Origin of the sequence: Flagellimonas hymeniacidonis (assembly GCF_008040165.1) — a bacterium.
Classification (GTDB): Bacteria; Bacteroidota; Bacteroidia; order Flavobacteriales; family Flavobacteriaceae; genus Flagellimonas; species Flagellimonas hymeniacidonis.
In genome coordinates, this window is the sequence record NZ_VRUR01000002.1 from 1,038,087 (window position 1) to 1,095,757 (window position 57,671).

The window sequence follows — 57,671 nt, forward strand, 5'->3', positions numbered from 1 at the left end:
CCGCCGTAAGTGTATGGTGTTTTCTTAAGTCTTCTGGTTTTCCTTCCGAAATAATTTCTCCACCGTGTCTACCTGCCTTGGGGCCTATATCAATAACATGGTCTGCATGCTCAATCATGTCCCGATCATGCTCCACCACAATAACAGAATTCCCAATATCTCTAAGGGATATTAAGGAATTGATTAAACGTTCATTATCCCGTTGATGTAAACCTATACTTGGTTCATCTAAAATATAGAGCACTCCAACCAATTGTGAACCTATCTGGGTAGCAAGTCTAATACGCTGTGCCTCGCCCCCTGACAAGGATTTTGAACTTCTATTTAGTGATAGATAATCCAAACCTACATCCAATAGAAATTGAATTCTAGTTCTAATTTCTTTGACTATTTCTTCAGCGATTTTCTTTTGGTTCCCTTCTAAGGTATGCTCTAACGCTTGAAAGAAAGCAGCCAATTCTGCAATATCCAGCTGAGCTAATTCTGCAATATTCTTTTCTCCAATCTTAAAATAGAGCGATTCTTTTCGCAATCTTGACCCGTTACAGTTGGAGCATACCACCTTATCCATATAATCTTTGGCCCAACGCTTTATGGAGGTTGAATTGGCTTCTTCAAACTGAGTTTTTATAAAGTTGGAGATTCCTTCATAGTCAATTTTGTATTGTCTTTTTACCCCTAAAGTTTTTGAGTCAATCTCAAAACTGTCGTTTCCGCCATTAAGAATGACATCCATGGCTTCTGTTGGAATTTTTTCCAAGGCATCTGTAAGCTCAAAGTTATAGCGTTGCGCTATGGTTTCCAGTTGTTTAAAGGCCCAGGATTTTTTGTATTCGCCTAGAGGAGCAATACCACCTGCTTTAATGGACAGCTTTTTATCTGGAAATATTTTCTGTTCGTTTACTTCGTAAACGTGTCCAAGACCATTACATTTTGGGCACATCCCTTTAGGGGAATTGAAAGAAAAAGTGTTGGGTTCTGGAGTGGGGTAGGAGATGCCCGTAGAAGGGCACATAAGGTCTCTACTAAAGTATCTCGGTATTTTTTCGCCCTCTTCCAAAACCATGAGCACATTATCTCCGCTATACATGGCCGTATTGATGGTCTCATTAAGGCGTTTATGAAAACCCTCGCTCTCCACAACTTTTAAGCGATCTATGACAATTTCAATATCGTGGGTTTTGTAGCGATCCACCTTCATTCCCTTAGTGATGTCCAAAATTTCGCCATCAACTCTGACTTTTACAAAACCTTGTTTTCCAATTTGTTCAAACAACTCGCGGTAGTGGCCCTTTCTGGATTTCACCACAGGGGCTAAAACATTTATTTTCTTATCCCTGTAGGAATCAATGATTAAACTTTTGATTTGTTCATCGCTATAGCTCACCATTTTTTCCCCAGTATTGTAACTGTATGCATCACCCGCTCTTGCAAAAAGTAATCGGAGAAAATCATAGACTTCGGTGATGGTTCCAACCGTAGAGCGTGGAGATTTTGATGTTGTTTTTTGCTCAATGGCAATGACCGGGGAAAGCCCGTCTATTTTATCTACATCTGGACGTTCCAATCCCCCTAAGAATTGCCTTGCATAGGCAGAGAAGGTTTCAATGTATCGTCGTTGACCTTCAGCATATATGGTATCAAAAGCTAAAGAAGACTTTCCGCTACCGGATAAGCCGGTAATGACAACCAATTTTTCCCGAGGAATGGTAACATCTATGTTTTTTAAGTTGTGAACTCTTGCCCCGCGGACTTCAATATTTTCTTCGTAGTTGATCATAGCACAAGATGCTAATGTAAACAATTGAGCAGTAAAAAAGAAACGGGAATAGGTTTAATAATGATGTATTGTAAGCCTTATTTCTTTAGAAATTCTGAATAGACGAATCATGTTTTATTTGGCCACTATTTCTCATTCAATTATATTGTTGTAAAACCATGAATATGTACGTAAAATCAATAAATATTGGTGTTTTGAATATTGTTTTGGGATGTTTTGCGTTCCTTTCCTTTTTACAACTATCGGCTCAAAGGGACATCATCATAGATGCGGACACTGGTAATGAAGTAGATGATTTTTATGCTCTTGCTCGAATTCTGTTGGAGCCGACGGTCAATATTACTGCTTTAAACGCCGCGCATTGGCAAACCAGTCATTGGGCCATTGAAAATACTATGGAGAATAGCCATCGCCTTAATCAGCAATTATTGGGAGAAATGGGATTGTCGCTAAAAACAAATCGTGGTGCTATGGCACGTATGTATGACTGGGGTGATCGGGCTCAACATTCAGCGGCGGCTTATGAGATCATAAAACAAGCTAAAGCAAATGAAAATGTTACTATTTTGGTGCTAGGTGCTTTAACCAATGTAGCTTCAGCGGTATATATTGAACCTGCCATTGCAGAAAAGATTGAAGTGTTTTGGCTAGGAACAACTATGGATTTTGAAAAAGGGGTTTTAAAACGAGATGATTTCAACCCTTTAATGGACCCTTATGCTTTGGATTATTTGTTAAACTCTAAGGTTGTCATGAACATTATGCCAGTTAGCGTTGCAGTAAAGATGGAAATTGGTTTTGATACGTTAAACAACAAGATTGGTAGTCATTTCCTTGGCAAGTTTCTTATGAATCGCTGGACAACGCACTTGGATGGTTCACGAAAGAGTAGAGTGTTATGGGACTTGGCATTGATTACCGCTTTTATACACCCAGAATTGGCTACCGCAAAACAGATTATGACTTCAAAAGATAGTGGTAACCGAGAAATAATGTTCTATACTCAAATAGATGCCGACGCGATATATGAAGATTTTTATAAAACCCTATTGGCTTTTGAAAAAGAGTAAACTATTTTTAGGCTTTAAATAAAAAGAATAGTAGTTAGGCATGAAATTATTAGGAATAGGATCTCGTATTGATCATCCAGAATATGGAAAAGGGGTAGTTACAAATGTTTCTTCCAAGCATTATTGGGTTACTTTTTTAGAAAATGGATTGGAAACTATCGATATTGATTCTGAATTTGAAGTGATTGAAGGGGTAGAAGACGAAGTGGATAGTGTTAGTTTTTTTGATGTGGAACGTTCCTTGGTCTCCATTCTCCAGAAATGGAGCGATGCTTCTGAAAAAGTGGCCTTGGCGGATAAATGGCGTGGAGGGAAACTTATTTTAGAACCGGGCGATGATTTAGCCAATAAAGAAATGCCCATTGACACCTTTTTTCATAAGATTGTGATGGTACGCGATCGCATTCGGGTGATGGAACAGAAAATCAATAGTAGTAAAAACCTCGATGACCAAGAAAAGGTGGACTTACAACAATACATTACCCGCATTTATGGAAGTTTAACCACCTTTAATGTATTGTTTAAAAATAAGAGTGACCAGTTTGTTGGGGAGCGAAGTAGGTGATTTCTATTTATGTTTTCTAATTAATCCGCAAATTGTTTTCGTATCAAAGGACTTCCTAGCAGACTAAAAATGAATTTTACATTCATATGAAATGAGGAGGCCAAAGAGGCGATATCTTCCTTGTATGCTTCCAGTGCTTCTTGATTGTAATAGACGCCATTTAAAATTACTCCTGAAATTGAAGTGGTGTTTTCAATTTTCTCCAGTGGATTTCTTTCAAGAATTACCAGGTCTGCAATTTTACCTTTCTCAACGCTTCCAAGCTCATTTTCCACATGGCTATAGGTTGCGGGAATAATGGTAGATGCCCTCAATGCTTCTAAATTGGACAGACCGCATACAGTAAGTTCTTCAATTTCTGTGTGAAGCGCAAAACCTGGAAAAGCATAAGAATCTGTAACATCAGTTCCTGTCATAATGGGAACCCCTTTTTTGTGTGCCATACCAATTTGAAATTTGGCAGATTCATATAACTTCATGTTTATTCCTCTTCCTTCATTCGATTTATTGTATTCTGCAGCCCTTCCAACATCTGGATTCCACCATAGTTTTTTTCTAAGTGTGGGGATATATTTAAGATTGGGGTTTTCTATGTAATTCTGGTCATTGGCAAATGCAGATATTTTCAACATTTGTATGGTAGGAACCCAGTGTGTATTTCTTTCTTGCATTAAATCCATCAAGCGCTCTGCTTTTATGGTATCAAAATTTTCGCTCATAGATTTTTTGGACTCGTAGTACATGGCTTTTTTATCCTTTGCGATCAATAGCTTGTCCGCATTAGGAAAACAATCGAACATAAATACTCTTCCATGTTCAAAACTACGTTGTCCTAAACCAATGGCCTCCTCCAAGGAAACCCCCAAAGGTTTGTGCCCAGCGATATGCATACCATATTTTGGTGCTTCTTTTGCAATTTGTTTGTATGATGCAACCGGGATGTCTGAGTATACTTTAATAAAGTCGACACCTTCTTTTTGATAATACTCTAATAGCAAAGGCACATCCTTTACATCCTCCACACTAAAAAACTTGGGATAACCTGAGGGAACCGAATTGTCACCATTTATTTGATAGCTGCTCTGCAGAACATACCGAGGAGTAACTTGCTCATGATTTTCCAGTTTTTGATTCCAGCTGAGCCTGTCTTGGGTACCAGCCCAATAGCTGTCTTCCTTGCCCATTTGCCCTGATAGATCCCTTATGGAAGTGACACCATTTGCAATGTATAACGGATGATGTAACCATTTGGAATGTTGCGTTGAATGTGTGTGCATATCCCAAAGCCCGGGAATAAGATATTTTCCGTGACCGTCTATGGTAAAATGGTCTGCATCGTTTTTATCTGTTGGTAGGCTGTCTATAGCCTGGATTCTGTTCCCTACTATCCAGACATTTCTATTTTTTAGGATATCGCCAGTATGTACATCAATTATATTGATATCCTTTATAAGGATGCTTTTGTGTTTTTCTGGCAAGGCTATTTCCGGCATTGGCCATAGCAGTCCTGCGATGATAAAAAGTCCAAACACCACAAATGAAATCAGTACAAATTTTAAAGTTTTAAAAACTTTCCTCTTCATCCTTAAGTTTTAGAAGTTCTTAAGAGATGACGATGCTGTATTGATTATGTTACCCGATTTAAAGAAAATAATAAAATGAAGTAAGTGATTTTAAGCTTTGGAGTAGCATTTTAAAATCATAGCGACGCAGACAAAAATAATACAGTAGGTTTCGCTATCGGTTGGGCTATAATTTATTGTTGTGTTTTTTCAATTGATTATTTTTTTAATATAAAACCCGACTAATTACTTTTAAATCATGCTATGCATCATTTTTTTGATGTCGCCGGCTTCATACAACTGTTGTAGCATTGCACAATATACCTTTGTAAAACGTTCGTTTTTTGCAAGTCCACCAAACAGCGATTCTAGTTGAACAAATGCCAACATATTGTTGGCAGTTTCTTTGGCAGCATCATGCAGTTTGCCTTGCATAGCATCTATAATCTCTAAAGGCTGCCCATTTTGGTCTACTTCCTTATCGCTGTAATAACACCAGGCTGCAATGACCAAGGTGGCGAGTTTGATGCTTCCGCCTATGGCTAAATTTTCATGAATTGTGGCTATCAAAAATTTGGGTAATTTGGCCGAGCTTTCTGAGCAAATGCGGCTGACGCTGTCTTTGATATTGGGGTTTGCAAAACGTGTAAGCAGGCTGTCTTTGTAGTCCATCAAATCAATGCCTTCAATGTTTCCTAAAATGGGTGTGGCTTCTGTATCCAGAAAGGTACGTAAATACCTTTTGAAGACTTTGTCTTCTATACAGGCATTGATGGTTGGGTGGCCGTGAATGGCTCCTAAAAGCCCCAAGACCGAATGACCGGCATTGAGGAGACGTAGTTTCATTTTCTCATAGGGCCCTACATCAGGCACGAATTGTACGCCTACTTTTTCAAAGGCAGGTCGTCCATTCGAGAATTTATCTTCTATTACCCACTGTATAAAAGGTTCACATGTCACAGGCCAAGCATCGTCGACACCATAGCTTTGAGCTAGGCTGTCGATATCTGCCTTGACTGTTACTGGTGTAATACGGTCAACCATGCTATTGGGAAAGCAGACTTCTTGGGCTATCCATTTTGCCAAGTCCGGGTCTTGTACTTCTGCAAAGGCGAGTAGCATCTTACGCGTCATGTCTCCGTTATGCTCAATATTATCACAAGACAGTACCGTAAAAGCTGGTAAAGCTGCATCGCGACGTCTTTTTAGAGCTGCGGTTAGAAATCCGTAAACGGTTATTGGGTCCTGTGGGTGTCGTAGCTCGTGTTGTATGTCTGGGTTGTCAAAATTAAATTCTCCCGTTGTTGGGTTAAAATTATAGCCTCCTTCGGTAATCGTTAGTGATACTATGCGCGTATCTTTATGTGCCATGCGGGAGATTACAGGTTCGGGGTCTGTGGTGCCCATTTTGAAATCAACTATCGACCCCATGATTTCGGATTCAATTTTTCCGTCTGGGTGTTTGACCATAAGCGTGTAGAGATGGTCTTGTGCTTTTAAAATGTCGCTTAGTTTGGTATCCGACTCACGTAAACCGATTCCGCAGATTCCCCACTCTGAGGCTTCTCCCAGTTGTCTAAGTTGGTGCAAATAATACGCTTGATGTGCTCTTTGAAATCCGCCAACACCAATGTGTACGATTCCGATATTAGTAGCAGAGCGATTATACTTTGGTACAGGAAGACGGCTTCCAAGTTCTTGTAACTTATCCTGGTTTAGATGTATTGTTGTTTTCATGCCTATGCAGCTGTGTTTAATTTTTTACGTTTGAGCGCCCAATAGGCTAGCACGAAATAAATGATAGTACAGATGAAAGCATAGGTATAAAAGAGTTCCCGATTTTCGATATAATTTGATTCTGTAGCACTACCGAACATTACATTACAGGCCAAAACCAAAGTGGCTACCAAGGCCGAAATGGCTATGAATTTTAATCCTTTAGAGAATAAAGAAACATCCTTTGAAACAACAGCCTCGTTCTTTGCCTGCTCCTCTTGAAAACGTGCAATGGCTTCCTGTTGACGATCCTCTTCTTTTGCTTCCTCCACGTAGCTCTCTTTTGCCCCATATTTAGATGCAAGCAAAGTATACACCAAAATGGTAAAAAACCAAGTAGGGATAAACAGATAATAAAAGGAAATCACATCTAAGAAATTCAACCCAAAACCAAAGACTAAGCCCAAGCCCCATGTCGCAACGGCAGGCATACTAAAAGTTAGCTTGCGGTAGGAAGACCAGTAGCGCGTATAGCCAATGCGAGGGAAAATCTGATGTTCTGCAAATACAATCGCCCCAACAGGTACTACCAGCAAACCTGCGTAGGTTAGTAGCGGTAACATTTGTGAAAATACAAAGGGGAAACATGCGATGGCCACAGTGACCAAACCGACAATCATCGTCGTTTTCTTTCGAGAATGCTTGTTAAAAATAGCTTGTGCCGCCAAACCTGCTCGATACAGATTGGTAATTGCGGTCGTCCAACCTGCAACAATTACAATCACAAAACCTGACCAACCTAGAGCATAATAGGCCACATCACCTGGATCTAATTCTACGATAGATTTTCCTAAAATAACTGCGGCACCTGCACCCATGATTCCGGCAGCTATCCATGCTACATAATGACCGAACATCATACCTGTACTGGTAGCATAACCATAGTTTTTCTTTTTTGCAAAACGTAGAAGTGCCATATCAATCAATCCGAAATGGGTAATGGTATTAGCAGCCCAACCAAAGCCGATAACTTCGACTAATCCGATTCCTGGAGCACCATCGCTGTTGATTCCTGTCCAGATACTCTGGTCGCCGAGGGTCATAAAATCGGCCCATCCGGCTGGTAAAGTTTTATCTAATACATCTAAAGATAGGGCAGGGAGCAGCACCATAGCGCCACTTGTAAACATTACAAACAACCAAGGTGCACAGATGCCTGAGAATTCAGAAACGGCATTGAAACCATAAATCGCAATAGACACCACAAAGATTCCAACAGCCAATACAATCAATATAAACCATGCATTGGTGGGGTACCAATTGAGTTGCGCAGGAATATTAAAGGCAAACCGAACCGCTGTGGATGAGACCGTTATCATCGCCGCTGAAATCACCGAAAAGATGATGACATTGGCCCAATTGTACAGCTTGGTCATTGAATCGCCAGCAATCTTATTCAGATAGGTATAGAGGCTTAAGCGGGTATCGACGGCAATAGGGGAAGTGATGAACCTCCAACTCAATACGGCTAGAATATTACCAATCAGAAGACCGAGGATGATGTCCATCGTCTTTGCGCCAAGCGCCACAAAGGTCGCCCCAATCACAAACTCTGTTGCTGCAACATGCTCGGCAGCGTAGAGGCCCGCAAAATGAGTCCAATCGTGTAATTTGTGTTTGGCTACTGGTAATTGTTCTTCATCTAGATTTTCAAATTGTTTAAAGTTTGTCTTTTCCTGCATGCTTGTTTGGTTAATTGTATAAGGATGAGCTTATGGAATAGTATTTAGTCATAAATACATCACAACAGTATTAGCTATGAGGAGTTTTAATTCCTCTTTAGCGAAAGATAATGAAGTTCATGGATTTTTTTTCAGAATCAAGCGGTTATACGGTAGGTTATTGCTTATTTTTTAACAATAACTACGCTGTTATTTTATGATTCCTAAGGCCCAAGCATTTTTTGCCTTTACCAAATTTCGCAAGGCATGTTTTATAATCCACTTTCTTGCTTTCGTGGCACTTGGAGCCCAACGTTCCACGAGTGCTTTAGCAATATCAGGATTATCTTTTAAAATATCATTAATGCAATTGGCCACAGAGGTTTGCACATATTTGCTTGGGTCATCTTTTAAGTTTTCCAAAATGGGTAGGATAGGAGCGGGGTCTTTAATAAAGAGATCTAGTTTGCTAGCCCAGGGCAGTCTGGGCCGTACCCCTTCGCTACTCAACCTGCGCACATGCTTGTTTTTATTTTTGGACCATTCTTCCATTACTTTTAGGGTCCGTTCTGGGTATATTTCTAAAAAGGGGCGAATGGTATATTCCCCGGTATTTCGTTTGGTAATTTCTTGAATGGCATTCATGGAAAGGTCAAAATGCTCCAAGCCATATTTTTCTACATACTTGGCTATGGGCATGATCCAATAATATTCTTTAAACATGCCCGTTTCCTTTTCGTTTTCGGGGCCTAAAATTTTTACTAATTGGGAGATAGCAATGGTGTAATCGTCCGAAAGATGTTCTTTTAAAGCATCCGCAATCCATGCTACACGATCTTTAAGTTCTAGATCATCTACCTTATCGGTTACTGTTTGCACAAAGGAACTTTTGTTAAATGCAACCCCTTGTTCCATGAGTTTGTCCGCCAACAGATTTGCCAAATCTGCATCAAACCAAAGTTTTAATTGTTTAAAGGCCATTGTCTATGCCGTTTCTTTCTTTTCACTAAGATACTTCCAATACCGTTTTGGGACATGTTGTGTGTGCAATTTTCTGTTGATTCGGGATTTGATATTGGTACTTTTAAAATAATCGTTCCATAAAGTTTGGTAATCATATTCCTCATTTAAAAAGGCATCACTTTTATGGATTTTATTAAAGTGAACTTCTTTTAAGTTGAGGGAGATTAACTCCACATGTTCCAGATTATAATAAATCCCATATTTACGCTTTACATCATAGATCAACCATTGTTGGTCCGCATACCTGCTTCTAAAGTGTTTTGAGATCAATGGCAAGACATCGAAGTCAGGCTCAATATTGGCAAAATAGATGTCATCCTTGGTCAATTGAAACCGTACAAAGGCTTCCATTCTGTGTTTTTCCCTGCCTACGGAACGTGCCAATTGGCTAATGCGAAGTACAATGCCATCTGAATAATCCATTTGTTTAGGCCCTTTGGTGGCCATCAGTTTTTGGATGTACGTGTATAGCATAAGTTCTATGCCGTCCGTCTCGCTTAAAAACGCAAAATAGACATTGGTTATGGCATTATGGCTTGTATTGCGAATACCATTCCATACGCGCTTGGCCTTTTCCACATTGGTGAAAACCGTTTCTGTTTCGGAAAAGAGTCCGTTTTGGCCTTGGGTGTTGCGTTGAATATCCATTACCTCTATTCTTTCTTCAAAGGCGACAAAGACAGTGGTAAGAAAGCCGTTAAAGCTTCCGTCGTAAATTAGGGTTTTTGATGGATTCATAATCTGCTCTTTTTTGATGTTTTGTTCTTTAAGGTTGTCAAGCCTCTTTTGAGGTTGCTTTTAAACGCAATGAAATCATAGCCAAGATTTAAGATTGCTTCTCGGCTGCGTTCTAGGTGGTCAGGTCTTTCTTGTGATTGTATGGTATTCATGCTATTTTAATTGAATAATGACAATTGTGTACTATACTGATTCCGAAACTTTCCTGTAGATTGTTGTAGAATCATTCCTTTAATCTTCTCCGCGTCCAAATCCTTGCGCTCCCAGTTTCTAGAATCGCAAATCATAAAATATTTGGCACGGTTGAGGGCCACTCCAATTTTCTTGAGGTGATCCCAGTTCAATTTTCGAAACCTACGGGCATTCAAAATCTTTTCCACTGATCGCATACCCATTCCTGGTATACGGGCGAGCATACGCTTATCCGCATGATTGACATCCACAGGAAAATGATGCATGTTCCGTAAAGCCCAGGAAAGTTTTGGGTCTACATCGATATCCAGATTGGGATGGTCATTGTTCAAGAGTTCATTGACGGCAAAACCATAAAAGCGCAACAACCAATCCGTTTGATACAACCTATTTTCTCGCAACATGGGCACTTGTGATCCAATAGAAGGTAGGCGATTATCTTCTGCAACAGGGACGTAGCCAGAGTAATATACCCGTTTCATATTGTACTGCTTGTAATAATAGGTGGCGGAATACATAATATCCTTATCCGTTTCACCGGTTGCACCCACAATCATTTGGGTACTTTGACCTGCAGGGGCATATTTTGGGGTACTTTTAATGACTTTATGTTCATTTTTAAAGCGAATCAATTCATTTTTAACCTTAAGCATGGGCTTGGTAAAATCCTCATGTTTTTTATCGGGAGCTAATAATTTTAGACCAGAAATAGTTGGGATTTCTATATTGACTGAAAGTCGGTCTGCATACAGCCCAGCTTCATACATCAACTCATCGCTGGCATCGGGGATGGATTTTAAATGGATGTATCCATTAAAGTTTTCTTCCAACCGTAACTTTTTGGCTACAGCGATAAGGCGTTCCATGGTATAATCTGCATTCTTGAAAATACCCGAACTTAAAAACAGCCCTTCAATATAATTTCTTCTATAAAAGTTGATGGTCAAATCCACCACTTCTTGAATCTTAAAAGCAGCACGTTTTACATCATTGCTCTTGCGCGTAACACAGTAAGCACAATCAAAAATGCAATGGTTTGTCAACAGTATTTTTAAAAGAGAAACACATCTGCCATCTTCGGTATAACTATGGCAAATCCCCATTTTAGATGCATTGCCCAGCCCTTTGTCTTTATTTGCCCTGTCGCTACCACTGCTGGCACAAGAAACATCGTATTTGGCGGCATCGGCCAAAACATTCAATTTTTCTTGTATTCGATTAAAGTCCATCCTTTTTTGTAATTAATCCAAAATTATGGAAATATTCCTAAAAATGGAAATATTCCAAATTATTTTTTGGAAATATTCCAAATTTGCTATATTTGAAATATGGAGAATGAGTTAACACTAAAACGGTTTATTGATATTAGAAGAGAATTGGGACATACCCAAGCCGAATTTGCCAAGCTTTTAGGAGTGTCCAATACCACGGCAGATATTGAACGGGGGCGAACTAAATTATCTGGTAGGGTAGTGGCCGAGTTATTGAAACAATTCAATATTAATCCACTTTGGTTGTTTGGTGAAAGTGAAGAAAAGCATTTGGAAACTTCCAGAACAAGCGTAATCCCTAAAGTTGTAACCGTAGATAGTGCTGATAATGATAATATGGTATTGGTGAATGCGAAGGCTGCTGCGGGATATCCGCAAAACATAGCAGATACGAGTTGGTACCATCAATTACCAGCTTTTGATTTGCCTATTCCAGAATTTCGCAATGCTACCTATCGTGGTTTTCAAGTGGAAGGAGATAGTATGTTGCCTAATTTAAAGCCAAACGATTGGGTATTGGCCAGAGCAGTTGAACATATTGACCACGTAAGTGCGAATAAAATGTATGTTGTGGTGTTGCAAGATGCTGTATTGGTCAAAAAGATTGAAAAGCGTCCAAACTCTAATAACATTAGCTTGGTTTCTTTAAACGAAACCTATCCACCATATGATATTAAGCCTTTCCAGATACAGGAAATATGGGAAGTAAGCAGTAAGTTGACTTTTAATGTTGACGCTACTACTGATACGGGGCTGTTAAGACAGCTTCATCAATCTATGGAAGAATTAAAACAGCAGATGGGAAGTGTGAAAAACTAAGGGACACATATGTGTCCCCTAATAAAACAATCACTAGTTCTTTAGGCCAAACTAAACGCGATGAGTGGGGAGTGCTTGTTGAGTATGGGCTTACTGAATTATAGTTCAAGAGAAGCCTAAGAAATTATTGAAAAGAAATCTTTTAATCCGCTTATTATACTTTGCACTGCATAAGCTGCCAAAATCAGTCCCATGATTTTACTGATAACCGTAATTCCATATTCCCCAATTCTTTTTTGAACCATATTTGCAGCAAGAAGCAAAAGTGCAGTCAATATTATTACCACAAAGACTAAAATAGCAGTAACCGCTTGTTGTTGAATAGTATATATATGGTTGTCTGTCATTAAAACCACCGCCATAATGGCTCCGGGAGAAGCAATGGACGGAATGGCAACTGGAAATATTGTGACATGCTTATAATCGGTTATTCTGTGTTTTTCATTCTGGGGCTTTCCCTCACCAAATATCATTGTTAATGCAAATAAAAATAAAATGACTCCGCCAGAAATCTGAAAAGCATCTAAAGAAACTTGCATACCTTCTAATATTAACTGTCCGATAACGATGAAGAATAAAAGAATTAAAAAAGCAACAGCTGCAGCTCTAATTGCAATTTTTCTTTTATGTTTTAAATCAAAGTGTTTGGTGGCCTCTAAATACACGGGTACAGTGCCTAAAGGATCAATTACGGCTATTAGAAACAATATGGTGGCTATAACTTCATGCATTTTAATAGATTCGTTTGCCCAATGTAGTGAATGATAATCCCTGAGATCCTGAGGTAGAAATCATTACCGCCTCAAAAAGAGGTTCTGGGGTTGTCTCTTTTGTTGCCCATTTAAAAAGAAAATTAGCCCCTGTACCGCCATCCTTATCCTCTTCATTAATTACAATATGTATTGTTTCCAAGGGTTTTATGAATATAGGGGTCGAAACATAATTTTTAAGTAAGCTGCCAAATGTGTCGTAATAATTTGCACTCAAAACATAAATACTATCATGAATGCTTGTGTTTCTTAGGCTTACGGTGGCGGTAAGGTCATGTGTTATATTTTCTGAATAGCTATAAATCTGTGAGTAAACAGATAAATAAGTATTTCCTACTGATAAAGAGTCCTGTTCGTTAATTACCATTGTTCTATCTCCAAAACCTCTGTTAGCAGGAAGTTGATTTCTGTCCTTTTCAGCACAGGAACAAAGCATAGTTGCAAACACTACGCTTATTACCAAAACGGTATTATACTTTTTCAGTTTCAAGTACATAGTACAAATATGGAAATTTTTTGAATTAGAATGATTGATAACCTTTAATGTTTCCCATATCCAGAGTTAAAGGACCCAATTGATGGGATTGAGGCAGATATGCTCCACTTTCCATCACTTTCCAATCGTCCCAGGTAGCTTCAATTCCACCGATAGGTATAATTTTCACCCACATTTTAAAACTATTGGGAAATCCGTCCGGGTTTAACTTCCATAGGTAATGGTCTCCTGGAGTTGTGCCACCTTGGGAGTACGATACCAACAAACCCTGGGAACCATCATCGAGCATTACTATACTTCTTGTGGTGCCTTTATCAAACACCTTATAGGGTGCTACCAACCAAAAAGAATCGTTATTGAACATTTTAAGGGCCTTGGCTATCTCGTTGCTTTCTTTTTGCTGTGAAATGCTTTTTCCTGACTTCATCACCTTGCTCCGTGTAGTATTGACCAAATCCAAAAGCACAAGGAACTCATCCCATTTAACTTCAACAACCCCATTTTCTTTATCCCATTTGTATTGGTTTGCTCCGTTTCTGTAAGACCATTCCAGAAAACGGGTATTCTTATACCTTTGATAATCAAGTGCATTTAGCATCTTATGGGCTAGCATATCTGCCTGAGCACTGGAGTTTTCTTCTGGAAGGGGTTCATGAATATACCATAAGAAAAGTAGCCCTCCCAAAAATAAGATTCCAATAACCTTTAAAATGCGTTTCATTAAAAGAGCCTTTCCTTTATGCAAGAAGCAAGGGTATCTGCCGCTTCTGGATAAAGTCTGAACCAAAGCTCTGGTTCAAAAATTTCCAGTTCTGCCAAAGCCCAATTACCATCATTGTCTTTAAAAATATCGACTCGAGCGTAAATAGGAAGTTCTGGAGCTGCTATAACCACCTTTTCAGCAAAGTCGATTTCTTCTTGTGAAGGGGTGTACTTTTGAACGCTACCACCGAAATCATCTTGCACCCTAAAGTCTCCTGGTTTGGCAATTTTCAATACGGCATTGGTGAACTTTCCGTTAAATACCATCATTGATATTTCCCCATGTTCCACGATGTTTTGTTGAAACTCTTGCAGCATCATGGCTTCTTCTGCAATTAAATTCTGAAAAATAGCTTCATGTTGAACAATTTCTTCCGGTAGAATTTTATAAGTGTGTCTTGCTCCACCCGAAAAGCAGGGTTTTAGAACAAAAGCTTTAGAACTGAAGTTATGGTTTTCAATTGCGTTGTTATACGCTTCTTTTAAACTGATTCCTTCACTTTTTTCAATAAACAAGGTTTTGGGAATCGTAATTCCGGCGTCAGCCATGTTTTGCATATAATGCTTGTCTATATTCCAGCCAATTAAATTTTCGGAATTAATGAGTTGTGTCTTGTTAGATACATCATTGAGCCAAAGGGAAAATTCTGGAAAGCGCTCAAAGCAATCCCATGTGCTTCTGAACAAAGCATATTTGGTAGTTGTCCAATCAAATTCAGGATCATCCCACGACTTTCTTGCTACCCTAAGTCCATTGCTTTTCAAAGCATCTGAAACCAGTCCATCTTCTAATAAAACATTGTCAATTGATTTGCTCGTAGTTTTTGGATCTATTAACCTTGGGTCAGTGAGAATTACAACATCATAGGTCATTGCTGTCCAACTTAGTATCCAACTGCAGTATCATCACCTCTTTTGTCAGCACCACCTTCCAATCTTCCATCTTTCAATATCCGTATGGCATCAACTTTTCCTATGATTCGGTTTCTTCCTTCAAAAATTTGATATCCTTTTTCTTTGAGGCTTGATTTTAACTCTTCTGAAAAACCTTCTTCCTCGAATATTACAACATCTGGTAACCATTGATGATGAAAACGTGGGGCATTTACGGCCTCTTGCATGCTTAAATTGTACTCATAAACATTAAGAATGGTTTGCGCTACTGCAGTTATTATAGTGGAACCGCCAGGAGTCCCCACCACCATATAAAGTTTTCCTTCTTTTTCCACTAGTGTTGGGGTCATGCTACTTAACATTCGTTTTTCAGGAGCGATGCTGTTTGCTTCAGCTCCAATAAGACCGAACATATTCGGTACACCAGCTTTGGAACTAAAATCATCCATTTCGTTATTTAAAAAGAAGCCAAGTTCTTTAGAATACAGTTTAGACCCATAGCCACCATTCAATGTAGTTGTTGCGGAAATTGCATTTCCTTCGCTATCTACGATAGAGTAGTGGGTGGTTTCCATACTTTCAACGATTTCTACTTCACCATGACTAACATCTGAAGATAGCGTTGCTTTTTCAAAGGAGAAATCTTGCATCCGTTCCTGTAAATAGGCATCACTCAAAAGTTTGTTTAGCGGGATATTGGTGAAATCAGGGTCGCCCAAGAAGTAATTACGATCTGCATAGGCACGTCTGGCCGCTTCGGTAAATAATTGGACTGATTTTACCGAATTATGCCCAAATTTTGAAATATCATGCGGTTCGATCATCTTAAAGATTTGATTGATGGTGACTCCTCCGCTACTTGGCGGACTCATGGAAATAACACGTAGGTCTTTGTAATCAAAAACTACAGGTTCACGCCACTTTGCTTCATATCTTTCTAAATCTTCCGTAGTAATAAAACCACCCTTCTCTTGTATGAATGCTGCTAGCTTTTCGGCTACTTCACCTTTATAAAAACCATCCCTACCATTTTCCAATATTTTTTCCAAGGTTGATGCAAGTGCTGGGTACTTAATAGTATCTCCCTTAATAAAGTTGGCTGCAAACTTGGTGCTATCCCCATTTACCTGGATAAAGCGCTCTTTATAACTTTCTAATCTCTTCGCTTGTTTTTCGGTGACAACCACACCTTTTTTGGCCAATTCAATTACTGGAGTAAGAATATCGGAAAGCGGTAATGTGCCAAATTTTTTGTGTACTTCAATAACGCCAGCAACGGTTCCCGGAACTCCTACTGCAGTGGCACCAACGATACTCATATCTGGTATAACATTGCCTAAGGAGTCCAAATACATATCTCTATGTGCTGATAGTGGAGCTTTTTCTCTATAATCCAAACCGCCGATGTCACCGTTATTTTTTCGGTAGACCATAAAACCGCCACCGCCAAGGTTACCGGCAAAGGGGTAGGCGACTGCCAAGGCCAATTCTGTGGCGACCATGGCATCAAAAGCGTTACCTCCGTTTTGCATAATTTCGGAACCTATTTTGGAGGCTTCCTCTCTTGCGGAAACCACCATGGCCTTTTCGGTTACTAATCCTGTGGGGAGGGCAGGTTGTTGTTTACAGTTTAGGAATAAAAGAAATGGGAGCGCAAGTATTATTCTTCGCATAGGGAATTAAATTTTTGTTTGGAAAAGGTAATCAATTCTTCAAAAAAAAGGGTAAACTCATTTTCAAAAGCACTATAGTGCTCTTCTAAATCTAAAATGGCAAAATTCATTTTGGATTTGTTTTTTGTTCTTCTGTTCATTCCGGCAAGTACTTTGGAAATGCCATCTAGATTGGCATAACTCAACAACCAGTTATCCGTAATCATATAAGGCATCATACGTTGCGTTGCTAGCGGCAATATGGTATAGTTATCTTCCAGAAGGTCATAGAAGTTTTCCACAAATTCTTCCAAGGGAACCTTTGAGTAGTCCTGCCAGTTTTTTGCTAGAAAATGATCATAAAAAATATCCACAATCACCCTGCTATAATGACTGTAATTTTTATGAAGTCGTTTACTGCTTTGTTTGGCAATATGGTGTGAGTCGGTAAAGGTGTCTATCTCTCTATGCAATAAAATCCCTTTTTGAATCTTTTCAGGAAAGTGTTTGTATTTATTTCCTCGAATATGGTCGGCAAAAAAGTTCCCAAGTGTTATCTCGGGATTATCAAAGGACAAATAAATATGCGCCAAGAAATTCATTAATATAATTTTCTTTTCTGATGAAATTTACAAATTCAAAACATGGAATCGGGAATAGCCGTTTATATTTGCAAAAACTTTTTTAACAACTATGACGCTTATCAAATCGATTTCTGGAATACGTGGTACAATTGGTGGAACTACAAATGATAATCTCACCCCGATAGATGCGGTAAAGTTCGCTGCTTCGTATGGAACATGGTTAAAGGATTATGCTGGCAAAGAGAAGTTGACTGTTGTTATTGGAAGGGATGCTCGTTTATCAGGGGAAATGATTCAGAACTTGGTGGTTTCCACCCTTGTTGGTCTAGGGATTGATGTGGTTGATCTAGGCTTGTCCACAACACCTACAGTTGAAATTGCGGTTCCTTTGGAAAAAGCGGATGGAGGGATTATCCTTACCGCTAGTCATAACCCTAAACAATGGAATGCCCTTAAATTACTAAATGAGCGTGGCGAATTTTTGGATGCAAAGCAAGGAGCGATTATTTTGGAATTGGCTGAAAAAGAGGATTTCAACTTTGCTGAAGTTGATAACTTAGGAGAAATCATTAAAAACGATTCGTATATCGATATTCATATCGATGAAGTTTTGGAGCTTCCTTTGGTAGATAAAGAGGTGATAAAAAAGGCAGGCTTCAAAGTTGTCGTAGACGGCGTTAATTCCACAGGTGGAATTGCCATTCCGAAGCTATTGGAAGAATTAGGAGTAGAAGTGATAAAGTTATATTGTGAACCTACTGGGCATTTTCCGCACAATCCAGAACCTTTAAAGGAGCATTTGGGCGACATCTGTAAGATGGTTGTTGAAGAAGAGGCTGATTTTGGTATCGTGGTAGATCCAGATGTTGATAGATTGGCTTTTATAAGCAATGATGGAGAAATGTTTGGTGAAGAATATACCTTGGTTGCATGTGCTGATTATGTATTGGGAAAAACAAAAGGCAATACAGTTTCTAATCTGTCTTCCTCCAGAGCACTTCGTGATATTACAGAAAAACATGGCGGAACCTATGAAGCGGCAGCTGTTGGAGAAGTGAATGTGGTCACTAAAATGAAAGCTAACAATGCAATCATTGGAGGAGAGGGTAATGGAGGAATCATTTACCCTGAAAGTCATTATGGTCGCGATTCTTTGGTAGGGACTGCTTTGTTTTTAATGCTTATGGCTGAAAAAGGAGGTACTGTTGCCGAGCTTAGGGCAAGTTATCCTAGCTACTTTATGAGCAAAAAGAAAATTCAGCTGACACCAGAGTTGGATGTGGATGCCTTGTTGGAAGCCATGCACAACAAATATAAAAACGAGCAAGTATCAACCATTGATGGGGTGAAAATAGATTTTGCTGAAAACTGGGTGCATCTTCGGAAGTCTAATACCGAACCTATTATCCGTATTTATACCGAAGCTAAAAGTCAGCAAGAGGCAGATGGCTTGGCAAATCGGATTATAGAAGAAATTAAAGAGGTAGCAGGATTAGAATAATCTCAATAATTCAATTCGTAGATGATATCTTGACTGTTGAATTCAGCAGCATCAATATTTATTCTTTTATCAGAATCAAGCCATAATTTCCAGACACCGTCTTCTTTTTTTAATCCGACATTAAAAAGACCATAACCCCTAACCACTAAGTCGGGGTCATCTTTTCGTTTGGAACTAAAACGGTAATATCCTGTTTGGTATGCCAATTCCTCTTTTTCATCGATGGCGGTAGTTAAAATGGTAAAAGCTATTCCCAAACGGTCATCGCGTTGCCTCATGTCGTCCAAAAAACCTCCAAAATTATCCATGTAGCTTTGTCCGTTTTCCACGATATTCTGATCTAAATAGATTCTGACAATATCTGGTGAATGGATAGATCTCAGTTTTTTTGAATCTAAATTGGCATATGCTTCCATAAACGGAATCCAAATATCTTTTTTGATAGCGGTCATGGTCTCTTCAGAAATCTTCTTTGTTTCTTGTGCCACGGATACTCCAAAAAAGCACAGAGTGATTAGGGTGAAGAGTTGTTTCATCGTTTCATTTTTTGATTGGAATAGAATTTATGAAACAATACATAAAGAAAACAAACTTTAAGAAAAGTTTATAGCATAAACTCTTTACTATGGGAGTAGTCCGTTTTTCCATTGAACGATTTCTCTATTATACAAAGCATCCAATCCCATCTGCACACATATAGCTGCTTTGGCTCCAGTAAGGACATTGGATTTTGGCATGGAATTATGAAAGACACTGTCCCTAAAATCGAGCAATGCCTGTTTGCTTGGGTCTAAATGCTCTACTTCTATTGGAATTCCTTTTTCTTGATCCCATTTTATTGTAGCTCCTGAAACCCCATCAACTTCACCAATTTCTTTGGTGCTTTCTATCTTTTCTGGATAAAACCAGGCTTTTGTATAATCAATTATGATAGTTCCCTTGTCTCCAAAAACCTTAATGAGATAATCATCTTTTGAATTACTGGTTAAGCATGTGAATTTGGCCCGGACTCCATTAGGATAACTATAGATCATATGGACGTTATCCAAAGTTTCCCTTCCGTCTTTCCAATAATCTATTCCGCCATCACCCATAACTTGGGTTGGAACTGCATTTAGGACCCAATTGCTAAAATCCAATTGGTGAGAGCATAACTCTGCCAAAAGCCCCCCTGAAAACTCGCGGTACATTCGCCAATTAATAGCTCTTTCATGCTCTGGGTTTTGTACTTTTCTTCGCCAGTTACCATTTCGGTTCCATTGACATTCTATTGCCGTAATCTTTCCAATTTTTCCATTTTGAATTAGGTCAACAATATGTGTGTATAATCTGGAACTATGATATTGGTGTCCGGTTTGGAATATTTTTTCGGATTTTGAGGCATTTTCCACCAATTCCTTGATTGCTGAATATCCTTTTACCAAGGTTTTTTCACAATACACATGTTTCCCCGCATCAAGGGAATCAATAGCAATTTGACTATGTGTGCTAAATGGTGTGGCGATTAAAACCGCATCGATTTGCTTATTGTCTAAAAGAGCCCTATAATCAGAATAGCCATTTGCTTTCCCTTGAACTTTTTCTAACCCACTTTGCAATCTAAATGGAAGAACATCAGCACATGCAACAACGTTTAGCCCTTCCATTTCATTAATGATAGGAATAAACCCGCCCCCTCTGTCTCCAGTTCCGATGACCCCTATATTGAGCGTGTCATTTTTAGATGGATACAGTACACTGGCATTTATAGTAGATATTCCGGCTGCAACTATACCAGTTTTTGCAACAAAATCTCTTCGTTTCATTTTTTATAGTTTAGGTTCCCAACCTTGCTCGTATTCTCTTTTCCAATTTTCCATAACGGCATCATCATTAAGGACTTTTCCGGTAGTCGTATCAATTTTCAAGGTGTGTCCGGCATCCTGAGCCATATTTCCTAAATGGCATAACATGGTAGAAACGCTGGCATCGTTAATATCTGCTTTTAAAGACTCGTCCTTTCTTATGGCATTGAAAAAATTGGCAACATGATCAACGTCCAACCCACCTATGCCTTGTGTGTTTGTGGTTGCACTTTGAGATTTTTCAAACTGAAACTTCACAGGATTCCCACCTAAATCATAAAGCTTGTAAAAATTCCTGCTCAACTCAATACTTCCTTTGCTTCCGTAGATGGTTACACCCCTTCCAGGCCGTTCTGGTTTCATGATACCGCGACTATGCCCTGTCCAAGTAATGAATTTATCATCAGAGAACTTATAGGTTACTTGTTGATTATCAATAAATTCCCAATCATCATTGAACGTGTATTTCCCACCAAAAGAGGTAACAGTTTCTGGAAGGTCTACACCCAAGGCCCATCGACATATATCAATTTCATGTGTGCCATTGTTGTGGATTTCTCCGGTGCCCCAAGTTCTAAACCAATGCCAGTTATAGGGATGAATATTGTCGCGATAATCTTCTCTAGGTGCCGGACCTTGCCAAAGATTCCAATCTAAAGTTTTTGGAACACTCACTTTATTTCCTGTACCAATAGATCCTCGATTATTAGAATAATAGGCTTCTCCTTTATAGACATTTCCTATGATTCCGTTTCTAATATCTTCAACAGCTGCGACGGACGTTTGTGCTGATCGCTGTTGATTGCCCATTTGTACTTTTTTGCCATATTTATTTTGAGCAGCGACTAGGAGTTGATTTTCATGTGGGTTATGGCTACAAGGTTTTTCTACATAAACATGCTTTCCAGCTTGCATGGCCAAAATGGCCATGGGAGCATGCCAATGCTCTGGAGTAGCTATAAAGACAGCGTCAACATCTTTATCTTCCAATATTTTCCTGAAATCTTTTTCTACTTTGGGCACATAGCCAATATGTTCTTGACACCAGACATTATGCTCTTCAATAATTACATCATCAACATCACAATTGTATAAGATTTTGGCATTGGAATCTTGGTGAATGGCAATTATATGTGCTTTAGCACGACTACGAACTCCTATAACTGCTACTCCTAAGCGATCATTGGCACCTAGTATACTTGAAAATCCCGTGGTGGGCATCAGTATTCCTCCCAGCGCTAAACCAGTACTGCTTACTGTTGTCTTTTTTATAAAATCTCTTCGAGTTCCCATGATTATATTTTAAAGTTGTTTGATTTTTATGTTCCTAAAGGAAACCCTGTCCCCGTGATCTTGCAACAGAATGTTCCCTTTATCCGCTTCTCCGAATTGAGGCCATGTAACATACTTACTTTCGGAGACTAATTTTCGATACGCATCACTTTTACGTTCATACTCCAACACTTTTGCTCCATTAAGCCAGTGCTCTACGTGGTTATTATTTGAAATGATATGTGCTCTGTTCCATTCCCCAATTGGGCTTACATATTTGGTAGAATCTGCTTGAATAAGATCATAAAGCGAACCTATGGTTCTGCTTCCTTCATGATTCCCCAATTTTGCATCTGGGTGACGAGCATCATCTAAGATTTGAAACTCAAGGCCAATTGAAGAACCTTCCCCTTTGTTTAGATCGGTGTTTACATAATATTTGATTCCACTATTGGCACCCTCTGTAATTTTAAATTCCAATTTCACTTCAAAATTATCGTATTGGTTTTCTGTAACAATATCCCCACCAGCTTCGGATTCACCCCCACCAGAGGATAAAACGGTCAATTCCCCATTTTCCATGATCCAACCCTGTTCTGGGAAATGGCCCAGTTTTGCACCGTGCCAACCTTTGGTGGTCTGTCCATCCCAAAGCAACTCCCATCCATCTTCTTCCTCATGCTGTGTTAGCATGTTTTTTGTGACTATAGGTTGTAGCGGAGATACTGTAGTGTACTTTTCAACATTCTCTGTGACTATCTTGATGTTCTTCCATTTTATTTCGGTTCCAGCTTTTTGGCTTTCACCTATACTGTGTACTTGCAAGCCAATAAAACCTTCGGAAGTAATATCATCGATTAGGTAAGCCGCAGGAACTCCGTTGACCCATGTTTTTATGGTGTCGCCAAGCGCTTCAATTCTGTAATGATTCCATTGGTTTTGTTTGAATGCTTTTTGAGCTGCTTCATTTTTTGATAAAGGATTCAACCAACCTCTTCTACTTTCATCGTAGATACCCGCACTCCATGCACGATCGGATGGATCAATTTCTACTTGATAACCATGCACGCGTCCGTCAAAATATTCCGGAATGCTATTACTTCGTATTTGTATCCCTGAATTCATGGTAGAATCCACCAAATATTCCAATTCCAGTATAAAATCGCTATAGTTTTGGTTGGATGTTAGAAATGTGTTTGGTGTGTTGTGTACTGTCTTGCCTACGATAGTTTCATCTTCTACTGAATATGCGGCGTTGCCTCCTAGTACAGTCCATCCTTCAAGGGTTTTCCCATCAAAAATGGATACCCATGGCGTATCATCTTTGGGCTTTTGATTACAGCCGACCATACATAGTACTACTGAAATGGCCAGCACCTTTTTTAAAAAGGCTTGTTGTTTATCTTTCACTTGTTTACATTTTAAATTGTTCATGTTCTTTTATTTTATAAATCAAATAAACTGGGTAACCACAAAGTCAATTGTGGAATATAGGTTATCAAAAACAGCGCTACTATCATCGCCAAAAACAATGGTATTAGCGGTTTTATTACTTTCTGTATGGAGGTCTTTGCGACTCCAACACCAACGAAAAGTACAGAGCCCACCGGTGGGGTACACAAACCGATGCACAGATTCAAAATCATAATAATTCCAAAATGAACCGGGTCGATACCTAGTTTGGTAACTACGGGTAAAAAAATTGGGGTAAAAATCAAAACAGCAGGGGTCATGTCCATAAAAATGCCAACAACCAGTAAAATAACATTAATCATTAGCAGAATGATAATTTTATTATTGCTTACACCCAATAATATGTCAGAAGTGGCTTGTGGAATATTTTCGTAGGACATTGCCCATGACATACTGATTGAAGCTGCTATCAACAACATTACTATTGCTGTAGTAAGTGAAGAGTCCAATAAAATGCTTGGCAAATTCTTAAAAGAGATTTCTTTATAGAGAACGCCTAAGACTAATGAATAAAGCACAGCTATGGCAGAAGCTTCGGTCGCGGTGAATACACCTGCAACGATTCCTCCAATAACTATAAATAATAACAACAAACTCGGAAAGGCGTTGACAAAGGTTTTTCCAATTTGAGAAATACTGATATTACCCTTTTTATTTTTGCTGACATATCCCTTTCTTTTTGCCCAAACCATGGCAACAATCATCAAAAATAGCCCGGTTAGAATGCCAGGAATGTAACCAGCTAAAAATAAAGCTGCAATAGAAACTCCACCGCTTGCCAAAGAATAAACGATAAGTATGTTACTGGGAGGAATAACGAGTCCTGTAGTAGCGGATGTAATATTAACAGCAGCTCCAAACTCCCTGGAATATCCTTCTTTCTCCATTTCGGGACCTAAAATACTTCCCATTGCAGATGCGGATGCCATGGCAGACCCCGCAATAGCACCCATCAACATTGCTGCGGTTATGTTGATCAATGCAAGTCCACCAGGTAACGCACCTACCAAGGTCTTGGCAAAGGCTATCAACCGATGTGCCATTCCACCTTTGTTCATTAAGTTTCCGGCAAGAATAAAGAAAGGGATGGCCAAAAGAGCAAAACTATCCAATCCTGCACCCATTCTTTGTGCAAGGGTTGTGGCGGCAGGTAAAAAAGGAATGCTTACCAGCATAGTCAACAAAGCAGAAATGGCAATACTCCATGCAACAGGAGTTCCTATGGACAAAAGGCCAAGAAAACTTATGACCAACACTAAAATGGGTATATATTCCATTAGAAACTAGGGTATAAAATGTCCATAATTTTGTAATAAATAATCACTAGCCCACTAAGTGGGATTACCAGGTATACATATGCCAAGGGAATTTGTAAAGCTGGCGAAAGTTGATTTAAAACATAGGTAACATAGACCAACCTGCTCCCTCCAATTACCATTGCTGTCAAGGCGAATAATATGACCATGAGTTTTACAGCGGCTGCCAGTTTTTGCTGAGTTTCTCTATTGAACTTCTGGGTTAGCACATTGATTGCAATGTGCATATCCTTACCGGCGGCATACGCTGCTCCCAAAATTCCAACCCAGATCATAAGATAACGTGCCAGTTCATCGGTAAAAGAACTAGGGGTGCCTATTACAAACCTGGTAAAAACCTGCCATAAAACATTCAATACCATTACCGACATGATGGCAATGAGCAAATAGCTCAATATTTTATCGACTTTTTTTCTAACACTCATGGTCATTTTACTGCTCTTATCTGTTGTATCAAATGATGTAATTTTTCATCACTTTGGTATGCTTCATATATTTTTCCACTCATTTTGGAAAAAGGTGTTTTGTCTGGTCTTATAATCTGAACTCCAGATTTTTGTATGGCTTCCAAAGCCTCAGATTCCGAATCTGCCCATAGTTTTCTTTGATGTATAACCGACGCATCTACTGCTTTTTGAAGCCAATCTTGCTCTTGTTTTGAAAGTCGATTCCAAAAATGGGTTCCTACAATCACAACATCAGGAGAAAAGGTATGTTCGTTAAGGGTATAGTATTTACATATTTCATAATGTTTTGATAGATAAAAACTTGGAAGGTTATTTTCAGCCCCATCTACCACACCTTGCTGCAAAGAGGTGTATAGCTCACCCCATGAAATAGGTGTAGGTGAACCACCAAAACCCCTAACCATTTCCATCGCCGTAACACTTGGCATTACTCGTATTTTTTGTCCTCTTAAATCATTCGGGTGCTCAACTGCTTTTTCTTTGGTATAGAAGCTACGACTACCAGCGTCATAAAAACCAAGGCCTTTTAGCCAATATTGTTTGCCATCATTCAGTAATTCCTGCCCAATAGGACCATCGAATACTTTAAAAGAATGTTCCCTGTCCCTAAAGAGATAGGGTAGCCCCAACACCCTGGTTTTTGGAGCAAAATTTTCTAGTGTAGCTGCAGAAACCTTGGTCATATCCAGACTGCCAATCTGCAGTAACTCCATTATCTGACGCTCTGTACCTAATTGTTGATTAGGGTATATTTCAACTGTCAACGTACCATTTGAAAGTTGGATGAGATCTTCTCCCATTTTAACCAAAGCCTTATGCACAGAGTGATTTATATCTAGCCCATGTGCAAGTTTTATCGTTTTGGTATTTTGGTTTTTATTACAACCCAACAATGCAAACACAAAAAAAGTAAGAAGAATATGTTTGATTTTATCGTTCATCCGTTGCCTTAAAAATTGAAGTATTCCTTTGCATTATTATAAGAAATATCCTGTATCATTTTTCCAATCCATGGCACATCTTTAGGTAGTTCTCCTTTCTCTATTTCTTCACCAAAAAGATTGCACAAAATCCGCCGGAAATAATCATGTCTTGGGAAAGACAAAAAACTTCTGGAATCTGTTAGCATTCCAATAAAACAACTTATAAGTCCCAAGTTTGAAAGGGTATTCAACTGTTTTGTCATACCATCTTTTTGATCCAAAAACCACCATGCAGATCCCCATTGAATCTTGCCCTTTATACTTCCGTCATTAAAATTTCCAATCATTGATGCCATTACTTCATTATCTGCTGGGTTGAGATTGTAAATGATTGTTTTTGCCAGTTTATCTTCACTGTCCAACCTATCTAGAAATTTGGAGAGGGCATATGCTTGGGACAAGTCTCCAATAGAATCCCCTCCAGAATCTGCGCCTAACGAATTCAGCATTCTACTATTATTGTTACGCATGGCTCCAAGGTGGAACTGCTGGACCCATTTTTTGAAGTGATACGTTTCTGCCAGAAATTGTAAAACTGCACTCTTGAATTTTCGAGATTCATGTGCATCAATTTTGTGCCCTTCACGCCTTTTCTTAAAAATGAGATCTACTTCAGATGCTGTATACTCTTCAGCGTAAAGCTGACTTAGTGAATGATCACTGACTTTACATCCGTTTGTTTCAAAATACGTTATTCGTTTTGATAGCGCTTGGCATAAATCATCATAAGATTTTATAGAAAAATCAACTACCTCTTCGAGAAGATCTACATAAGCATTGAAGCCCTTATTGTCTATATGTATTGCCTTGTCTGGTCTAAAAGAGGTGCTTACTTTCGTGCCAAAATCGCTTTTTACCAAATTCTGATGATGTTTTAAGTCATCAGTTGGGTCATCTGTGGTACAAAGCGCTTTCACATTCATTTTGGTGAGAAGGTTTTGACAGCTATAGGCTTCTGCACTTAATTTTCTTGTAGTCTCCTCATATACTTGTTGGGCATTGTCTTTACTTAATAGTTGATCAATACCAAAATAGTGTGACAACTCCATATGCGTCCAATGGAATAGCGGATTTCGCATGGTATGGGGCACTACTTCTGCCCATTTATGAAATTTTTCTTCATCGGTGGCAGTTCCCGTAATATACTTTTCATCAATTCCAAAGGTGCGCATGGCCCTCCATTTATAATGATCTCCATCAATCCATACTTGTGTTATAGAGTTGAAAATTTTGTTTTGGGCAATTTCTTCGGGAGGTAAATGATTATGATAATCGATGATTGGCATCTTGGCCGCAAAGTCATGATATAGTTCTTCAGCAAAGCTGTTCTGCAATAAAAAATCTTTATGTATGAATGGTTTTATCATGATAAGAGCACATAAATTAAGATGGTCGCCACGGTCAACCCAACTCCAAAGACATTTACCAACGACCAAGGTTTTTCTTCTTTTCCGATACGCTCCACGTAAAGGGGTTGAGGATACATTTTTGAAACCAAAAACATAATAACAAAGTTCAATACAAATTCAATTCCCCATAGATGCACAAAATGTATGTTCACATCCAAGATGAAAGTGGTCAGAATATAAAAGGCAAATCCAAAGAAAAGTCCGGTTTTAGCTCCTGTTTTATTTATACCCTTAAAAAAGATACCTGCAATAATCACTGAGGAAATGGGAATAAAAAAGATACCGTTCAGCTCTTGCAATAGGAAGTATAATCCATCTGGCGCATAGGCCACCATGGGTGCAATTGCAATGGCCAGTACAGCCAATATTACCGAGGTGATTTTACCATAATAGACCAATCTGGAATCGGTTACCTTCTTATTGATTGTTTTTTTATAAATGTCGTAGCAAAAAATGGTGCTAGCTGAATTCAATACACTATTGAATGTACTCAATACTGCTCCTAGCACAACTGCCGCAAAGAAACCAAAGAGGTAAGTTGGCAATACTTTTTTGACCAACAAGGGGTAAATAAGGTCTGGCGTGTCTATATATTGGTCTTGAAAATAGTAATAGGCAATCAAACCAGGTAGCACAATGATCAAGGGAACAAACAATTTTAATATTCCGGTGTAAATGAGGCCTTTTTGTGCTTCCACCAGATTCTTTGCACCAAAAGCCCTTTGTATTATAGCCTGGTTCATTCCCCAAAAATAGAGTTGGTTGATCATCAAACCAGTGAATAGGGTAGAGAAGGGCAATACAGAATCGTTACTACCTATGATGTCAAACTTATCTGGAGCAAAGTCATACACGGTACCAAGTCCATCAAAAATATTTCCATCACCTATTTGGTATAGGGCAATTGCGGGTATTAAAAGCCCCCCAAGCATTAGCCCCAAGCCGTTTAAACTATCAGAATAAGCCACCGCCTTTAGCCCTCCAAAAATGGCATACATGGAGCCTATTGCTCCAATAATGAAGACGGTAAATAGCATTGCTCTGTCTTTACCGATGCCAAACATTGTTGAAAAGTCAAAGACACTTTCAATGTTAATAGCCCCTGAATAGAGCACTATGGGTAAAAGGGTAACTACAAACGAGAGCATTAATAAAAAGGCCACAATGGAGCGGGTAAGACCATCATATCTCTCCTCTAAAAATTGTGGGATAGTAGTTAATCCCATCTTAATGAATTTGGGAATAAAAAATATGGCAGCTATCACCAAGGCAATGGCAGAAGTCACTTCCCAAGCTATTACTATGATTCCATTCTTGTACGAACTTCCATTCATACCAATTAAATGCTCTGTGGATATGTTGGTAAGAATCATAGAACCAGCAATAATTGGCCCGCTAAGACTTTTACCAGCTAAAAAATATCCTTTAGCGGAGTTGAAATTGTCTTTTCGTAATCTATATGTGGTATATATGATTACGAAAAGGGTAAATCCAAAAAAACCTAGATAGGTCGCGAGCATTTATACCAATGTTTAAAATTTTAATTTTTCAGGGAGGTATTTTGCAACTAAATCTTGATAATAAGGTTTTAAGGTCTTTGCATCTGGTGGCACTGGAGCTTTTGAATACAAATCGTACGGATTGAATTTTTTCACCCACTCAAACATCTTATGATCATGCTCGCTCATTAAATGATCATAGGCATTTTCTCTATGCTGTGCATAGAATGAATGATATCGGATCATGTATAATGCTGGTTCGGGAAGATAATCTTTCATGATTTGATAGAGATACTCATCGTGCCCCCAACTCATCTTAACGTTGTTCAAGCCACAGTTTTTCTCATAGATTCCATATTTATGATTGTATCTATCATCACTTGAATCGGTATTGGTTTCAAAGAATTCTGGATAAACAATTTTGTCTGAAAACTGACAGCCTACAGGGAATGTATCGCCCACAACAGCCCATTGGGGTTCTCCGAATAGGCATAATACTTTGCCGACATCGTGTAAAAATCCGGTAAGCACAAACCAATCTGGATGTCCATCAGCCCGAATCGCTTCACTAGTTTGTAAAAGGTGTTGCAACTGGTCCAAATCAATATCGGGGTCACTATCGTCAATTAATGTGTTCAAAAAATCGACTGCCTCCCAAAGGGACATTTCCTTTTTATCAAATCTTAAAAACTCCTGCTCTTTTTTAATGACAAAATCGTAATTCTGGTATTGATGGTTAAGCTTGTAAAATGCTCTAACCGTATCTATTCTTTCAGAATTTTGGTAATCTCTAAACGCCTCTTTTTCCTTTTCTTGGGTATCTGGGTCTGGGTAGCGTTGTAGTATATCATCTTCCCAATGTTCCAAAGACTTTAAAGGATTGTTTTTATCTATTTTTCCCATAACTACGCTAATTTTAAATTTTTCGCTACCCCGAGCTCGAGTCCCCTAAGTTCTGCTAGTCCTTTTAGCCTACCAATACAGGAATATCCTGGATTTGTTTTTTTGTTGAGGTCATCTAGCATTTGATGTCCATGATCAGGTCTCATAGGAATCAGAATATCTTTTCTTTGCTCGTTTGATCTTCGTTGTTGTTCTAAAAGTACTAATTTGACCATTTCATACATGTCCGTTTCTCCTTCAAGATGTTTGGCTTCGAAAAAGCTCCCGTTATCCATTCTTTTGATATTTCTGAAATGCAGAAAATGGACACGGTCTGCGAATTTCTTGAAGATGTCTGGCAAATCATTGTTGAATCTTACTCCCAAGGACCCAGTACAAAAAGTAATTCCATTATGAATTGAGGGTACTTGATTAAATATGTAGGCATAATCATCGGCCGTACTCAAAATTCTGGGTAATCCCAAAATTGAAAACGGAGGGTCATCTGGATGGGCGCATAATAAAACACCGGTTTCTTCAGCAACTGGGACTATTTCCGAAAGAAAATAAACCAAATGCTCTCGCAATTTATCGGAGGATATATTTTGATATGTATCGAGTGCTCTTTGAAAAGTTTCTAATGAATATCCCTCCTCAGCGCCAGGTAACCCTGCTATAATATTCGTAATCAATATTGCTATGTCTTCTGAAGACATCAAGTCATAATAAGATTTAGCCTTATACTGCTCTTCAGATGAGTATTGTTTTTCTGCCTCAGGTCTCTTTAGAATGTACAAATCAAAAGCGGCAAAGGCATCTTTATCAAAGAACAATGCTTTTGACCCATCAGGCATTTCATAATCAAGAGAAGTACGCGTCCAATCCAAAATGGGCATAAAATTGTAGCAAACAACTTTTACTCCACAAGAAGCAAGATTTTTAATGGTTAGTTTGTAGTTTTCTAATTGTTTTTGAAAACCTTCGGCTTGTGTCTTTATATTTTCGTGCACAGGAACGGATTCTACTACCGACCATTCAAAACCCTGAGCTTCTATGATATTTTTTCGCTCATTTATTTCTTGGATGGGCCAAACCTCCCCATTTGGAATATGGTGAAGGGCGGTAACGATTCCTGTTGCTCCCGCTTGTTTAATATCTACAAGAGAAACTGGGTCATTTGGCCCGTACCATCTCCATGTTTGTTTCATTTTTAACTCCATCACACCCCACTAAATATGTTGAAACCTCCATCTATAGGTATTACGGCGCCGGTGATGAACTTTGAGGCATCACTACAGAGAAAGTGCAGAACACCATTAAGTTCTTCCGGTTCTCCAAAACGCTTCATAGGTGTATTCTCTATAATAGCATTACCTCTTTCGGTATATGAGCCATCCTCGTTTATGAGCAACTTTCTATTCTGGTTTCCAAGGAAAAACCCTGGTGCAACGGCATTAACTCTTATGTTACTACTGAATTTGGTGGCCATTTCAACCGCCATCCATTTGGTGAAATTCTCCATTGCAGCTTTTGAAGCAGAATATCCGGCAACCCTAGTCAAAACTCTAGGGACTGCCATTGAAGAATAGTTTATAATGCTGCCAAACCCTTGGTCGGCCATGACTTTGCCAAATACTAAAGAAGGTATGACAGTACCATTCAAATTAAGCTCGGTTACTTTAGTAAAATCATCCATAGATAAATCGAAAATGGTTTGACCTGGTCCAATTGTAGCCCCGGGCATATTGCCTCCTGCCACATTAAGGAGGATGTCCAAACGTCCAAATTTATCTAAAACCTTATCTCTAACTTCTTCCATAGAAGCCTTGGAAAGCACATTAGCCTCCAATACCAGTAGTTCTCCACCCTTGTTCCTGATAGCGTTTTCGATTTGAATTGCATTATTCTTTTTGGTTGTAAGCAATACGATTTTAACCCTAGCAGAGGCCAAGCTTAATGCGGCAGTACTTCCAAGCACGCCAGTTCCACCTGTAATCACAGCTACTTTACCGTTAAGGTTAAAAATTGAGTTCACTTTTTTATGGTATATCGAATTGAACGATTTTTTAAATCAAAGTACACAGTTCCGTGTGCGCACACGTAAAAATATAAATTAGCTTTGCATTATCCAAAGTTATGATAGTTAAAAGCTAAAATTAACTGAAGGTTGTATATTAACTGCTTATTTACAATATGATTACTATAAAGGAAATTGCTAAGCTTGCCAACGTGTCCCCAGGGACAGTAGACCGGGTGATACATAATAGGGACGGGGTTTCTGAAAAAACTGCAGACCGAATAAAAGTTATTTTAAAAGAACATAATTTTAAGGTTAATAGAATCGCCCAATCGCTAGCAATGAAGAAAAAGTATACCATTGCAGTGTTACTACCACATTATGATGAAGAGGATTCATTCTGGAAGGCTCCGTTGGAAGGTATTGAAAAGGCTAAGGAAGAGGTGAGGAGCTTTGGTGTAGTTGTGGAAACCTTTTCATTTGATCAGAAGAACTCCAGCTCCTACATTAAATCGTTTGAACAATTGCTTAAAACCAAACCTCAAGGAGTTGTTTTGGTTCCTACCTTTAAGCAAGAGACACGACGGTTGACTAATATTCTATTACAAGAAAACATTCCTTTTGTTTTCTTGAACATAGCCTTAAGTGGATACGGAAACCTCTCTTTTATTGGTCAAGATTCGTTTAAAAGCGGCTATTTATCAGGTAAACTAATGCAGTTGTGTTTGAATGAGGGTGATGATATCCTTACCATTCACTCTAGGTCCAACCTCTCCAATTTCAACAATATATCACAGCGAACAAAAGGGTTCGACTGCTATTTTAAAGAAAACGGACTGAAAAACACAAATCATTATATTGAAATAGAAGACTTTTGGGACACCAAAAAGGTAAAGGTCAGTATCGAAATGGCCCTAAAGAGTATCCCTAAAATAAGAGGCATTTTTGTTCCCAACAGTAGGTCCTATATTATTGCCGATCATATTAATGACTATAGGGACAAGGTGCCATTCTTAATTGGGTTTGACTTAACGGAACACAATGCACAAGCACTTGTTGATGATAGGATTACATTCTTGATTTCACAAAAACCTTTTCAGCAAGGATATAGAGCAATCAACAGCTTATCTAAATTTCTATTATATAGTACTCCACCAGCTACAGAGATATTGTCTTCTATAGAAATTGTTACAAAAGAGAATATTCCTGATTATCGACAAAAAGAACATGCCATTTTCTTATAGTAAATTGGTTTTAAAAACCATTTTAGCCTCAATATTATAGCAACTATAACTTTATATAAAATCCATAATTGATTTTTAATCAATTACTTAACTGTAAATGAAATAATGGAATTCTTGATTAATTGTTCCTGGTTCCAAACAATAAAATGATTTTCTTTTTCAATAGGAATCACTTTTAAGCTTTTTACATTGGAGAAATGCCTCTCCATAAACGCAACGTTTTGATATGGAACCAATTTATCTTCTTCTCCATGAATAATTAAGGTATGCTGGGTTAGCTGGCTCAACTGTGGTTGCATCAATTTTAAATCTTCTTTAAGCATCCACAATTCATCATTAGATGGTTTTAATGCTCCCGGGACTAAATATTTTAATGGAAACCAGGTCAGTGGTTTACGCCATTTCCCCGGCTTTTCTACATCTGGATCTAAGGCACCTGCTAGAATGACTAAATTTTCATGCAAATCTGGACGTTCTATTGCCATTTGCACAATCAAAGGACCACCATATGAGTGCCCAATTAGTGTATAGGGCTTACCATTATCTAAATATTCCAAAAATTCATAAGAATAAGCGCTTGAGGTTTTAATGCCATACTTCGTCTAAATTCACTTTTTCCGAAGCCAGGCCTATCTATCGCAACTAGTCTGAATTTGTTTGACAGCAAAGAATCGGAGAGGTAAGCTTTATATGCATCCCAACTTCCGGGTGATCCGTGGATAAAAACCAATGTTTGGGCATCCTTATTCCCAGTTTGGATATAATGAAGGTTTCTATCTTGTATTTCTATATTGCTGTCTATAAAGTCCATTTGCTTTTCTTGAAAAAAAGCAGCAGTTCTTTTTGGAGAAGTGCGCATGGTCATGCAGGAGTTGGCAAAAAGTAGGTAACCAAATACCAGAAAAGCAAGAAGGTATCTTTTTTTAAATCGCTTTCTAATGGTCATGTAGCTTATTCTTGCATACTTTGGAATTCTTTTGGGACTTTGTCTTTATGCTTCCATCTTTTATGTGTCCAAAAATAATATTCAGGGGCTTCATAAATTGATTTTTCAACCTCTTTCAAAAATGCTTCTGAAATTTTATATCCTTCTACCTCAGTTGGCTTTTCTGATAGGACCTTAAAAGTTCCTTGATAATAACCTCGTTTTAGTTTTTCAACTTTAAGATAAATCGGAATCATATCAAGAACCTTACAAAGTTCTTCGCCTCCCACGTGAATGGGCACCGTGATATTCATAAATTTTGCCCAATGACGGGTTCTGTTGAGCATTGGGGACTGGTCGCTGATGATTCCAACAGTAATCAATTGCCCCTCTTTTTTTGCATCTTTTATAATTTTTCGACTTTCCGTTGTTCGGATGAGTGTTGTACCATATTTACCTCTAATATCCCGAACTAATTTATCAAAATACTTGTTTTGAATAACCTGATAAATGGCATAGGCCCTAGAATTTAGTTGTGAGTTTAAAGAAAAAACCCATTCCCAACTTGCATAATGCGGCATCATTATCATAGTGTTTTTACCTTCACTTTCTAATCTTTGTAAAACTTCAACGTTGGTGAAAACATATCTTTTATGCATTTGCCGATTGCTGATGCCCAAGGTCTTTGCCATTTCTAAAAATATATCGCAAAGGTGTTTATAGAATTTCTTTTCTATTCGCAAACGCTCCAAATCTGATTTTTCTGGGAAAACTAATGCTAGATTATTGCGCACCACTTTTTTACGATATCCGACAACATGATAAAGTAATTGGTACACGATATCAGAAATAAAATAAAGTATTCTGAATGGAAGTCTGGATATGAGCCAGAGTAAAGGATAAGCAAGTATAAAAACAGCTAACTGCATAGGTAATTCTTGTGCGCAAATATAGCTATATTTGAACCCAAATCTTATAGCATATGTTCAATTTACATGCAGCAACCATAGCGATTATTGCTGCCAATGTTTTGGTCTCTTTAAGAGGTTTTAGCGATTCTACTTTTTTTGAAAGATATAAATTTAGCATTGGGGGTGTTAGAGCGGGCCAACGGGAAAGAACGGTAACTTCTGGTTTTTTGCATGTGGATATTTCACATTTGTTCTTTAACATGTTTACGTTATATTTCTTTGCCAATGTGGTCATTAATTGGTTCGGGGCTCCCAAGTTTATCATCATCTATTTTATTAGCTTAATAGGCGGTAGCCTTTTGGCACTTTTCTTTCATAAAAATGAACCCTATTATAGTGCTGTTGGTGCAAGTGGTGCGGTTACAGGTATTTTATATGCAGCAATTTTGTTGAATCCCAATATGCAGTTGGGCATTATGTTTATACCCATTCCATTGCCTGCTTATGTATTGGGTATAGCGTATTTATTGTATTCTATTTATGGGATGAAAAGTAGACTGGGAAATATTGGCCACACTGCTCATTTTGGAGGGGCCATCGGAGGCTACGTCACTACACTATTATTTAAACCAGACCTTTTTGTAACGGACACCCTGATTGTTATCTTGTTGGCCATTCCAATTGTATTGCTTTTAATCTTGGAAAAAATGGGGAAAATATAAGTTGACTTAAACATAAAAAAGCCCGCAACTTGTTGCGGGCTTTTTTATTATTGTGGTTTTATTTTAATTCAGTAATTCGGCTACCTTTTGTTCCAAGGCAGGGCCTCGTAAATCTTTAGCAACTATTACACCGTTCTCATCTATTAGAAACGCAGCGGGGATTGCATTTATATTGTACAATTGTGCCACTGGGTCCTGAAACCTTTTTAAGTTGGAGATATGGTTCCATGCCAGGCCATCATTTTCAATTGCCTTTTTCCAATCTTCGGCACGTGCATCCAACGAAACACCTATAACGTTTAATCCTTTATCGTGATACTTATTGTAAACAGAAACAATATTCGGATTCTCCGCTCTGCAAGGCCTGCACCAAGCTGCCCAAAAATCTATTAAGGTCAATTTTCCTTTTACATCGCTAAGTGCAAGTAACTCACCGTTTGGAGTAGGTGCTGAGAATTCCGGTGCTATTCCCCCAATTTCAGTGGTCTTAATTTTATCAAGCTGTTCTCCCAATTTTACTCCTGGATCAGACTGTTTCATTTCTGGAGTAAGTGCCTTGTAGATAGCTTTTATTTCATCATTCGGAAGACTCTTGTTAAGCATTAAGTTGCCCAAAATCAAAACAGAAATAAGTGCATTTGGATTTTCCTTGGCGAAATCAACGTTAAACGTTTTTACCTCATCCTGAAATTCTATGTATTCTTCTCTCAATGACGTTACCGTTGCTGTATCCTGCTGCTGTGCGGCATTACGCATATCATTTTGCATGGACCTGGCGCGCTCTGATAATTTTCTGGATTCACCCAAGAAATTCATAAAAAGCTCATTCTGTGGTGTTCCTTTAAGCCTAGCGTAGTTCATACTGTCTTTTTGAAACCTCAAATCGATATCCCCATTCTCAAGAATAAAAGGAATATTTCCTCTATTGGATTCAACAAAAATGTAGTGAAGTTGTGGGCTGCTTTGTGCTCCGGCAAAACTAAAGGTGCCATCTTGAACCGTTGTGGTATCAATATCAATCAGCTGATTAAGGGAGTCTGTAGTTTTTAAGTAGACATTAGTCCCATTATCGAGCTCCCCAGTAACTTTTGCATTTATGGTAAAACCTTCGGGTTTAGAATTGCATGATACAAAAAACAGTATCCCTAAGGTAATTGCAAATATCTTTCTCATTTTTTGCTATTTAAGCCGCTAAGATATTCATTACATATGGCATAAAAAAGCCCTTAACTTTTCTTAAACGGTCAGGGCTTGTATTTTAATGAACCAATTAAAATTGATATCGAATGCCTAGGGCAATGTCAAAATCAAAGTCATTGTCAAAACCATCATACCCTAAAATACCAATTTCTGGTCTAAAATCGAGGGATAAGAGTAGGGGGATATCAAAATTATATTCTACGCCGATATCTCCAGCTGCAAATACAAAAAGGCCATCATTGTCATCTCCATTTGGGACCTGTTCAAACTCCACGCTTCCCAATCCACCACCTACACCGTAGTACCAATTGAAGTTTCCATCCAATTGATGTACCCATTGGTACACTCCCGATAATTTAAAAGCATCAAATTGTCTGCTATCTCGCCAACCAAGGTTAAATTCAGCTCTATTATACCGCCCAATAGATTTTTGATAAGAGATTTCAGCTCCAAAACCGTCGCTGTCACCCAAGCGAAGTCCCAATGCATGTTCAGAAATGTCCTGCGCGCTTGCCACTATTGTTGCAAACAAAAAAAGACCAGTAAATAATGTGGTAATCCTCATAAGTTTCTCGTTTAGTTAAAAATTAAAGATAGCTTTGTAAAGCTTTCTGACAATAAAACTTATTTTGACAACCAAAAATTGTTCCAGATTGGATAAATCTCTTTTAAAATCCCTCTCCCAAGAATTACAAGGTGAATTATTAATAGATGACTTGAGCAGGGCCTTGTACGCTACGGATGCATCTGTTTATAGAAAGCGACCTTTGGGAGTAGCATATCCTAGAAATAAGAAGGACATTCAAATACTAATAGCCTTTGCAACCGAAAATCGTGTGGGATTGGTTCCCAGAACAGCCGGGACATCTTTGGCAGGACAGTGCGTTGGAGACGGTATTATTGTAGATGTTTCCAAACATTTTACCCAAATTTTGAGTTTGGATAGGGATAAAAAACAAGTCACGGTTCAACCAGGGGTGGTGAGGGACGAACTGAATCAATATTTAAAACCTTTTGGACTTTTTTTTGGGCCAAATACCTCAACTTCCAACAGATGTATGATTGGCGGAATGGTTGGCAACAATTCTTCAGGCACTACATCCATTCAATATGGTGTTACAAGGGATAAAGTTGTTGCACTAAATTGTTTGCTTTCAGATGGAAGTGAAGTATTTTTCACTGATTTGGATAAGGATGAGTTTGAGAGAAAGAAGAATCAAACTTCACTTGAAGGCATTATTTATTCAACAATTGATAGTGAGCTTTCCAATAGCGAGAATCAAAAAAATATTGAAACAGAATTTCCAAAACCCAGCATCCATAGAAGAAATACGGGTTATGCCGTTGATGAACTTTTGAAGAACAAGGTTTTTGGAGCTAATGAAGAAGATTTTAATTTATGCAAATTGTTGTCCGGGAGTGAAGGTACCTTAGCTTTTACTACCGAAATCACCCTACAATTGGATGATTTACCGCCGCCTTTATCAGCAATGGTAGCCACGCATTATAGTAGTTTAGAAGACTGTTTGAGCGATGTAGCCCCGGTTATGCAGCATAATTTGCATACCTGCGAGATGATGGATAAGGTCATTCTTGATTGCACAAAAAACAATAGAGCACAATTGGCCAATCGATTTTTTGTGGATGGAGATCCTGCGGGAATTTTAATGTTGGAGGTAAAGGCTAATACCGATGATGAACTGGAAAAACAATTGCAAGAGTTACTGGCGACCATTCAAAAATCCGGATTAAGCTATGCAAGCCCGGTTTTAAAAGGTGATGATATCAACAAAGCTCTTGAACTGCGCAAAGCAGGATTAGGCTTATTGGGAAATATGGTTGGTGACCGTAAAGCAGTTGCTTGTATTGAAGACACTGCTGTTGCCTTGGAAGATTTAAAAGATTTTATCGGGGAATTCACCAGAATTATGAAAGGGTATGATCAAGATGCGGTCTACTATGCCCATGCCGGAGCAGGGGAGTTGCATCTACGCCCAATTCTTAATTTGAAAAAATCAGATGATGTCGTTTTATTCCGTTCCATCACCACAGATGTAGCAAAACTGACCAAAAAATATAAAGGTAGTTTTAGCGGTGAGCATGGAGATGGAATTGTAAGAGCGGAATTTATTCCTTTAATGATTGGAGAAGCTAATTATGAATTGCTGAAACGAATCAAATCTGTTTTTGACCCAAATAATATTTTTAACCCTGGCAAAATTGTAGATGCTTTTCCTATGGATGAATCACTGCGATATGAAATTGATCGTGCTGAGCCTGAGGTAAAAACCTTAATGGATTTTTCCGATAGTGAAGGAATTCTAAAAGCAGCTGAAAAATGTAATGGGAGTGGTGATTGCCGGAAAAGCCATAATATGGCTGGAGGTATGTGCCCTAGCTACCACGCTACCAAAAATGAGAAGGATACCACGAGGGGTCGGGCCAATGCATTGCGGGAGTTTTTGACCAACTCAGAAAAGCCAAATAAGTTTGACCAAAAGGAACTCAAAGAGGTCTTTGATTTATGTTTGAGTTGCAAAGCATGCGCGAGCGAATGCCCTAGCAATGTTGATGTGGCTACCTTAAAAGCAGAATTTTTGTATCAATATCAGCAAACCAATGGTTATCCCTTGCGGAGCAAGTTGTTTGCCTATAATACAAAACTGAATGCCCTTGGTAGTAAAGTACCAGGTTTGACGAATTTAATTTTTGAGTCCAAAGCAACAGGTGGTCTCCTTAAAAAAATGTCTGGAGTTGCTGCGCAAAGAACGCTCCCGAAAGTGCATAATTTCAACTTTGAAGCCTATTTAAAGAAGTTTAGGGCTGAAAGCATCCAATCTTTACAAAAAGTGGCTTTATATATTGATGAGTTCACCCAATATTTAGATGTTGAAGTGGGTAAAGATGCTATAGCACTGCTTTGTAAGCTTGGATATGATGTACAGTTGTTTTATGCAGAAAGTGGACGAACTTATTTGTCCAAAGGTTTCTTGAAACAAGCCAAAAAGCTGGTAGGGAAGAACATGGAGAAAGTAGAAGTACTTCTTCAGCAGAACATCCCAATTGTTGGCTTGGAACCTTCAGCAATATTGTCGTTTAGGGATGAATACAAGAGATTGCATCATAATAAAGAGCAAGTAGATAAGCTTGCCTCAAATTCATTTTTAATTGAAGAGTTTTTAGCTTCTGAGATTAAAGAGGGAAATATAACCACTGATAGTTTTACAGAAGAGGAAAGAACAGTAAAGATTCACAACCATTGCCATCAGAAGGCATTGTCCAATCAGAAAGTGACATTCGATGTGCTTAACTTACCTAAAAACTACAAAGTTTCTATTATAGCATCGGGTTGTTGTGGTATGGCGGGTTCCTTTGGTTATGAAAAAGAGCACTATGAAACCAGCATGAAGGTAGGGGAACTTAAATTATTTCCAGTCATACGAAAGAGCAAAGTAGAAACTATACTTTCAGCAAACGGAACAAGTTGTAGGCATCAAATTAAAGATGGAACGAAAAGGGAGGCACAGCATCCAGTCACCATTTTACGAAAGGCCCTGCTTATTTAGGGTTTTCTCATCATTATTTTTTTCTTTGAGCCCCTCTTCGGTAATGGGTTCAATAGCAACATCTTTGTCGGTTATCGAGGCTATAAGTTCATTCATATCCATTTCTTTCAGGTCTTCATCAACAAAGAAAGGCGATAGTTTATCATGGTTGTAGTGGTATATTCTCCAACGCTTAAAAGAGTACTCCAAAGCAGTTAAATTTTCGACCCAATCCCCAGAGTTTAAATATATACAGCTTCCATTTTTGTTTTCGTATCGCTCTTTTTTGGGCTGGTGTATGTGTCCGCAGACAACATAATCATAGTTGTTTTCAATGGCGAGATCACCAGCTGTTTTTTCAAAATCATGGACATGCTTTACAGCACCTTTAACGCTACTTTTAATACGTTTGGATAAAGAATAACGCTCGCGGCCCATCTTGACCAAACACCAATTAATAAAGCTGTTTGTTAGAATTAGAATATCATAACCATAGCTTCCAAGCTTGGCTAACCATTTTGCGTTCTGAATGGATACATCAAAGACATCACCGTGAAAAATCCAAGCTTTTTTGCCATCTAAATTTAGAACAAGTTTGTTGGTAATTTTAAAATTACCCATTGAAGCATCGCTAAACTTGCGTAGCATTTCATCATGATTTCCAGTGATATAATGTACTTCTGTACCTCTTGAGGCCATGCCAATGATTTTTTTGAGCACCTTTAAATGGGAGGCAGGGAAATACCGTTTGCTAAACTGCCAGATATCGATAATATCACCGTTCAAGATTAGCTTTTTAGGTTGAATGCTATTGAGATACGCTATAAGCTCATCCGCATGACAACCATAAGTGCCAAGATGAACATCTGAAATAACTGCTAGCTCTATCTTTCTTTTTTTCAATGATATAGGTTTAAGTGCAAAGTAAAACTGTAGGAATAAACTTAAAATGAAATTGAAGTCAATAATTCATCAGTAAGCAGTTAAAAAAACATCAAGGAAAGCACTATTATGTTACATAAACATTAAGTGGTAAGCTGGTTTTTGAAAACGGTTTATAACTTCTACCTTTGGGGCTTATCGAATTTTTGGCAAATGGCAGGAAATACTTTTGGACAGCTTTTTAAGCTTACGTCTTTTGGAGAGTCTCACGGAAGAGCCCTTGGTGGAGTAATAGACGGTTGTCCTGCTGGGATAATGTTGGATATAGAAAAAATCCAATTAGAATTAAATAGAAGGAAACCTGGCCAATCGGCAATAGTCACGCAACGTAAGGAACCAGATACTGTCGAAATTTATTCAGGAATTTTTGAAGGCAAGACCACTGGAACCCCAATAGGCTTTGCAATTCATAATACCAATCAAAAATCTAAGGATTATTCGCATATAAAAGATTCGTACAGACCTTCACATGCAGATTATGTGTATGATAAGAAGTATGGATTTAGGGATTACAGAGGTGGAGGCAGAAGCTCTGCAAGGGAGACAGCAAGTAGGGTAGTGGCAGGAGCTATTGCAAAACAATTCCTAACAAATATAAAGATCAACGCTTTTGTTTCCCAAGTTGGTGAAATGAAATTGGAAAAAGATTATAAAGAACTTGATTTTTCCAAAATAGAGGCCAATCCAGTCCGTTGTCCAGATATGGAAACCGCAAATCGAATGGAGGAGTATATAAAGTCCATTAAGAAGCAGGGAGATACCATTGGCGGTGTAATCACCTGTGTCATTCAAAATGTACCAATTGGTTTAGGTGAACCGGTGTTCGATAAATTACATGCTGCACTAGGAGGTGCAATGCTTTCCATCAATGCAGTAAAGGGTTTTGAGTATGGTAGTGGGTTTCATGGTGTTACGATGAAAGGAAGTGAACACAATGACTCCTATAATAGTGATGGCACCACTACAACAAATCTGAGTGGAGGTATTCAAGGTGGTATTAGCAATGGGATGGATATTTATTTTAATGTTGCCTTTAAACCAGTTGCAACTGTACTTCAATCTTATGAAACCATTAATAAAGAAGGTGAAAAAGTGACTACTCAAGGTAAAGGAAGACACGATCCATGCGTAGTTCCAAGAGCGGTTCCTATTGTAGAAGCCATGGCCGCTATGGTTTTAGCAGACTTCGCCCTTTTTGCACGTACTAACAAAATATAATAGCTTCTTTAATTTTTTTCCACTCAAAATAGTATCTTACTACGCAAATTCCAACTATGCGTAAATTAGAATTACACTGGAAAATCCTTATAGGGATGGTGTTAGGTATTGTTTTTGGCTTTGTCATGACCCAAGTTGATTGGGGTAAAGGTTTTGTTTCGGACTGGATTCAGCCTTTCGGAACCATTTTTGTCAAACTCCTTAAACTAATAGCCATTCCTTTGATTATTGCTTCACTAGTCAAAGGAATTTCTGATTTAAAGGATATTTCCAAGTTTAGAAATATTGGATTGCGAACTATTGGAATTTATATTTTGACCACTGTTGTAGCAATATCCATAGGATTGTTGCTTGTTAATGCATTGCAGCCAGGAAATGGTATTTCAGAAGAAACAGTAACTAAACTAACAGAGACCTATGCCACTGATTCAGGGGTTACTTCAAAAATAGCAGAGGCCACGCGGCAGAAAGATAGTGGCCCTTTACAGTTTTTAGAAGATATGGTGCCAGACAATGCTTTAAAGGCAATGAGTGATAACGGGCTTATGCTTCAAGTTATCTTTTTTACCATATTTCTTGGAATTTCCATGCTGCTGATAGGGGAGGAACGGGCAAAACCGTTAAAAGATTTCTTCGATGCCTTAAATGATGTGGTACTAAAGATGGTGGATTTGATTATGCTTTCTGCACCTTATGCTGTATTTGCTTTATTGGCAGGTGTAGTGGTATCATCAAGTGACCCAGATTTATTGTTTGCGCTACTGAAGTATGCAGGTGTCGTTGTTGGTGGATTGTTTTTAATGATTGTATTTTATAGTGTAGTTGTTTCAGTATATACCAAAAAGAATCCATTTTGGTTCTTGAAAGAAATGAGTCCTGCGCAATTATTAGCTTTTTCAACAAGTTCCAGTGCTGCCACTTTACCAGTCACAATGGAAAGGGTTGAGGAACATATAGGAGTGGACAAAGAGGTGTCCAGTTTTGTGCTCCCAGTGGGAGCTACAATCAATATGGATGGAACCAGCTTGTATCAAGGAGTAGCTGCCGTTTTTATTTCGCAAGCGCTTGGTTTTGACCTTACTTTTGCGGATCAATTAACCATAGTGCTAACCGCTTTATTGGCCTCAATTGGTTCTGCAGCGGTACCTGGGGCAGGAATGGTTATGCTAGTGATTGTTTTGGAGTCCATAGGATTTCCTCCAGATAAACTGGCAATAGGATTGGCTTTAATTTTTGCGGTGGATAGGCCATTGGATATGTGCAGAACGATAGTGAATGTCACTGGAGATGCCATGGTGTCTATGGTTGTGGCAAAATCTGTGGGTAAACTTGGTAAACCAAATATTAAGGAATGGGACGACCATTTAGATGAAGTAAAATAACAAATCAACAAAGAGCTATGAACATCTGTTTTTTAATGTACCCTTGGGAGGAAATTGATTCAGAAAATGACACAAGTTTAGCATTGATTCATGAATGTGTAAAACGGAAACATGGAGTGGCGCTCTGCACTCCCGCTAATTTGACCATTAGAAATAGTGTTACAAGTGCTTTTTGTACCGTGGTTAATAAAATGGATAAGGTTTCCAGTAATCTAAAGACCTTTTACAAACAAGCATCCCTTCGTGAAGAAATGCTTCCGTTGGCAGGGTTTGATGTTATTTTTATGCGCGCGAACCCGCCTTTGGATCCCTTAATGCTCAATTTTCTTGATTCAGTTAAGGACGATGTGTTTATTGTCAATTCACTTCAAGGCCTTCGAGAAGCTAACAACAAATTATATACCGCTGCATTTGGCGATAGCCATAGCAACATTATTCCTGCTACCCATGTATCCAAAAATAAAAATTATCTGGTCAGGCAAATCAACGAATCCGAAGCAGATAAAATGATTTTAAAACCACTAAATGGTTTTGGTGGTTCAGGGGTAATCCTAATTGAAAAAGCAGCGATGTCTAACATAAAGTCATTACTGGATTTTTATGTAACCAACTCAGATGGAACATCTAACTATGTAATACTTCAAGAATACATTGAAGGTGCTGACCAGGGAGATGTAAGAATTTTGATATTAAATGGAGAACCAATTGGGGCCATGAGGCGTATACCAGGTTCGGACGATCATCGCTCCAATGTTTCTGCTGGCGGTTCTGTGGCTAAACACACTTTAACAAAGGAAGAAAAAGCACTTTGCAAACAGATTGGACCTAAACTGGTCAATGATGGACTTTTCTTTGTTGGTATTGATGTGATAGGCGGAAAGTTGGTGGAAGTCAATGTGATGTCACCAGGTGGAATCACCTACATGAATAAAGTCTACAAAACAAAAATACAATGTAAGGTCATTGATTTTGTTGAAAGCAAAGTTATTGATAAACTGCAGGCCTTTGATAGAAGGTCAAGATTACGTAATGAAGTAGAGAATGCATAGGTTATCAATTTCTGATATTATCTCTAATATTAAATCAGGAAAAAAATTTGAAGCAGTTTCTGATGACTATTCCTTTACCATAAAAATTGAAACATACGTTCCCTTTGTTTGTGGAGCCGTGCATGATGGGCACCAGTTTCGTCAATCCTTATGGGATAATTGCTTGCACACCGAGTATGAACGCTGGTATGAGGAAGACCCATGTACCAAACAAATGGTAAATGGATTCCCAATAGTAATTGCAGGCTGTGACAGTCGATTTGAATATGATTTGAATCGCCCTCCCGAAACAGCAATTTTTGATACTGCATGGGGTAAGCAGCTATGGAAAAACGCTTTACCGAATAGCGAAACACAACATAGCCTTGCTAAACATGCAAATTTTTATAAAGTAGTGAACGCTTTAATAACAAAATTAGAATCCAATTTTCGAAATGTGATTGTTTTTGATATGCACAGTTACAATTGGAAGCGATGGGATAGGGAGGTCCCTGTTTGGAATTTGGGAACAACGAATGTGGATAATAATAGGTACGGGACTATAATAGAAAGCTGGAGAGCCAAATTAGGCGCAATGCAATTGCCGAATGGTATACAATCAACCTCAAAAATCAACGATACCTTCCAAGGAAATGGCTATTTTTTAAAATACATCACACAAAACTTCAAAAACACTTTGGTGTTAGCCACAGAAATTTCAAAAGTATACTGCGATGAACTTTCTGGCGTTATTTATCCCGAAGTAGTGAAATCCGTTGAGAATCAACTTAAAGATTTGATACCTTTGCAAGTTGAAGAATTCCAAAAGCACGTATGATTGAAGTAAAACGGCAACTAGAGTTACAAAAGGAATACCCTGCGCTGTTTGATATTGATTCAAACTTGAACCGTTTGGTGAAACGAATTGAGTTGCTCAATTATGTGAACCCTTTGAATATAGAAAAGGAGAAACATCGTTTTTTTGCTTCAAAATATACCCTAGAACCAGAATTTAAGTATCCCAAATTAAAGTTTGACTCATACAAACTTCAGCGTCTTTTCTTCTCACAAAGATTAGAACGTATTGAAGATGAATCTATCCGTAAGTTATATCAAGATGTGATATACTATTATGCCAATATGATTCAATGCATTGAAACGATTGGACAAGGTAAAAAGTTTTATTACAATTCCCTTCGCGCATTTGGAACCCCAACGGAGAAGGATGTGCAGAATGCTAGATTTATACTTCATTTTAAGGATGAACCTAGTTCAGTAGATATGGATAAGGTATTTTCTCCAGATGAAGCCAAGGCCTATTTTGAAGACTATATAACCAGGTATACTTTTCCACTTAAAATTCGGTTTTCAACAAATATTGCCGCTGAGGCCATGGTGAGTAATAGCTCGCAGACTTTGTTGATCAAGAAAAATGTCAAATTCAGTAAAAATCAATTATTGACCTTGGCCAACCATGAAATAGGGGTGCATTTGGTCACCACATTCAACGGTCTAGATCAACCGTTAAAAATATTTTCAAACGGATTGCCTAAAAATGTGGAAACCCAGGAAGGATTGTCTGTTTTTAGCGAATACATGGGCGGAGCACTAACGCTTAGGCGATTAAAAGAACTTGCATACAGGGTTATGGCAGCAGATGGTCTAATAAAAGGCTATAGTTTTGCTGATACTTTTGATTTAATCCACGGGCAGTATAAGTTAAATAGGGAAGAGGCATTTGGGATTACGCTACGAGCACATCGTGGAGGTGGTTTTACCAAAGATCGTTTGTATTTAAGCGGATTGCGAAAAATATACAAGCGGTATCAAAATGAAGAGCCGTTAGATATTTTGTTCACCGGAAAGGTTTCACTGGATTACGAAGAGCAGATGAATCACCTTAGACAATTGGGCTTGGTGCAACCCATTACTCATAAAAGTCTGTCATTTGAGCAGAAGCTGAATACGAACAATACGTTGGATTTTATACTGAACAATCTTAAATAGCATGCCATTTCAAAAGAAATGGCATGCTTATCTATATGTTAAAGTGAAATATACCTTCCTCTAGGGTATTTTACCTGAAAAGAGAAACTTTCCTTTTTACTTTCTTGACTGTCCAATTTCATATTCCAGGTTGGTAAACCTGTTTTCATCCAAAAACAAGTAGGCATTCATGAACAAAACAATATCCAATATCTGTTTATGGGGTTTCTTGAGTAATACCCTCAATATCCGAATGGTTATGAAGATGCATACAGAATTCTAGCCCAACCGTCAATCACTTTAGGAGTTACGTAAAACAGGAATCTTAAATGGACTATAAATCCCTTTCTGAATTGAACAACAGAACAAACCCATCCGCACCTGTGCCTGTAGACATTTTGTTTTGATCTAATAGAAGTTGGCTGTTTACAAATGAAATACCGGCAAACTCTTGACCGTTTATTTCCAAAAAGTTCTCATCATCTACCTCAATAATGGAGTAGGGGTATGAGCCTGAATCCAACCCATCATAAATTACATCAACCAGAACATTGTTGTTGACCACGGTAAGTTTGGAATCAGAAGCATTAAAGGTCCAGGTGATGGTTTCCTCTTCAAAATCTTGATTCATGCCCACAAAACCACCGCTAATGTTTTGCACATTCCAAACCCCACTCAGTATATCGTCCTTTGGCTCATTATCTGAATTGGAACAGGCGGTAAGGGTTATAAAGCAGAGTATGGTAATGATGAACTTTTCCACAGTTAGGTTTTGTATTAGGTAATAAATAGAGGCAAACGTTGCTTTTACATCTTTTAAAATATCTACCTCATCACTTCGATGTAAAATTACTGCTGCTTGGCAATTCAAAACCTTCTAGGTCAAAGTAAGAAATGGCGGCTAATAGATGATCAAAAATATCTGCCATGATATACTCATAATTTTCCCACCGTTTATCAATGCTAAAGGCATACACCTCCATAGGAATCCCTTGTGAGGTAGGGTCTAGTTGCCTCACCATAATGGTCATTTCCTTATTCACGGCAGAATGATTGTTAAGATATGCATCAATGTACTTTCTAAAAATGCCAATATTGGTCAAATTCCTACCATTGAGGAGCATTGATTTGTCCACATTATGCTCGGTATTGTACTTTTCAATATCAGCACTTCGGTTTTTTAAGTATTCTGATATCAATTCGATTTTTTGAAGGGACTCCACATCACTTTTCTCTAGAAAACGGATACTTTCTTGTTTAATTAGTAAAGCTCTTTTAATTCGCCTGCCACCAGAATTGGTCATTCCACGCCAGTTTTTGAACGAATCTGAAATAAGCGCATAGGTTGGAATTGTAGTAATGGTCTTATCAAAATTCTGGACTTTTACCGTAGCGAGATTTATTTCTATGACGTCACCATCTGCTCCGTATTTATCAAAAGTGATCCAGTCACCAATACGTACCATGTCATTGATAGATACTTGAATACTGGCAACAAACCCCATAATAGTATCCCTGAACACAAGGATGATAACTGCGGATGCAGTTCCTAAAGCGGTAAAGAACTTCCATAATTCAATTCCAGTGATAATAGAAAAGGCAAAGAACAATCCAAAAGCCCATGCAAAAATCATGAATACCTGAATATAGCTGTCTATTGGTTTATCCTTTAAGCTCGGTAGGGTTTTAAGGAAATCTTTAATGGTGTGTAGAAGGCTGCGAACAATCCATAGAAAAAGAAAAATACCTATGACCTCTATGATTTGTAATAGGAATGGTTCTGCTGCTGGAAAATCCCGAAAAACAAATGGAATTGCTTTGAAGAGTATCACCAAAGGAATAATGTGTGCAATATTGCGTGGAGCACGGTTCTTGACCAAAAAATCATCAAAATGTGTTTTGGATTTTATGGATAATCGTGTAAACAGTCCAACCAATATTTTTCTTAGGATAAAATCAAGCAAGAACAGTATAGCGAGAAGGCCGACAAGTAGAATAGCAAGATTGATATATGAAGCCCATTCGGGTGCCAGTCCAGAACCAATTAAATAATCATAAATCTTATGCGATAGCTTTTCCATACCTATTTATGAATCTAAAAACTTGGCCTGAAGTTCAGGTGTGGGAATCATACAAGCATCCTTTCTACCGAACAATTTATATCTATTGCGTGCTATTAGGTCATATACAACATCTCTAAAAGATTTGGGTATCCAAGTGAAAATGCTCAATAATTTCCAACCTCCCCCAAAGCTTTTACTTATTTCTAAGGCAGCATCAGATTTGGTAAAATAGGCGACCCCCGGTTCAATCAAAATAATGGAATCCACTTTTGTGGTATCAATGGCCCGTTCTGCAATCAATTGGGCACCGATTTCGCTTTGCAGCGCAGCATACCGAAACGTATCCTTTTTATCTCGTTTGATCACAAACTGGATTACTCCATTACAGAGGTTGCAAACACCATCAAACAGAATGATTTTTTTATTCTCTTTCACAGTACAAAGATACGGAGCCTAGGATTGAAAGCCTACTTCTTATAAAGGGAGCTTTTAGATGAGGCGCATTAAAATTCTAAAAAAGGGATGACAATTCATCGTTCACAATTCCTAACAATTCTATCGGTCAATTTAGAATAGTACCCTGCTTCACTCTTAAACCAATCGACTTGTTTATGTTATCCATATGTTCCAAAGGGTTCACATTCAATACCAAAAAGCTAGCTTCATACCCTTCCTTTAAATGGGCAATCTTTCTATGGGGGAAGGTGGTGGTTGCCGAGTTTTCACACCACATTTTAAGTAGCTCCAAGTTGCTGAACTGGTCTAGGGAATGTAGCAATTGGAATTCTCCCACGGAATTATCGTTGTACATGTCGGAACCAATGGCGATGGTAGCGCCAGCTTCCTTTAGGGTTTTTAAATTGGATCGCACATTGCCCAGTAATTGTTCGTAATTGGTTTTTTTCCTGTTTTTAGTGACCAAGGAAGCTGTGGTTGTCACCACTACACCCTTTTGCGCAGCCAATTGAGCATCTTCCAGCGCAATGGGCTTGCCGTTATGAATCTCTGGAAGGTGGGCAATTTCATCCACACCAGCGTTAATTGCAACATGAAAATCATGAGCAGTGGCCACATGTGCGCTTACCCGCAACTTACTCTGGTGCGCTTTGGCCAAGATAGGGGGCACCAAGTCAGGATCAAGACCTTTTTTGCCAAAATAGGCCGTATCGTTTTTCCGTTTCTGGTATTCTTCGGAATAGAGCAAGTTGATTTTTATAAAATCGGGTTTAAAAGATAACACTTGCTCCCATTTATGATTTAGGTCATCGGTATTGTCTATAATAAAATAACCGTGCGACTCAAGCTCTTCTATAGTATTGAAAAGCCCCTCGAAATGGCCATACCCAAGAAATCTCTTTCTTAGTGCAACAGGATGTCCACCAGTTCCCGTTAAGGGGGCATGAGCCAAGCTTACGTCTATGCCGTTTGGTTTATTGTAGTGGTGCATTAAGGGATCTATCCGTTTTTTTATAGAGGAAAGGTGCTTTACATAAAAAACGCCATTATCTAGGTATGCACTAATGCGTTTTTCCAGTTCATAATCGCTTTCCAAGTTGTGGTTATGGGCCTCGGCAAAAGGGGGTATCACATATTTGCCAGTGAGGTCAATAACAGTGTCATTTTGCGTGTTTTTCTTAGAAAAACTTAAGATGCCGTCTTTTACCCAAACGGTTTTTTCTTCAAAAGTGTTTCCATTAAACCAATGGCCGTTGTTGAGTTCTATACGAAGGCTCTCTGGGTTTTTGATTGCCGTTTTTTGGGCGTAGGAACAAAATAGGGAGGTTAGGAAAAGCCCTAAGATTAGATTTTTCATGGTTATGTTGTTTATATAAAGACGAAGACTTTATAGTAATGTGACATGTTGTATATCAGTCTCAGCTATTGTTCTTAATAAAGGCATTTGTATTCCAAATGTATTACAAGATATAATCTTGAGGCAGAGAAGGGCACTTTATCTTAGCTTGTAAAATCATCTATTTCCTTAAAAACTTCTACGGAGACACGTTCTCCCAAATCATGCATGGATACCATTTGGCTATGGTTGCCCTCATTCCAAAATTTCTTCCAGTCATCAAGAGCATCCCATCTTGCTATTGTTTTAATTGCTGTAGGGTCGCTATCGCTCTGTACCATAAAACTACCTCTTGCTCCCTTAACCTCTTTATGGATTTTGTTGGTTGTTCTTTTCCACGTCTCAATAAAAAGCTCCAATTTTTCTGGTGCTACGTCCCAGTGGTATAGTATTCGTATCATTTACTGTTATTTAGACTCTATAAAATACAATCTTGCAGCAATGAGAATTTCTCTTTTCTTCAAATGTGAATACGTTTTGGAGTTTTAACTGCTTAATAGTTTCTAGGTTTGAAGTTACTTAAAAACGTTGATTTATTTTGGAATCTATACCCGCAAGATGCCATCTTGTGATAGCGGGGTTAATTCAATAACTAAATTCCGTTGCTCCCGCCTCCTATGGTAAATCCAATGGATATTCCTAAGTAACTGTTATCAACGGTTCCTACGGTTTGGCCATTTGGTATTGTAACATCGGCTTTTGACACAAAATTGTATTCCAATCCGAGTTTGGTTTTTCGCCATTCAATCCCTCCTCTTATAAGAAACCCTGCCTGGTTATTGACACTTCCTTCTGGTACATTTTCGGAAGGATTGACCAGATCGATTGAAGAAAATACATAGTATCCCAGACCCATCCCTACGTAAGGACGGGTATACTTTTCGTTTAGGTAATACGTATATGTTGGTACAAACGAAAGGATACCATTATCTTTTTCCGTATCGAAACGGAATTGGGAATTCCCATTATTTTCAAACTTTTGTGGATTCACGGCCAGACCAAATCTGAGTCCGATTACGCTCCGTGTTGAAATTTCAATACTGGGCTCAACGTTAAGCAGTAATCCTAAATTTTCAGAATTGGTCTTTAAGAGCAGCCCTGGGGCTATGTTTAATTTTACATTGTTCTTTTCTTGGGCATTTGAGAGGAAGAAACACGATAATACCAGTAGCAATGCCAAATTTTTCTTTGGCATAGTATTTTTAACATTAAAAAATTGAAGTGGAAAAATGGCACTAAACATAAGCGTTCTATTCTCCAATGTAGAACGCCAATTTTTTTTAATTGTTGCTAAGGGACTTGGCGCTATCATTTTGCTGTAAAATCTGCAAAGCAGTTGGCCCACAAGGAGCCATCTTGCAGTAGCGGTTAGCATCGTGGTCTACTTTTGATTTGCCCAAAATTCTATTTGTACTTTGTTTCCCAAATGAAGTACTCCATATCCTTTGCATATGGGCAGGTAATTCTAACTAAGTGGAAATCACAATTCTCTTAAAGTCTAACGTCGAGGTCAAATCGTATGCGGCTTCCGGTTTCTTTGGCTTGGCCCAAGGGAACAAGCTGTTCCACAAAATAATATTTCATCGTTAGGCTTAGGTTTTTTTGGATCATTCGACCTGCCACCAGTTCTATTCCCTTAAAGTTGGTCAGTCGGCCATCCGGCGAATCAAAGGCGGAATAGTCCCATCTGGCCCAATCGTTCTGCGCCAAAAAATCTACCGCTGAATAGCGTTGCAACCATGCATAACTGACCTTGAACAACCAGTCCTTTCTCTGTCTTAGGCCGCCATATTTAAACCCCACGACCAAGCCAGACTTTTCTCCCTTTAAATTTTCGGGAATGGAATCTAATTGGTCATAATCTTGGATGTTTTGGTACAGATCAAGTTCCATGGCAATCCCGGGACTGTTAAGCAATTTTACCCTCGTCCCAAGATGTAAGATGGTATAATCCAGTACGAAGGTATCACCGCCATCCGGAATATTGGGTATATTTTTAAACAGGTATATGGACGGAAACAGCTCCACCCGTTTCTCTGAAAACGAGGCGTATACTTGATATCCTTGAAAATAGGCGTCTTGATCAAAAGACTTGCCGGAAGTGGATATGATAAAATGTCCTCCTCTGAGCTCCAAAATATCAACAACACCAGATGGGAAAGGAAAGCTTTTGCCCAAAGAAACCCCTTCCGGAAACACATTGTCGCTCCAAAAAAGTTCATTGCTCTTTGCAAATGGAAATGAATTTTTACCCACCCAAAAAGCAAAGGTGGACCACTTGCCTTGAAAGTATGCTTTTTCCAAAGCAATGGGCAGAGTGCCAAATTCTCGAAAGTTGTCCCCCAAAGTGAGTTGCGGGTCCTGTTGTTTGCGGGGATTGCCCGTACGGATACGCAAACCTGCTTGGTACCATTCATCTCCGTATGTGGCACCTGCTCGTGCCCTATACCTAAGTCGGGAACGATCATTCCTAAAAGTGCCATCAGATTTTTGAGAATTCCAATCCTGTTCGACTCTAAATCGAAAATCGGCAGAAAAATCCAATTTAGATAAGAGCGAATCTTTTTGGGCCTGAAGTGATGTTGCCACTAGGCTTGCGCAAAGTATCAAAATTAATATGCGCCTCAAATTGAAATCAAGGTTGGATTATCAATCATGGTATACTGCAAGGTTGTACAACGAAGGTCGTGGAATTTCGCGGCATAATCAAGAAATAATACCAAACCATAAGCAAGGTTTAGAATGGTATCCAACTTCATTGGAGCCAATCAAACTGGCCTCTAGTTGGACGTCTGATCTATAAATTCATCCACATCTTTTTTAAACTTGGCCATGGAAGGCAAATGCGTATACATCATATGGCCAGCCTCATAATATTTCATGATGATGTTCTTTTTCAGCTCAGCATCCAATCCCATATGATTGATGGAGTGTTCGACTCCGTAAAAGACCGTGGCCAAATCGTAATACCCATTCAGAATAAGGATTTTTAAATCTGGATTTCGTTTCATGGCTGAGGTCATATCGGGTAAAGTTGTAACCGCCACCTGCATGTTCCATATTACATTACCTCCATGATTCCAATCCCATTTAAACCCTTTACGGGTACTGGCACTAGTGGTGTAGCTCAAATCTTTTCTCACCTTAAGATCATTATAGAGATAGTCTTTAAAAGCGGCGATATAGGGTGGGGAAATGGCATCACTTTGTGGGTCGGTCAAGGAGGATTGCGACAATACATCTTCGTTTATTCCGGTAAACCTAGAGTCTAACCTTCCCACTGTAAGTCCCTTATCTCGAAGTAGTTCCTGAAAATACTCACCATTGGTTACCCGGAGGTCCGCTTTTAAATAGAAATCTTGGCTTAAACCGGAATAATCTGCTAACTTTTGGGCAACAGCTGCCTTTTCCGATGCGCTTAATTGATCACCTTTGAGTAGGGCAGGGGCGTATTCGTTTTGTGTAAAGCCGCGAACCTCATCCAAAAAGGATTCCAAGCTATCACCTTTGTTTTTTACTTTGTTATGATACCAAGCTGTGGCCGCATAGGTAGGATAGTGAATCAAATAGGCGGTATCGTCACCTGGCCCAAACAGCAAATGCTGTAAATCAAAAACTGCCGATACCATGATTATGCCGTTCATGGCAATTCCTTTATCTTGAAGGTGCTTTACCAGGCCGGCATTTCTAAACGTGCCGTAGCTTTCGCCAAGCAGGTATTTAGGTGCGTTCATTTTTTCGGCTTTGATAATAAACTGTTCTATAAAAAGGCCAATGCTTCTAATATCTTGGTCCACACCCCAAAAATCTTCCCATTTGGCTTCGCCAATGGGTTTGCTAAAGCCAACACCCACCGGATCTATCATCACCAAATCTGCTTTATCTAAAATGGAAAATTCGTTGTTGACCACCTTGTACGGAGCCGGTTTGGTATAGTTGGGATCATTGATTTCGATACGCTTAGGCCCCAAAACCCCAAAATGCAACCAAAAGGAAGCGGACAAAGGGCCACCATTAAAAGCAAAGACAATGGGCCTGTTGTTGGCGTTGGTCTTTCGGTAATGAGTAAACCCGAACAGGGCTATGGGTTTGTCGTTTTCATCACGTAATTGTACCGTGCCCGTTTCTGTGGCAAGGGTTATGGTTTTACCGTTGATGGTCACGGATTGGGTGGAGCTGAATATTTCTCCATCAGGAATTTCTTTTTTTTCTGATTTTTCTTGGGCAAACGCTACAAAGATAAACAGTGCAAGCGCCATTGTTAACAATTGGTTTTTCATTTGGTATATTCTATCAATTAGACTGTTTTTTGAACTTTTGCGGGACGTTGTTTGATTACTGTACTGCTGAAGTTTAGGGTATCATTGCAAAACTTCACTAATTTGAACAACGGGTTGAATGTTGGTGTAGTTTGGAATGTCGCCAACTATTTTTTCTGCATTTGGCCCAAAAGAATTTTGATATGCTGAGAGTTTGTCAAAGTATAAATAGCCAATGGCCAAATATGGAATTGGCTCATCTGGCGTTCTGCCCGAGATTCCCTTATCAATGGTATATAACTTTAAAGAATCCCCCAGTACACGGGCAACCATGGGCATGTGTTTGTTGGAATAGTAGTCCATATCAAACGTTTTCCCCTCACTATTTGGATATAGAATGGTTACTTTGACCATACCTTCTTTGGTTGTAGAAGATTCCATTTTTGTTTGTTTGCAGCTGGCAAGAAGCACAACAACGCCAAGGACTAAGAGTATAATGTTGGTTTTCATTTTATTGGTTTTATGATTTGTAGAAAGTTACCATTTTTTGCAGACTATTTAAATGGTCTTTATGGATTTACGTTTAAACAAGTTCTATGAAAAAATAAAGTTTATTGAATTTTTGTTCAATATGATCAATACCCGAGACATCCTTAGTCGAAATCTATCAGAGTATGGCCAATACACTGAGGTGTATTTAACATTTGTTTTATGAGAAAATCTTGAATATCTAAATAAGGATCCTTGGTATTATCAGTGAACTTGGAGGCCACAAGTTCAAGAACTTTCTCTTTTTTTTCTGATTCCCCTTTTTACCTAGTTCGCTTGAAAATTCTGTTGAGCAAATTTTTGGATACGAGGGTTATTAATAGAATAATCAAAAAATCATTAGGAATATATATAAAATGTTCTCCTCCGGAACTTCTATTTCTTATGCAAATTTTATTATTGTGGATGAAAATATCCGTACTGTTGACCAAACCCTGTTGGTAAAAAGTGTACTTGTTTTTCATATAGCTATATTTTACATCTGGAAAATTCTTATTGGTACGAATTTGTCCAGCATTATAGCTATGACAAGTCTATTTTTTTGTTTCTACCAGCTCCAATTGATCGATGCTTACATTGGTCATAAACATACCGTAATTTACAGCAGCTTTGTTTTTCTCCAAAGTATCAATGGTGCCTACTGCCTTACCATCAAATAGGCGAACACGATCACCTACCTTAAATACTGGTCTGGGTTTGCTCTTTTCTTTCTGGATGGCCTTTTTCTTTTCAACTTTCTTTTCTTGCCTGACCTTTACAATCTTCTTTTCCAGTTCTTGTGCCACTTGTTTCTTCTGTGCTTGTTTGGCCTTGGCTTGCTTGGCTGATGTTTTTCTACGTTTGCTATTTTCCGTTTCCACTATTCTAAGTAGCTCAGAGATTAGAGGTCGCTTTTTATGGTCTATAAAATACCTTTCCGCAGCCGTATTAATTTTATCTCCCAATTGGATCATACGTTGGTTATGGTCGTACAATTCTTGGTAATTTTCCAACTTGGATTTTATTTTGGCATTTAGTTTTTCCAAACGTTCTGCTTCATCACGTGCTTTGGTTTCTTCATCTTGCAACCGGGAACCGGTCTGGACCATTTTGGAGCGTTCTTTTTGCAATTTGGCAATAGTGGCATCAAAGCGCACCTTGCCACGTTCGATTTTTTTCTTGGCTTTATTAATAAGGGAATAGGGAATACCATTTTTTTGAGCCACTTCAAACGTAAAAGAACTACCGGCTTCTCCCAAAATCAATTGAAAAGTAGGTTCCAAGGTTTTGGAGTTGAACAACATGTTAGCATTGGTAGCATGCGGTAATTCATCAGCTAAAGCTTTTAAATTCGCATAATGGGTGGTTATTACCCCGTAGGCCTCACGTTCATAAAAAATTTCCAAGAAGGCTTCCGCCAACGCTCCGCCCAATTCTGGATCACTACCGGTACCAAACTCATCAATTAAAAATAGGGTCCTGTCATTACATCGCTTTAAGAATTGGTTCATGTTCTTTAAACGGTAACTGTACGTACTTAGATGATTTTCAATGGATTGATTATCTCCAATATCCGTTAAAATCTTGT

The 57,671-nt window shown here is 38.6% G+C and carries 53 protein-coding genes (2 of these 53 cut by a window edge); 12 read left to right on the forward strand and 41 right to left on the reverse strand.

The window, feature by feature from the left end:
• Positions 1–1,780, reverse strand: the 5' portion of a protein-coding gene (gene uvrA / locus FVB32_RS13550) for an excinuclease ABC subunit UvrA (RefSeq protein ID WP_147744331.1). Its footprint begins 1,082 nt before the window's first position; only the first 1,780 of its 2,862 coding nucleotides appear in the window; it begins with the start codon at positions 1,778–1,780; its stop codon lies off the left edge, out of view.
• Positions 1,781–1,944: 164 nt separating this feature from the next.
• On the opposite strand from uvrA, the gene FVB32_RS13555 reads away from it, so the two are divergent.
• Positions 1,945–2,850, forward strand: coding sequence for a nucleoside hydrolase (locus FVB32_RS13555; protein WP_187269575.1), 906 nt, complete (start codon positions 1,945–1,947; stop codon positions 2,848–2,850).
• Positions 2,851–2,890: 40 nt separating this feature from the next.
• A complete protein-coding gene (locus FVB32_RS13560; RefSeq protein ID WP_147744333.1) occupies positions 2,891–3,415 on the forward strand; it encodes a hypothetical protein in 525 nt (174 codons plus the stop codon).
• 20 nt (positions 3,416–3,435) lie between these two features.
• Here FVB32_RS13560 and FVB32_RS13565 read toward each other — a convergent pair whose 3' ends face one another.
• The 6 genes from FVB32_RS13565 to FVB32_RS13590 all read right to left on the reverse strand — a co-directional run bounded on the left by FVB32_RS13565 (position 3,436) and on the right by FVB32_RS13590 (position 11,596).
• Positions 3,436–4,998: an amidohydrolase family protein gene (locus tag FVB32_RS13565; RefSeq protein WP_147744334.1), complete on the reverse strand. Its 1,563-nt coding sequence runs from the start codon at positions 4,996–4,998 to the stop codon at positions 3,436–3,438.
• Positions 4,999–5,229: 231 nt separating this feature from the next.
• Positions 5,230–6,714, reverse strand: coding sequence for a mannitol dehydrogenase family protein (locus FVB32_RS13570; RefSeq protein ID WP_147744335.1), 1,485 nt, complete (start codon positions 6,712–6,714; stop codon positions 5,230–5,232).
• Between the two features lie 2 nt (positions 6,715–6,716).
• A complete protein-coding gene (locus FVB32_RS13575; protein ID WP_147744336.1) occupies positions 6,717–8,435 on the reverse strand; it encodes a purine-cytosine permease family protein in 1,719 nt (572 codons plus the stop codon).
• A 189-nt stretch (positions 8,436–8,624) separates the two neighbouring features.
• The gene (locus FVB32_RS13580; RefSeq protein WP_147744337.1) at positions 8,625–9,395 is read right to left on the reverse strand and encodes a DNA alkylation repair protein; all 771 of its coding nucleotides are present in this window, start codon (positions 9,393–9,395) and stop codon (positions 8,625–8,627) included.
• 3 nt (positions 9,396–9,398) lie between these two features.
• Positions 9,399–10,175 (reverse strand): TIGR03915 family putative DNA repair protein, encoded by a 777-nt coding sequence (locus tag FVB32_RS13585; protein ID WP_147744338.1) that lies wholly within the window; start codon positions 10,173–10,175, stop codon positions 9,399–9,401.
• 158 nt (positions 10,176–10,333) lie between these two features.
• Positions 10,334–11,596, reverse strand: coding sequence for a putative DNA modification/repair radical SAM protein (locus FVB32_RS13590; protein WP_147744339.1), 1,263 nt, complete (start codon positions 11,594–11,596; stop codon positions 10,334–10,336).
• A 99-nt stretch (positions 11,597–11,695) separates the two neighbouring features.
• Between FVB32_RS13590 and FVB32_RS13595 the strand changes: the two genes are divergently transcribed.
• The gene (locus FVB32_RS13595) at positions 11,696–12,457 is read left to right on the forward strand and encodes an XRE family transcriptional regulator (RefSeq protein WP_147744340.1); all 762 of its coding nucleotides are present in this window, start codon (positions 11,696–11,698) and stop codon (positions 12,455–12,457) included.
• A gap of 116 nt (positions 12,458–12,573) precedes the next feature.
• Here the strand turns inward: FVB32_RS13595 and FVB32_RS13600 are convergent, their stop codons facing one another.
• Genes FVB32_RS13600 through FVB32_RS13625 form a run of 6 tightly spaced genes read right to left on the reverse strand, consistent with a single transcriptional unit; the run spans position 12,574 to position 17,633 of the window.
• Positions 12,574–13,188: a MarC family protein gene (locus FVB32_RS13600; RefSeq protein WP_147744341.1), complete on the reverse strand. Its 615-nt coding sequence runs from the start codon at positions 13,186–13,188 to the stop codon at positions 12,574–12,576.
• A gap of 1 nt (position 13,189) precedes the next feature.
• Positions 13,190–13,723, reverse strand: coding sequence for a DUF3124 domain-containing protein (locus tag FVB32_RS13605; RefSeq protein ID WP_187269576.1), 534 nt, complete (start codon positions 13,721–13,723; stop codon positions 13,190–13,192).
• Between the two features lie 25 nt (positions 13,724–13,748).
• Positions 13,749–14,444, reverse strand: a complete 696-nt coding sequence (locus FVB32_RS13610; protein ID WP_147744342.1) for a hypothetical protein — start codon at positions 14,442–14,444, stop codon at positions 13,749–13,751.
• Complete coding sequence (locus FVB32_RS13615) at positions 14,444–15,358, reverse strand: ATP-grasp domain-containing protein (protein WP_147744343.1); 915 nt, start codon at positions 15,356–15,358, stop codon at positions 14,444–14,446. Before FVB32_RS13615 ends, FVB32_RS13610 begins: the two co-directional genes overlap by 1 nt.
• 11 nt (positions 15,359–15,369) lie before the next feature.
• Complete coding sequence (gene ggt, locus FVB32_RS13620; RefSeq protein ID WP_147744344.1) at positions 15,370–17,052, reverse strand: gamma-glutamyltransferase; 1,683 nt, start codon at positions 17,050–17,052, stop codon at positions 15,370–15,372.
• Entirely contained in the window at positions 17,040–17,633 is a 594-nt protein-coding gene (locus FVB32_RS13625; RefSeq protein WP_147744345.1) for an acyl carrier protein phosphodiesterase, read from the reverse strand. The genes ggt and FVB32_RS13625 overlap by 13 nt, the downstream gene beginning before the upstream one ends.
• 91 nt (positions 17,634–17,724) lie before the next feature.
• On the opposite strand from FVB32_RS13625, the gene glmM reads away from it, so the two are divergent.
• A complete protein-coding gene (glmM, locus tag FVB32_RS13630; RefSeq protein WP_147744346.1) occupies positions 17,725–19,116 on the forward strand; it encodes a phosphoglucosamine mutase in 1,392 nt (463 codons plus the stop codon).
• A gap of 2 nt (positions 19,117–19,118) precedes the next feature.
• On the opposite strand, the gene FVB32_RS13635 is transcribed toward glmM, so the two are convergent.
• From FVB32_RS13635 to FVB32_RS13690, 12 genes are all read right to left on the reverse strand, one after another.
• Positions 19,119–19,652: a YybH family protein gene (locus FVB32_RS13635; RefSeq protein WP_147744347.1), complete on the reverse strand. Its 534-nt coding sequence runs from the start codon at positions 19,650–19,652 to the stop codon at positions 19,119–19,121.
• A gap of 87 nt (positions 19,653–19,739) precedes the next feature.
• A complete protein-coding gene (locus FVB32_RS13640) occupies positions 19,740–20,921 on the reverse strand; it encodes a Gfo/Idh/MocA family protein (protein WP_147744348.1) in 1,182 nt (393 codons plus the stop codon).
• A 3-nt stretch (positions 20,922–20,924) separates the two neighbouring features.
• Positions 20,925–22,253: a Gfo/Idh/MocA family protein gene (locus FVB32_RS13645; RefSeq protein ID WP_147744349.1), complete on the reverse strand. Its 1,329-nt coding sequence runs from the start codon at positions 22,251–22,253 to the stop codon at positions 20,925–20,927.
• Between the two features lie 9 nt (positions 22,254–22,262).
• Complete coding sequence (locus FVB32_RS13650; protein ID WP_246139913.1) at positions 22,263–23,582, reverse strand: 3-keto-disaccharide hydrolase; 1,320 nt, start codon at positions 23,580–23,582, stop codon at positions 22,263–22,265.
• A 95-nt stretch (positions 23,583–23,677) separates the two neighbouring features.
• Positions 23,678–24,982 carry a TRAP transporter large permease gene (locus FVB32_RS13655; protein ID WP_147744351.1) on the reverse strand — a complete coding sequence of 435 codons (1,305 nt, stop codon included), beginning with the start codon at positions 24,980–24,982 and terminating at the stop codon, positions 23,678–23,680.
• Positions 24,982–25,446 carry a TRAP transporter small permease gene (locus tag FVB32_RS13660; protein ID WP_147744352.1) on the reverse strand — a complete coding sequence of 155 codons (465 nt, stop codon included), beginning with the start codon at positions 25,444–25,446 and terminating at the stop codon, positions 24,982–24,984. Before FVB32_RS13660 ends, FVB32_RS13655 begins: the two co-directional genes overlap by 1 nt.
• A 2-nt stretch (positions 25,447–25,448) precedes the next feature.
• Positions 25,449–26,429, reverse strand: coding sequence for a TRAP transporter substrate-binding protein (locus FVB32_RS13665; protein ID WP_147744353.1), 981 nt, complete (start codon positions 26,427–26,429; stop codon positions 25,449–25,451).
• A gap of 8 nt (positions 26,430–26,437) precedes the next feature.
• Positions 26,438–27,838, reverse strand: a complete 1,401-nt coding sequence (uxaC, locus tag FVB32_RS13670) for a glucuronate isomerase (protein ID WP_147744354.1) — start codon at positions 27,836–27,838, stop codon at positions 26,438–26,440.
• On the reverse strand, positions 27,835–29,400 hold the full coding sequence (locus FVB32_RS13675) for a solute:sodium symporter family transporter (RefSeq protein ID WP_147744355.1): 1,566 nt from the start codon (positions 29,398–29,400) through the stop codon (positions 27,835–27,837). The genes uxaC and FVB32_RS13675 overlap by 4 nt, the downstream gene beginning before the upstream one ends.
• Positions 29,401–29,412: 12 nt before the next feature.
• Positions 29,413–30,282: an inositol oxygenase family protein gene (locus FVB32_RS13680; protein ID WP_147744356.1), complete on the reverse strand. Its 870-nt coding sequence runs from the start codon at positions 30,280–30,282 to the stop codon at positions 29,413–29,415.
• A gap of 2 nt (positions 30,283–30,284) precedes the next feature.
• Complete coding sequence (gene uxuA, locus FVB32_RS13685; protein ID WP_147744357.1) at positions 30,285–31,469, reverse strand: mannonate dehydratase; 1,185 nt, start codon at positions 31,467–31,469, stop codon at positions 30,285–30,287.
• 11 nt (positions 31,470–31,480) lie between these two features.
• The gene (locus FVB32_RS13690; protein WP_147744358.1) at positions 31,481–32,296 is read right to left on the reverse strand and encodes an SDR family oxidoreductase; all 816 of its coding nucleotides are present in this window, start codon (positions 32,294–32,296) and stop codon (positions 31,481–31,483) included.
• Positions 32,297–32,454: 158 nt separating this feature from the next.
• On the opposite strand from FVB32_RS13690, the gene FVB32_RS13695 reads away from it, so the two are divergent.
• On the forward strand, positions 32,455–33,522 hold the full coding sequence (locus FVB32_RS13695; RefSeq protein ID WP_147744359.1) for a substrate-binding domain-containing protein: 1,068 nt from the start codon (positions 32,455–32,457) through the stop codon (positions 33,520–33,522).
• 83 nt (positions 33,523–33,605) lie between these two features.
• Here the strand turns inward: FVB32_RS13695 and FVB32_RS13700 are convergent, their stop codons facing one another.
• The 3 genes from FVB32_RS13700 to FVB32_RS13710 are packed head-to-tail and all read right to left on the reverse strand — an operon-like array spanning position 33,606 to position 35,376.
• Complete coding sequence (locus FVB32_RS13700; RefSeq protein WP_147744360.1) at positions 33,606–34,079, reverse strand: alpha/beta fold hydrolase; 474 nt, start codon at positions 34,077–34,079, stop codon at positions 33,606–33,608.
• Positions 34,067–34,468 carry an alpha/beta fold hydrolase gene (locus FVB32_RS13705; protein ID WP_147744361.1) on the reverse strand — a complete coding sequence of 134 codons (402 nt, stop codon included), beginning with the start codon at positions 34,466–34,468 and terminating at the stop codon, positions 34,067–34,069. The genes FVB32_RS13700 and FVB32_RS13705 overlap by 13 nt, the downstream gene beginning before the upstream one ends.
• A 5-nt stretch (positions 34,469–34,473) precedes the next feature.
• Positions 34,474–35,376: a lysophospholipid acyltransferase family protein gene (locus FVB32_RS13710; RefSeq protein ID WP_147744362.1), complete on the reverse strand. Its 903-nt coding sequence runs from the start codon at positions 35,374–35,376 to the stop codon at positions 34,474–34,476.
• Between the two features lie 53 nt (positions 35,377–35,429).
• Here FVB32_RS13710 and FVB32_RS13715 point away from each other — a divergent pair, with 53 nt between their 5' ends.
• The gene (locus FVB32_RS13715) at positions 35,430–36,080 is read left to right on the forward strand and encodes a rhomboid family intramembrane serine protease (protein ID WP_147744363.1); all 651 of its coding nucleotides are present in this window, start codon (positions 35,430–35,432) and stop codon (positions 36,078–36,080) included.
• Positions 36,081–36,143: 63 nt separating this feature from the next.
• Here FVB32_RS13715 and FVB32_RS13720 read toward each other — a convergent pair whose 3' ends face one another.
• Together FVB32_RS13720 and FVB32_RS13725 are read right to left on the reverse strand one after the other, a co-directional pair.
• Positions 36,144–37,253 (reverse strand): TlpA disulfide reductase family protein, encoded by a 1,110-nt coding sequence (locus FVB32_RS13720; RefSeq protein WP_147744364.1) that lies wholly within the window; start codon positions 37,251–37,253, stop codon positions 36,144–36,146.
• A gap of 97 nt (positions 37,254–37,350) precedes the next feature.
• Positions 37,351–37,845, reverse strand: coding sequence for a hypothetical protein (locus tag FVB32_RS13725; protein WP_147744365.1), 495 nt, complete (start codon positions 37,843–37,845; stop codon positions 37,351–37,353).
• 88 nt (positions 37,846–37,933) lie between these two features.
• Here FVB32_RS13725 and FVB32_RS13730 point away from each other — a divergent pair, with 88 nt between their 5' ends.
• Entirely contained in the window at positions 37,934–40,846 is a 2,913-nt protein-coding gene (locus FVB32_RS13730; protein WP_147744366.1) for an FAD-binding and (Fe-S)-binding domain-containing protein, read from the forward strand.
• Here the strand turns inward: FVB32_RS13730 and FVB32_RS13735 are convergent.
• A complete protein-coding gene (locus FVB32_RS13735; protein ID WP_147744367.1) occupies positions 40,823–41,728 on the reverse strand; it encodes a UDP-2,3-diacylglucosamine diphosphatase in 906 nt (301 codons plus the stop codon). The genes FVB32_RS13730 and FVB32_RS13735 overlap by 24 nt on opposite strands.
• Positions 41,729–41,920: 192 nt before the next feature.
• Between FVB32_RS13735 and aroC the strand changes: the two genes are divergently transcribed.
• From aroC to FVB32_RS13760, 5 genes are read left to right on the forward strand one after another with little or no spacing between them, the layout of a single operon-like run.
• On the forward strand, positions 41,921–42,985 hold the full coding sequence (gene aroC, locus FVB32_RS13740) for a chorismate synthase (RefSeq protein WP_147744368.1): 1,065 nt from the start codon (positions 41,921–41,923) through the stop codon (positions 42,983–42,985).
• A gap of 56 nt (positions 42,986–43,041) precedes the next feature.
• Positions 43,042–44,367 carry a dicarboxylate/amino acid:cation symporter gene (locus tag FVB32_RS13745; RefSeq protein WP_147744369.1) on the forward strand — a complete coding sequence of 442 codons (1,326 nt, stop codon included), beginning with the start codon at positions 43,042–43,044 and terminating at the stop codon, positions 44,365–44,367.
• A gap of 17 nt (positions 44,368–44,384) precedes the next feature.
• Positions 44,385–45,416: a glutathione synthase gene (gshB, locus tag FVB32_RS13750; protein ID WP_147744370.1), complete on the forward strand. Its 1,032-nt coding sequence runs from the start codon at positions 44,385–44,387 to the stop codon at positions 45,414–45,416.
• Complete coding sequence (locus FVB32_RS13755) at positions 45,409–46,233, forward strand: N-formylglutamate amidohydrolase (RefSeq protein ID WP_147744371.1); 825 nt, start codon at positions 45,409–45,411, stop codon at positions 46,231–46,233. Before gshB ends, FVB32_RS13755 begins: the two co-directional genes overlap by 8 nt.
• Complete coding sequence (locus tag FVB32_RS13760) at positions 46,230–47,402, forward strand: flavohemoglobin expression-modulating QEGLA motif protein (RefSeq protein WP_147744372.1); 1,173 nt, start codon at positions 46,230–46,232, stop codon at positions 47,400–47,402. The genes FVB32_RS13755 and FVB32_RS13760 overlap by 4 nt, the downstream gene beginning before the upstream one ends.
• Positions 47,403–47,715: 313 nt before the next feature.
• Here FVB32_RS13760 and FVB32_RS13765 read toward each other — a convergent pair whose 3' ends face one another.
• The 10 genes from FVB32_RS13765 to FVB32_RS13810 form a co-directional block, all read right to left on the reverse strand.
• Positions 47,716–48,252, reverse strand: coding sequence for a hypothetical protein (locus FVB32_RS13765; RefSeq protein WP_147744373.1), 537 nt, complete (start codon positions 48,250–48,252; stop codon positions 47,716–47,718).
• Positions 48,215–49,462: a mechanosensitive ion channel family protein gene (locus FVB32_RS13770; protein WP_147744374.1), complete on the reverse strand. Its 1,248-nt coding sequence runs from the start codon at positions 49,460–49,462 to the stop codon at positions 48,215–48,217. Before FVB32_RS13770 ends, FVB32_RS13765 begins: the two co-directional genes overlap by 38 nt.
• A gap of 6 nt (positions 49,463–49,468) precedes the next feature.
• A complete protein-coding gene (locus FVB32_RS13775; RefSeq protein WP_147744375.1) occupies positions 49,469–49,879 on the reverse strand; it encodes a thiol-disulfide oxidoreductase DCC family protein in 411 nt (136 codons plus the stop codon).
• 127 nt (positions 49,880–50,006) lie between these two features.
• Entirely contained in the window at positions 50,007–51,257 is a 1,251-nt protein-coding gene (locus FVB32_RS13780) for an amidohydrolase family protein (protein ID WP_147744376.1), read from the reverse strand.
• Positions 51,258–51,400: 143 nt separating this feature from the next.
• On the reverse strand, positions 51,401–51,697 hold the full coding sequence (locus FVB32_RS13785) for an antibiotic biosynthesis monooxygenase family protein (RefSeq protein ID WP_147744377.1): 297 nt from the start codon (positions 51,695–51,697) through the stop codon (positions 51,401–51,403).
• A gap of 191 nt (positions 51,698–51,888) precedes the next feature.
• Entirely contained in the window at positions 51,889–52,491 is a 603-nt protein-coding gene (locus FVB32_RS13790; protein ID WP_147744378.1) for a DUF3575 domain-containing protein, read from the reverse strand.
• Between the two features lie 296 nt (positions 52,492–52,787).
• A complete protein-coding gene (locus FVB32_RS13795) occupies positions 52,788–53,885 on the reverse strand; it encodes a putative porin (protein ID WP_187269577.1) in 1,098 nt (365 codons plus the stop codon).
• Positions 53,886–54,076: 191 nt separating this feature from the next.
• Complete coding sequence (locus tag FVB32_RS13800) at positions 54,077–55,576, reverse strand: S10 family peptidase (protein WP_147744380.1); 1,500 nt, start codon at positions 55,574–55,576, stop codon at positions 54,077–54,079.
• An 81-nt stretch (positions 55,577–55,657) separates the two neighbouring features.
• Positions 55,658–56,065 carry an EthD family reductase gene (locus FVB32_RS13805; protein WP_147744381.1) on the reverse strand — a complete coding sequence of 136 codons (408 nt, stop codon included), beginning with the start codon at positions 56,063–56,065 and terminating at the stop codon, positions 55,658–55,660.
• Between the two features lie 572 nt (positions 56,066–56,637).
• On the reverse strand, positions 56,638–57,671 hold the final stretch of the coding sequence (locus tag FVB32_RS13810; protein WP_147744382.1) for an endonuclease MutS2. 1,138 nt of this gene lie beyond the right edge of the window; 1,034 of the gene's 2,172 nt are visible here — the last part of the coding sequence; its start codon lies beyond the right edge, outside the window; the stop codon is at positions 56,638–56,640.

What these genes read in the sequence shown, in the direction of transcription:
- FVB32_RS13555 (WP_187269575.1), top strand. Translation starts at nt 1,945, where the DNA reads ATGTACGTAAAATCAATAAATATTGGTGTTTTGAATATTGTTTTGGGA.
- FVB32_RS13705 (WP_147744361.1), bottom strand. Translation starts at nt 34,468, where the DNA reads ATGACCATTAGAAAGCGATTTAAAAAAAGATACCTTCTTGCTTTTCTG.
- FVB32_RS13695 (WP_147744359.1), top strand. Translation starts at nt 32,455, where the DNA reads ATGATTACTATAAAGGAAATTGCTAAGCTTGCCAACGTGTCCCCAGGG.
- FVB32_RS13790 (WP_147744378.1), bottom strand. Translation starts at nt 52,491, where the DNA reads ATGCCAAAGAAAAATTTGGCATTGCTACTGGTATTATCGTGTTTCTTC.
- FVB32_RS13570 (WP_147744335.1), bottom strand. Translation starts at nt 6,714, where the DNA reads ATGAAAACAACAATACATCTAAACCAGGATAAGTTACAAGAACTTGGA.
- FVB32_RS13770 (WP_147744374.1), bottom strand. Translation starts at nt 49,462, where the DNA reads ATGGAAAAGCTATCGCATAAGATTTATGATTATTTAATTGGTTCTGGA.
- glmM (WP_147744346.1), top strand. Translation starts at nt 17,725, where the DNA reads ATGACGCTTATCAAATCGATTTCTGGAATACGTGGTACAATTGGTGGA.
- FVB32_RS13590 (WP_147744339.1), bottom strand. Translation starts at nt 11,596, where the DNA reads ATGGACTTTAATCGAATACAAGAAAAATTGAATGTTTTGGCCGATGCC.
- gshB (WP_147744370.1), top strand. Translation starts at nt 44,385, where the DNA reads ATGAACATCTGTTTTTTAATGTACCCTTGGGAGGAAATTGATTCAGAA.
- FVB32_RS13800 (WP_147744380.1), bottom strand. Translation starts at nt 55,576, where the DNA reads ATGAAAAACCAATTGTTAACAATGGCGCTTGCACTGTTTATCTTTGTA.
- uxuA (WP_147744357.1), bottom strand. Translation starts at nt 31,469, where the DNA reads ATGAAACAAACATGGAGATGGTACGGGCCAAATGACCCAGTTTCTCTT.
- FVB32_RS13560 (WP_147744333.1), top strand. Translation starts at nt 2,891, where the DNA reads ATGAAATTATTAGGAATAGGATCTCGTATTGATCATCCAGAATATGGA.
- FVB32_RS13585 (WP_147744338.1), bottom strand. Translation starts at nt 10,175, where the DNA reads ATGAATCCATCAAAAACCCTAATTTACGACGGAAGCTTTAACGGCTTT.
- FVB32_RS13575 (WP_147744336.1), bottom strand. Translation starts at nt 8,435, where the DNA reads ATGCAGGAAAAGACAAACTTTAAACAATTTGAAAATCTAGATGAAGAA.
- FVB32_RS13655 (WP_147744351.1), bottom strand. Translation starts at nt 24,982, where the DNA reads ATGGAATATATACCCATTTTAGTGTTGGTCATAAGTTTTCTTGGCCTT.
- FVB32_RS13785 (WP_147744377.1), bottom strand. Translation starts at nt 51,697, where the DNA reads ATGATACGAATACTATACCACTGGGACGTAGCACCAGAAAAATTGGAG.
- FVB32_RS13665 (WP_147744353.1), bottom strand. Translation starts at nt 26,429, where the DNA reads ATGAACGATAAAATCAAACATATTCTTCTTACTTTTTTTGTGTTTGCA.
- uxaC (WP_147744354.1), bottom strand. Translation starts at nt 27,838, where the DNA reads ATGATAAAACCATTCATACATAAAGATTTTTTATTGCAGAACAGCTTT.
- FVB32_RS13715 (WP_147744363.1), top strand. Translation starts at nt 35,430, where the DNA reads ATGTTCAATTTACATGCAGCAACCATAGCGATTATTGCTGCCAATGTT.
- FVB32_RS13610 (WP_147744342.1), bottom strand. Translation starts at nt 14,444, where the DNA reads ATGAAACGCATTTTAAAGGTTATTGGAATCTTATTTTTGGGAGGGCTA.
- FVB32_RS13605 (WP_187269576.1), bottom strand. Translation starts at nt 13,723, where the DNA reads ATGTACTTGAAACTGAAAAAGTATAATACCGTTTTGGTAATAAGCGTA.
- FVB32_RS13780 (WP_147744376.1), bottom strand. Translation starts at nt 51,257, where the DNA reads ATGAAAAATCTAATCTTAGGGCTTTTCCTAACCTCCCTATTTTGTTCC.
- FVB32_RS13710 (WP_147744362.1), bottom strand. Translation starts at nt 35,376, where the DNA reads ATGCAGTTAGCTGTTTTTATACTTGCTTATCCTTTACTCTGGCTCATA.
- FVB32_RS13805 (WP_147744381.1), bottom strand. Translation starts at nt 56,065, where the DNA reads ATGAAAACCAACATTATACTCTTAGTCCTTGGCGTTGTTGTGCTTCTT.
- FVB32_RS13635 (WP_147744347.1), bottom strand. Translation starts at nt 19,652, where the DNA reads ATGAAACAACTCTTCACCCTAATCACTCTGTGCTTTTTTGGAGTATCC.
- FVB32_RS13675 (WP_147744355.1), bottom strand. Translation starts at nt 29,400, where the DNA reads ATGCTCGCGACCTATCTAGGTTTTTTTGGATTTACCCTTTTCGTAATC.
- FVB32_RS13760 (WP_147744372.1), top strand. Translation starts at nt 46,230, where the DNA reads ATGATTGAAGTAAAACGGCAACTAGAGTTACAAAAGGAATACCCTGCG.
- ggt (WP_147744344.1), bottom strand. Translation starts at nt 17,052, where the DNA reads ATGCGAAGAATAATACTTGCGCTCCCATTTCTTTTATTCCTAAACTGT.
- FVB32_RS13745 (WP_147744369.1), top strand. Translation starts at nt 43,042, where the DNA reads ATGCGTAAATTAGAATTACACTGGAAAATCCTTATAGGGATGGTGTTA.
- aroC (WP_147744368.1), top strand. Translation starts at nt 41,921, where the DNA reads ATGGCAGGAAATACTTTTGGACAGCTTTTTAAGCTTACGTCTTTTGGA.
- FVB32_RS13660 (WP_147744352.1), bottom strand. Translation starts at nt 25,446, where the DNA reads ATGAGTGTTAGAAAAAAAGTCGATAAAATATTGAGCTATTTGCTCATT.
- FVB32_RS13680 (WP_147744356.1), bottom strand. Translation starts at nt 30,282, where the DNA reads ATGGGAAAAATAGATAAAAACAATCCTTTAAAGTCTTTGGAACATTGG.
- FVB32_RS13615 (WP_147744343.1), bottom strand. Translation starts at nt 15,358, where the DNA reads ATGACCTATGATGTTGTAATTCTCACTGACCCAAGGTTAATAGATCCA.
- FVB32_RS13755 (WP_147744371.1), top strand. Translation starts at nt 45,409, where the DNA reads ATGCATAGGTTATCAATTTCTGATATTATCTCTAATATTAAATCAGGA.
- FVB32_RS13640 (WP_147744348.1), bottom strand. Translation starts at nt 20,921, where the DNA reads ATGAAACGAAGAGATTTTGTTGCAAAAACTGGTATAGTTGCAGCCGGA.
- FVB32_RS13600 (WP_147744341.1), bottom strand. Translation starts at nt 13,188, where the DNA reads ATGCATGAAGTTATAGCCACCATATTGTTTCTAATAGCCGTAATTGAT.
- FVB32_RS13565 (WP_147744334.1), bottom strand. Translation starts at nt 4,998, where the DNA reads ATGAAGAGGAAAGTTTTTAAAACTTTAAAATTTGTACTGATTTCATTT.
- FVB32_RS13645 (WP_147744349.1), bottom strand. Translation starts at nt 22,253, where the DNA reads ATGGGAACTCGAAGAGATTTTATAAAAAAGACAACAGTAAGCAGTACT.
- FVB32_RS13650 (WP_246139913.1), bottom strand. Translation starts at nt 23,582, where the DNA reads ATGGTCGGCTGTAATCAAAAGCCCAAAGATGATACGCCATGGGTATCC.
- FVB32_RS13580 (WP_147744337.1), bottom strand. Translation starts at nt 9,395, where the DNA reads ATGGCCTTTAAACAATTAAAACTTTGGTTTGATGCAGATTTGGCAAAT.
- FVB32_RS13595 (WP_147744340.1), top strand. Translation starts at nt 11,696, where the DNA reads ATGGAGAATGAGTTAACACTAAAACGGTTTATTGATATTAGAAGAGAA.
- FVB32_RS13625 (WP_147744345.1), bottom strand. Translation starts at nt 17,633, where the DNA reads ATGAATTTCTTGGCGCATATTTATTTGTCCTTTGATAATCCCGAGATA.
- FVB32_RS13720 (WP_147744364.1), bottom strand. Translation starts at nt 37,253, where the DNA reads ATGAGAAAGATATTTGCAATTACCTTAGGGATACTGTTTTTTGTATCA.
- FVB32_RS13725 (WP_147744365.1), bottom strand. Translation starts at nt 37,845, where the DNA reads ATGAGGATTACCACATTATTTACTGGTCTTTTTTTGTTTGCAACAATA.